Annotated in this window: 46 protein-coding genes and 4 pseudogenes; 31 read left to right on the top strand and 19 right to left on the bottom strand. The window is 39.2% G+C overall.

What is annotated here, in order from left to right; all coding sequences use genetic code 11:
* A partial coding sequence (locus tag ACFE93_RS07155; RefSeq protein WP_375472658.1) for a tetratricopeptide repeat protein occupies nucleotides 1-546 on the top strand: 546 nt, incomplete at its 5' end.
* 170 nt (nucleotides 547-716) lie between these two features.
* The gene (locus tag ACFE93_RS07150) at nucleotides 717-899 is read left to right on the top strand and encodes a barstar family protein (RefSeq protein ID WP_375472657.1); all 183 of its coding nucleotides are present in this window, start codon (nucleotides 717-719) and stop codon (nucleotides 897-899) included.
* A gap of 67 nt (nucleotides 900-966) precedes the next feature.
* Here ACFE93_RS07150 and ACFE93_RS07145 read toward each other — a convergent pair whose 3' ends face one another.
* Both ACFE93_RS07145 and ACFE93_RS07140 read right to left on the bottom strand, forming a co-directional pair.
* Entirely contained in the window at nucleotides 967-1,212 is a 246-nt protein-coding gene (locus ACFE93_RS07145) for a type II toxin-antitoxin system VapC family toxin (protein ID WP_375472656.1), read from the bottom strand.
* A gap of 173 nt (nucleotides 1,213-1,385) precedes the next feature.
* Nucleotides 1,386-1,766, bottom strand: a complete 381-nt coding sequence (locus ACFE93_RS07140; RefSeq protein WP_375472655.1) for a type II toxin-antitoxin system HicB family antitoxin — start codon at nucleotides 1,764-1,766, stop codon at nucleotides 1,386-1,388.
* A gap of 138 nt (nucleotides 1,767-1,904) precedes the next feature.
* Here ACFE93_RS07140 and ACFE93_RS07135 point away from each other — a divergent pair, with 138 nt between their 5' ends.
* Nucleotides 1,905-2,639 (top strand): 2-phosphosulfolactate phosphatase, encoded by a 735-nt coding sequence (locus tag ACFE93_RS07135; RefSeq protein ID WP_375472654.1) that lies wholly within the window; start codon nucleotides 1,905-1,907, stop codon nucleotides 2,637-2,639.
* A gap of 143 nt (nucleotides 2,640-2,782) precedes the next feature.
* Here ACFE93_RS07135 and ACFE93_RS07130 read toward each other — a convergent pair whose 3' ends face one another.
* A complete protein-coding gene (locus ACFE93_RS07130) occupies nucleotides 2,783-3,313 on the bottom strand; it encodes a hypothetical protein (protein WP_375472653.1) in 531 nt (176 codons plus the stop codon).
* A gap of 644 nt (nucleotides 3,314-3,957) precedes the next feature.
* On the opposite strand from ACFE93_RS07130, the pseudogene ACFE93_RS07125 reads away from it, so the two are divergent.
* The 4 genes and pseudogenes from ACFE93_RS07125 to ACFE93_RS07110 all read left to right on the top strand — a co-directional run.
* A pseudogene (locus ACFE93_RS07125) lies at nucleotides 3,958-7,251 on the top strand (phycobilisome rod-core linker polypeptide); the annotation flags it as partial.
* Between the two features lie 398 nt (nucleotides 7,252-7,649).
* A complete protein-coding gene (apcA, locus tag ACFE93_RS07120; protein ID WP_104908011.1) occupies nucleotides 7,650-8,138 on the top strand; it encodes an allophycocyanin subunit alpha in 489 nt (162 codons plus the stop codon).
* Nucleotides 8,139-8,203: 65 nt separating this feature from the next.
* The gene (gene apcB, locus ACFE93_RS07115; RefSeq protein WP_104908010.1) at nucleotides 8,204-8,692 is read left to right on the top strand and encodes an allophycocyanin subunit beta; all 489 of its coding nucleotides are present in this window, start codon (nucleotides 8,204-8,206) and stop codon (nucleotides 8,690-8,692) included.
* Nucleotides 8,693-8,914: 222 nt separating this feature from the next.
* Nucleotides 8,915-9,121: a phycobilisome linker polypeptide gene (locus ACFE93_RS07110; protein WP_094349821.1), complete on the top strand. Its 207-nt coding sequence runs from the start codon at nucleotides 8,915-8,917 to the stop codon at nucleotides 9,119-9,121.
* Between the two features lie 190 nt (nucleotides 9,122-9,311).
* Here ACFE93_RS07110 and ACFE93_RS07105 read toward each other — a convergent pair whose 3' ends face one another.
* Nucleotides 9,312-10,067: a hypothetical protein gene (locus tag ACFE93_RS07105; RefSeq protein ID WP_375472652.1), complete on the bottom strand. Its 756-nt coding sequence runs from the start codon at nucleotides 10,065-10,067 to the stop codon at nucleotides 9,312-9,314.
* Nucleotides 10,068-10,386: 319 nt separating this feature from the next.
* Here ACFE93_RS07105 and ACFE93_RS07100 point away from each other — a divergent pair, with 319 nt between their 5' ends.
* Nucleotides 10,387-11,589, top strand: a complete 1,203-nt coding sequence (locus ACFE93_RS07100; RefSeq protein ID WP_375472651.1) for an FtsW/RodA/SpoVE family cell cycle protein — start codon at nucleotides 10,387-10,389, stop codon at nucleotides 11,587-11,589.
* 114 nt (nucleotides 11,590-11,703) lie between these two features.
* On the top strand, nucleotides 11,704-12,384 hold the full coding sequence (locus ACFE93_RS07095) for a class I SAM-dependent methyltransferase (RefSeq protein ID WP_375472650.1): 681 nt from the start codon (nucleotides 11,704-11,706) through the stop codon (nucleotides 12,382-12,384).
* 322 nt (nucleotides 12,385-12,706) lie between these two features.
* Here ACFE93_RS07095 and ACFE93_RS07090 read toward each other — a convergent pair.
* The 5 genes and pseudogenes from ACFE93_RS07090 to ACFE93_RS07070 form a co-directional block, all read right to left on the bottom strand.
* A protein-coding gene (locus ACFE93_RS07090) for an ISKra4 family transposase (RefSeq protein WP_375472649.1) occupies nucleotides 12,707-13,791 on the bottom strand; the annotation gives its coding sequence in 2 pieces (ribosomal slippage) (nucleotides 12,707-13,617 and nucleotides 13,617-13,791; 1,086 coding nt in all).
* A gap of 96 nt (nucleotides 13,792-13,887) precedes the next feature.
* A complete protein-coding gene (locus ACFE93_RS07085) occupies nucleotides 13,888-16,182 on the bottom strand; it encodes a hypothetical protein (RefSeq protein WP_375472648.1) in 2,295 nt (764 codons plus the stop codon).
* A gap of 13 nt (nucleotides 16,183-16,195) precedes the next feature.
* Complete coding sequence (locus tag ACFE93_RS07080; protein WP_375472647.1) at nucleotides 16,196-18,430, bottom strand: hypothetical protein; 2,235 nt, start codon at nucleotides 18,428-18,430, stop codon at nucleotides 16,196-16,198.
* A gap of 461 nt (nucleotides 18,431-18,891) precedes the next feature.
* A pseudogene (locus ACFE93_RS07075) lies at nucleotides 18,892-19,134 on the bottom strand (BamA/TamA family outer membrane protein); the annotation flags it as partial.
* Nucleotides 19,124-19,339 carry a hypothetical protein gene (locus ACFE93_RS07070; protein ID WP_375472646.1) on the bottom strand — a complete coding sequence of 72 codons (216 nt, stop codon included), beginning with the start codon at nucleotides 19,337-19,339 and terminating at the stop codon, nucleotides 19,124-19,126. The gene ACFE93_RS07070 and the pseudogene ACFE93_RS07075, both read right to left, overlap by 11 nt.
* Nucleotides 19,340-19,478: 139 nt before the next feature.
* On the opposite strand from ACFE93_RS07070, the gene ACFE93_RS07065 reads away from it, so the two are divergent.
* Complete coding sequence (locus tag ACFE93_RS07065) at nucleotides 19,479-20,843, top strand: lipid-A-disaccharide synthase-related protein (RefSeq protein ID WP_375472645.1); 1,365 nt, start codon at nucleotides 19,479-19,481, stop codon at nucleotides 20,841-20,843.
* A gap of 143 nt (nucleotides 20,844-20,986) precedes the next feature.
* Here ACFE93_RS07065 and ACFE93_RS07060 read toward each other — a convergent pair whose 3' ends face one another.
* Nucleotides 20,987-21,709 carry a response regulator gene (locus ACFE93_RS07060; protein WP_375472644.1) on the bottom strand — a complete coding sequence of 241 codons (723 nt, stop codon included), beginning with the start codon at nucleotides 21,707-21,709 and terminating at the stop codon, nucleotides 20,987-20,989.
* 1,259 nt (nucleotides 21,710-22,968) lie between these two features.
* Between ACFE93_RS07060 and ACFE93_RS07055 the strand changes: the two genes are divergently transcribed.
* Both ACFE93_RS07055 and ACFE93_RS07050 read left to right on the top strand, forming a co-directional pair.
* Complete coding sequence (locus ACFE93_RS07055) at nucleotides 22,969-24,318, top strand: ATP-binding protein (protein ID WP_375472643.1); 1,350 nt, start codon at nucleotides 22,969-22,971, stop codon at nucleotides 24,316-24,318.
* Nucleotides 24,319-24,334: 16 nt separating this feature from the next.
* A complete protein-coding gene (locus ACFE93_RS07050; protein WP_375472642.1) occupies nucleotides 24,335-25,459 on the top strand; it encodes a response regulator in 1,125 nt (374 codons plus the stop codon).
* Nucleotides 25,460-26,010: 551 nt separating this feature from the next.
* Here ACFE93_RS07050 and ACFE93_RS07045 read toward each other — a convergent pair.
* Nucleotides 26,011-27,783 carry a ShlB/FhaC/HecB family hemolysin secretion/activation protein gene (locus tag ACFE93_RS07045; protein WP_375472641.1) on the bottom strand — a complete coding sequence of 591 codons (1,773 nt, stop codon included), beginning with the start codon at nucleotides 27,781-27,783 and terminating at the stop codon, nucleotides 26,011-26,013.
* A 470-nt stretch (nucleotides 27,784-28,253) separates the two neighbouring features.
* Nucleotides 28,254-30,029, bottom strand: coding sequence for an SWIM zinc finger domain-containing protein (locus tag ACFE93_RS07040; protein ID WP_375472671.1), 1,776 nt, complete (start codon nucleotides 30,027-30,029; stop codon nucleotides 28,254-28,256).
* A 448-nt stretch (nucleotides 30,030-30,477) separates the two neighbouring features.
* On the opposite strand from ACFE93_RS07040, the gene lpdA reads away from it, so the two are divergent.
* The 4 genes from lpdA (at nucleotide 30,478) to ACFE93_RS07020 (ending at nucleotide 34,177) form a co-directional block, all read left to right on the top strand.
* Nucleotides 30,478-31,908, top strand: coding sequence for a dihydrolipoyl dehydrogenase (lpdA, locus tag ACFE93_RS07035; RefSeq protein WP_375472640.1), 1,431 nt, complete (start codon nucleotides 30,478-30,480; stop codon nucleotides 31,906-31,908).
* Nucleotides 31,909-32,011: 103 nt separating this feature from the next.
* Complete coding sequence (gene trpC / locus ACFE93_RS07030) at nucleotides 32,012-32,902, top strand: indole-3-glycerol phosphate synthase TrpC (protein WP_375472639.1); 891 nt, start codon at nucleotides 32,012-32,014, stop codon at nucleotides 32,900-32,902.
* Between the two features lie 243 nt (nucleotides 32,903-33,145).
* Nucleotides 33,146-33,397, top strand: a complete 252-nt coding sequence (locus tag ACFE93_RS07025; protein ID WP_104907996.1) for a DUF5340 domain-containing protein — start codon at nucleotides 33,146-33,148, stop codon at nucleotides 33,395-33,397.
* A gap of 117 nt (nucleotides 33,398-33,514) precedes the next feature.
* On the top strand, nucleotides 33,515-34,177 hold the full coding sequence (locus ACFE93_RS07020; protein WP_375472638.1) for a carbonic anhydrase: 663 nt from the start codon (nucleotides 33,515-33,517) through the stop codon (nucleotides 34,175-34,177).
* Nucleotides 34,178-34,449: 272 nt separating this feature from the next.
* Here the strand turns inward: ACFE93_RS07020 and ACFE93_RS07015 are convergent, their stop codons facing one another.
* The 6 genes from ACFE93_RS07015 to ACFE93_RS06990 form a co-directional block, all read right to left on the bottom strand.
* The gene (locus ACFE93_RS07015; protein WP_334863801.1) at nucleotides 34,450-34,608 is read right to left on the bottom strand and encodes a YqaE/Pmp3 family membrane protein; all 159 of its coding nucleotides are present in this window, start codon (nucleotides 34,606-34,608) and stop codon (nucleotides 34,450-34,452) included.
* 141 nt (nucleotides 34,609-34,749) lie between these two features.
* Complete coding sequence (locus ACFE93_RS07010) at nucleotides 34,750-35,097, bottom strand: translation initiation factor (RefSeq protein WP_375472637.1); 348 nt, start codon at nucleotides 35,095-35,097, stop codon at nucleotides 34,750-34,752.
* A 218-nt stretch (nucleotides 35,098-35,315) separates the two neighbouring features.
* Nucleotides 35,316-35,810 carry an ureidoglycolate lyase gene (locus ACFE93_RS07005; protein WP_375472636.1) on the bottom strand — a complete coding sequence of 165 codons (495 nt, stop codon included), beginning with the start codon at nucleotides 35,808-35,810 and terminating at the stop codon, nucleotides 35,316-35,318.
* A 115-nt stretch (nucleotides 35,811-35,925) separates the two neighbouring features.
* Complete coding sequence (locus tag ACFE93_RS07000) at nucleotides 35,926-36,945, bottom strand: RpoD/SigA family RNA polymerase sigma factor (protein WP_375472635.1); 1,020 nt, start codon at nucleotides 36,943-36,945, stop codon at nucleotides 35,926-35,928.
* A gap of 977 nt (nucleotides 36,946-37,922) precedes the next feature.
* On the bottom strand, nucleotides 37,923-38,165 hold the full coding sequence (locus tag ACFE93_RS06995) for a hypothetical protein (protein WP_375472634.1): 243 nt from the start codon (nucleotides 38,163-38,165) through the stop codon (nucleotides 37,923-37,925).
* A gap of 167 nt (nucleotides 38,166-38,332) precedes the next feature.
* Nucleotides 38,333-38,716, bottom strand: a complete 384-nt coding sequence (locus tag ACFE93_RS06990) for a hypothetical protein (protein WP_375472633.1) — start codon at nucleotides 38,714-38,716, stop codon at nucleotides 38,333-38,335.
* 281 nt (nucleotides 38,717-38,997) lie between these two features.
* Here ACFE93_RS06990 and ACFE93_RS06985 point away from each other — a divergent pair, with 281 nt between their 5' ends.
* From ACFE93_RS06985 to ACFE93_RS06925, 13 genes and pseudogenes are all read left to right on the top strand, one after another.
* Nucleotides 38,998-39,258: a transposase gene (locus ACFE93_RS06985; RefSeq protein WP_375472632.1), complete on the top strand. Its 261-nt coding sequence runs from the start codon at nucleotides 38,998-39,000 to the stop codon at nucleotides 39,256-39,258.
* Between the two features lie 64 nt (nucleotides 39,259-39,322).
* Nucleotides 39,323-39,448, top strand: coding sequence for a hypothetical protein (locus ACFE93_RS06980; RefSeq protein WP_375472631.1), 126 nt, complete (start codon nucleotides 39,323-39,325; stop codon nucleotides 39,446-39,448).
* A 24-nt stretch (nucleotides 39,449-39,472) separates the two neighbouring features.
* Nucleotides 39,473-39,751, top strand: a pseudogene (locus ACFE93_RS06975) (transposase); the annotation flags it as partial.
* 833 nt (nucleotides 39,752-40,584) lie between these two features.
* Complete coding sequence (locus tag ACFE93_RS06970; protein WP_375472630.1) at nucleotides 40,585-42,789, top strand: GumC family protein; 2,205 nt, start codon at nucleotides 40,585-40,587, stop codon at nucleotides 42,787-42,789.
* Nucleotides 42,790-42,859: 70 nt separating this feature from the next.
* Nucleotides 42,860-43,813, top strand: coding sequence for a glycosyltransferase family 2 protein (locus ACFE93_RS06965; protein WP_375472629.1), 954 nt, complete (start codon nucleotides 42,860-42,862; stop codon nucleotides 43,811-43,813).
* A gap of 120 nt (nucleotides 43,814-43,933) precedes the next feature.
* Entirely contained in the window at nucleotides 43,934-45,256 is a 1,323-nt protein-coding gene (locus ACFE93_RS06960; protein ID WP_375472628.1) for a flippase, read from the top strand.
* Between the two features lie 28 nt (nucleotides 45,257-45,284).
* Nucleotides 45,285-46,211, top strand: a complete 927-nt coding sequence (locus ACFE93_RS06955; RefSeq protein ID WP_375472627.1) for a glycosyltransferase family 2 protein — start codon at nucleotides 45,285-45,287, stop codon at nucleotides 46,209-46,211.
* A gap of 18 nt (nucleotides 46,212-46,229) precedes the next feature.
* Nucleotides 46,230-47,459, top strand: coding sequence for an O-antigen ligase family protein (locus ACFE93_RS06950; RefSeq protein WP_375472626.1), 1,230 nt, complete (start codon nucleotides 46,230-46,232; stop codon nucleotides 47,457-47,459).
* Between the two features lie 48 nt (nucleotides 47,460-47,507).
* Entirely contained in the window at nucleotides 47,508-48,779 is a 1,272-nt protein-coding gene (locus ACFE93_RS06945; RefSeq protein ID WP_375472625.1) for a glycosyltransferase family 4 protein, read from the top strand.
* Nucleotides 48,780-48,803: 24 nt separating this feature from the next.
* Complete coding sequence (locus tag ACFE93_RS06940; protein WP_375472624.1) at nucleotides 48,804-49,820, top strand: hypothetical protein; 1,017 nt, start codon at nucleotides 48,804-48,806, stop codon at nucleotides 49,818-49,820.
* A gap of 126 nt (nucleotides 49,821-49,946) precedes the next feature.
* A complete protein-coding gene (locus tag ACFE93_RS06935) occupies nucleotides 49,947-50,828 on the top strand; it encodes a glycosyltransferase family 2 protein (protein WP_375472623.1) in 882 nt (293 codons plus the stop codon).
* A 122-nt stretch (nucleotides 50,829-50,950) separates the two neighbouring features.
* A complete protein-coding gene (locus ACFE93_RS06930) occupies nucleotides 50,951-52,102 on the top strand; it encodes a glycosyltransferase family 4 protein (RefSeq protein ID WP_375472622.1) in 1,152 nt (383 codons plus the stop codon).
* Between the two features lie 145 nt (nucleotides 52,103-52,247).
* On the top strand, nucleotides 52,248-53,042 hold the full coding sequence (locus ACFE93_RS06925) for a WecB/TagA/CpsF family glycosyltransferase (protein WP_375472621.1): 795 nt from the start codon (nucleotides 52,248-52,250) through the stop codon (nucleotides 53,040-53,042).
* A 312-nt stretch (nucleotides 53,043-53,354) separates the two neighbouring features.
* Here ACFE93_RS06925 and ACFE93_RS06920 read toward each other — a convergent pair whose 3' ends face one another.
* Nucleotides 53,355-54,449 carry an endo-1,4-beta-xylanase gene (locus tag ACFE93_RS06920; protein WP_375472620.1) on the bottom strand — a complete coding sequence of 365 codons (1,095 nt, stop codon included), beginning with the start codon at nucleotides 54,447-54,449 and terminating at the stop codon, nucleotides 53,355-53,357.
* Nucleotides 54,450-54,917: 468 nt separating this feature from the next.
* On the opposite strand from ACFE93_RS06920, the gene ACFE93_RS06915 reads away from it, so the two are divergent.
* Nucleotides 54,918-55,505 carry a TetR/AcrR family transcriptional regulator gene (locus tag ACFE93_RS06915; protein ID WP_375472619.1) on the top strand — a complete coding sequence of 196 codons (588 nt, stop codon included), beginning with the start codon at nucleotides 54,918-54,920 and terminating at the stop codon, nucleotides 55,503-55,505.
* A 134-nt stretch (nucleotides 55,506-55,639) separates the two neighbouring features.
* Nucleotides 55,640-56,567: pseudogene (locus tag ACFE93_RS06910) on the top strand (biotin/lipoyl-binding protein); the annotation flags it as partial.
* Between the last annotated feature and the right edge of the window lie 43 nt (nucleotides 56,568-56,610).

Here is a 56,610-nt window from a genome sequence, read left to right as displayed (position 1 = left end):
CGTTATAACTTGGGAGACAATCAAGGGGCGATAGATGATTACAACCAAGCTCTCAAGATTAATCCTAGCCATGCCTATGCCGCCTATAGCACGGGGCTTGCACGTTCTGCATTGGACAAACAGGGAGCAATAGACGATTACAACCAAGCTTTGCGTATTGATCCCAACTCTATGCAAGCCTACAAAAACCGACCAACTATCCCTTATAAAAAGATTGCTCTTACTTTAATAGAAGCAGTTTTTCTGGGTATTTTAGCAGCTTCAGTGATTATTTTTGCTAACAATTTTAATTCTAGAAAAAATTCCAACCTTGAAAAAGACTACGTAAAACGTTGTTCACTCTATTTTTCATTGAAAGATTATAGTGAGGCAGTAGATGACTGTAACGAAGCAATTAAGATAAATCCCGATAATGACGAAGCCTACTTTTTACGGGGTGCTAGTCATATTATGAATGGAAATAAGTCTCAAGGAATGGAAGATTTACGGAAAGCTATAAGCTTAGGAAACGAAAAAGCTAGGGAAATCCTCAAAGATGTTAAATAATATAAGGAGTAATATCTGAGTGAATTTCTAAATATTTCGTCAATAGATGTAAAATAAGGGATACGTGAAGCAGTGGAACAAATAGCCGCAGAAGCAGGAACTAAAGTTTTTTATCTTGATGGAAAAAAATTAATAGTAAAGAAACATTTTTAAGTAAAGCTGCTGAAGCAATGCAATTTCCTACATACTTTGGTACTAACTGGGATGCTTTTGATGAATGTATCACCGATTTAACATGGTGTCCGGCTGAGAGATACGTAATATTGTATGACTATGCTGATATATTTGCTCAAGCTGAACCGACACAGTATCAAATAGCATTGGATATTTTAAATTCAGCCAAAGAATACTGAGAAGCTAATAATATTAGTCTGAAGTTTTTAACTACAAATAAATAGATCAATTTAGCCTTGAGACAAATTAAGATATAGTCCAATCTTCTAAACGCAAATTAGGAACCTTCTCAAAATCCTTGCAGTTGCGGGTTACTAAAATCCCATTCACCGACAACGTAATTGCTGCAATGCGTAAATCTTGTGTACCAATGCGGATTCTTTGACGAATCAAGTCTTCATAACAATTGATAGCATACTGGTTAAATCCTAGCGATCGCACATTTTTGAAAAACTCTAAGGTAGCCTCTAGCTTTGCATAAGCTAATACCAATGCATCAGATGAGGAAGCCCTTCTGATAATATTAAACCTCCCACGCAGTTGTTCTTCAACTGTAATTATCGTTATAGCAATGTCTTCAGGATTAACTGCATTGATATGCTGTGTGAGAATTGGATGCCGCTGTCGAAAAAGTGATACACAATCGGTATCAAATATCTACAAACTCACTTAGTTTCATTCTCTGCATCAAGTTGCTGATAATATTTTTCCATTTGTGCGTCAACTTCGCGGCGATCTTCTTCTATATATTCCAGCATCTCGTCAAATTGCGGATCGTCCTTGAACATACCCGCAAATTTCATCCAAGGGTTTTTTACTTTGGGTGCTTCAATTTCTAAAGTCACAATCTTGGCTGTTTCTAACCGAGTTTGCAAACTTTGAGTAAGTTTTTCTATCGCTTCCGTTTGTGTATTTCCTAAACCTTGACAGTCTGGTAAATCTAGCAACGTTGCTTTAACTGTACCATCTGGTTGATTTTCAATCAGCACATCATAAGTTGAATTAGGTGCAGTTGTTAAATGGGTAGTTTTTCCAGTTAAATTCATAATATTTTTAACCTGGAAGTTTTATATCGATTATAACTGGTGATGCAATTGCTGCTTGCTGCTAACCTTTAATTGTTTATACTGCCTTACTTAATATATGGTTTGATTTTTATCATATTGTCTTTTGCGATCGCTCCAATGATTTACAATCAATCAGAATTTAATTTACGCTGTGAATGGGGGCTACAAGGAGTTGCTCAACTCGCTCCTATCAGTAATGCAATTGTAATAGTTGACGTTCTCTCTTTTTCTACCTGCGTGGAAATTGCCACCAACAACGGCGCGATAATTTTTCCCTACGCATATAGAGATGAATCAGCCATAGATTATGCCAAGTCAGTACAAGCAGAGTTAGCAAGTCATAGACAACGTTGGACTACAACTGGATATTCTCTTTCACCAAAATCGGTGGCTCAAATTCCTGCTGGAACTAGATTAGTTTTACCTTCACCTAATGGTTCTTTTTTAACTTTACATACAGGGAATACACCAACTTTGGCTGGTTGCTTGCAAAATTGCCAAGCTGTAGCGCAGTTTGCTCAAAAGTATGGTGACAAAATCGCTGTGATTCCTGCCGGTGAGAGGTGGAAAGAAGATGCTAGCTTACGTCCTGCATTTGAAGATTTGATTGGTGCTGGGGCAATTCTCAGTTATTTAGATGGCAATTTATCACCAGAAGCTGAAGTTGCTGTGACAACATTTCAGGCTTTCCAGCAGGATTTACTGGGGTACTTGAAAAAATGTAGTTCGGGTAAAGAGTTGATTGAAAAAGGCTTTGAGCCAGATGTTGGAATGTCCGCAGCCTACAACGTTAGTAATTGCGTGCCTTTGTTTACTGATAATGCTTATATAAATTACAGGTTACAAAGTTAATTAAAATAATTAGTAATTCGTAATAAAAGACTGTTAAATAAGTGGATTGAGAGCCTGACTGAAAAAAAGCACCACGTATAAGCTTTGTGTAGCGTCTCGTAGAGCAGAAGAATTAAACTCAAAAATTACGAATTACGAATTAATTAAATATCGCACTGATTAGTTTGACAATATTTTGCATTATCTATAAATTCTTGCAACTTATTTAAAGCAATCATCTGCAATGATGACCCACCTTGCACCTCAGCAGTGATGTAAGCAAACCTTTGTCCACGATAAAATTGGTCACGCCCAACTTTGCTGACATAGCGAGACTTCTGAAAGTCATTGGCAATATTAGAATTATAAATATTTTGTAACAGTTTCACTGCATTGGCATTTTTTATGGTGAATTTGAGGTGTTTATCACCACTAACAGTTATTCCTTCTTTAGTCACTGTCCCATTTTGAAAAGTGACATCAGCATAAAAGTATAAATTTCCCTTTGTACCCTCATAGCCGTGGGCTTCGCTGTTGTATCTTAGAGTTGGTAGTTGAGGTCTAGTCCTTGCCCACTTCACAACGGTGTTGATGTTTTCCTCTGGAAGGGCATTTGCAGGAGTAACAGCTAAAATAACTGCGAGCGCAGATAGGGTAGCATTGAATAAGTAGTTAAATTTACAACTTTTGTGCATAGTATTTTCCCTGTATGTAAATACTGACTATTTGCAGATTAAACTACCACCACTTAAGAATTACTTCCCGTGCGGTGTCAATTGCAAATATGAGTTATTTAGTCGCAAAAACAACTTAACATCGACTAATAACCACTGCCCAGTGACTAAGTACAACATTTATTAATTCGTAGTAAATTCTCTGCGTATCTCTGCGCCCCTACCCTGCAAGAAGGCGAAGCGCCCATGCGTTTAAATAAATAAAATAAATCACTAGACAGTTACCGACCTACTACTTAGTTACAAAACTTAGACTTAATCTCAGACCAATTGGAGTATGGGCTTTTAAGACTGGAGACATTTAAGATACAGGTAGACAGTTACCGACCTACTACTTAGTTACAAAACTTAGACTTAATCTCAGACCAATTGGAGTATGGGCTTTTAAGACTGGAGACATTTAAGATACAGATTGTACATACTTCTTAATAAATCCGCCTTGAGAACGCAAAACGTTCTAATCTAAAAGCTAACTGGATTAATTTACTGGCAGTTTTGCAGGCAATACTCTCAAGCTCATATAGCATAAACACAGCGATGTGTCAAGCCTCAAAACAATCCAGACTTAACATATAAACGCTTATGATGGGAGTTTTACAAATCCGATGAGTGTTAAGGCGAGTGGTGGAACCTCGGTTGCGCGTCCGCAACTATATCAAACCCTACCTGTATCCACAATTACCCAAGCGGAGCAGCAAGACCGCTTCTTGGGAAATGGTGAACTAGATGAACTGGCAAGCTATTTTGCATCTGGTGCAAAGCGTCTAGAAATTTCTCAGACGTTGACGGACAATGCCGAGATTATTGTGTCTCGGGCTGCCAACCGGATTTTTGTCGGTGGTTCGCCAATGGCTTTTTTAGAAAAGCCCAGAGCGATAGAAATAGTACCTGTTAGTGCTGGTGCTAACGTTCAACAAGGGATGCAACTAGGAACCGTAACCTATGTTGAAAGTCGTGGTGGGTTCCTAGAAAATTTACGCTCAATATTTAACTCATCCCCCAGCGGTCCGACACCTCCAGGTTTCAGACCAATTAACATTGCTCGATATGGGCCAAGCAACATGGCCAAGAGCTTGCGGGATTTATCCTGGTTCTTGCGCTACGCTAGTTATGCGATCGTTGCTGGCGACCCCAACATCATAGCGGTGAATACAAGGGGTTTGCGGGAAATCATTGAAAATGCCTGCTCTGGTGAAGCAACGCTAGTAGCTTTGCAGGAAATCAAAGCCGGGTCACTTTCATTTTTCCGCAACGATGCTGAGGCTACAGAAATTGTGTCTCAGTACATGGATGTTTTGTTAACAGAATTTAAAGCAGCCACACCTTCAAATAAACTGCGCCAACGTCCCTCTAGCGACCAGCAAGGGTTAGAATTGCCGCAAATCTACTTTAATGCGGCAGAACGGCGTCCCAAGTTTGTGATGAAGACTGGGTTATCAAGTAGCGAAAAAAATGAGGTAATCAAGGCCGCATATCGGCAAATCTTTGAGCGCGATATTACCCGTGCTTATAGCTTGTCCGTATCTGACCTAGAATCCAAGGTAAAAAATGGCGACATCTCCATGAAGGGGTTTGTCCGTCGTCTAGCTAAATCTCCCCTTTACCAAAAACAGTTTTACCAGCCTTTTATTAACAGCCGAGTCATTGAACTAGCTTTCCGTCACATTCTAGGACGGGGGCCAAGTAGCCGCGAAGAAGTACAAAAATACTTCTCGATTATTTCTAATGGTGGTCTGCCAGCTTTAGTAGATGCCTTAGTAGATTCTGCTGAATACAGCGACTATTTTGGTGAAGAAACAGTACCCTACCTGCGGGGTCTGGGTCAAGAAGCACAAGAATGTCGCAACTGGGGGCCGCAGCAAGACCTGTTTAACTACAGTGCGCCTTTCCGCAAGATACCTCAGTTCATCACCACATTTGCAGCTTACGAGCAACCGCTACCAGATCAACATCCCTACGGTTCTGGTAACGACCCCTTGGAAATTCAGTTTGGGGCGATTTTCCCGAAAGAAACTCGTAACCCCAGTACCAGTCCGGCTCCTTTTAGTAAGGATACCAAACGCATCCTGATTCACCAAGGAGCAGGGATTAATAACCAAAATAGTAATCCCAGAGCGCGGGGTGAAGCTCCTGGTACCCTTGGTCCCAAGGTGTTCAAATTAGACCAACTGCCTGGTACTAGAGGTAAAAAAGCTCCCAAAAGTTCTAGCGTCAGATTCTCCGAAAGCTCCACACAAGCTCTGATTAAAGCTGCTTACCTGCAAGTTTTCGGTCGCGATCTCTACGAGGGTCAGCGCCCGAAGGTATTAGAAATCAAGCTAGAAAACGGCGACATCTCGGTACGGGAATTTATCCGTGCTTTGGCTAAGTCGGATGTATTCCGCAACCTGTACTGGTCATCGCTGTATGTTTGTAAAGCGATCGAGTATATTCACCGCCGCTTGTTGGGTCGTCCAACTTATGGTCGTCAAGAAATCAACAAGTACTTTGATATCGCTGCAAAACAAGGCTTTTACGCAGTAGTTGATGCCATTATTAACAGCGTAGAATATAGCGAAGCCTTTGGTGAAGATACAATTCCTTACGAACGGTATCTGACTCCTGGTGGTGTATCAGGGCGACAATTACGCGTTGGTAGCATTCGTGACGATATTGCGGCAAAAATCCAGAAGGAAGTAACACCAAGCTTTGTAACACTGGGTACAGTGACAGAAAAGCGGTCAGAACCAGATATTCAGTTCCGCATTAACCAAGGTGTCAGCAAGCAACGGGAACAGACCAAAATCTTCAAATTGGTGGCGAATACTACTGACAAAGTTGCAGTAAAAACTTTGATCAGCGCTGCGTATCGTCAGATATTTGAGCGGGATATTGCACCCTACATCGCCAAAAACGAATTTACCAAATGGGAAAGCAAGCTAGGGAATGGCGAAATTAGTGTGAAGGAATTTATTGAAGGTTTGGGTTACTCTAACCTCTACCTGAAAGAGTTCTACACACCCTACCCCAACACCAAAGTGATTGAGTTGGGAACCAAACACTTCTTGGGACGTGCGCCACTAGACCAAGCAGAAATCCGCAAGTATAACCAGATTTTGGCTACTCAAGGTATTCGTGCCTTTATTGGTGCTTTGGTCGATAGTGTGGAATATAACCAGGTATTTGGTGAAGATACGGTGCCTTACCGTCGCTTCCCAACTTTACCTGCGGCAAACTTCCCGAATACAGAGAAGCTTTATAACCAGCTGACCAAGCAAAACGATGATGTGGTTGTACCGAGCTTTAAGCCAGTACAAGCCCGCGTCGGAGTTACTAACGATACACCGCTTTCAATACAGGCGATCGCAGATATAGCATCGCAAACAAATGGTCAGCCATCTTTTGCTGAACTGGGTCGTTCCTACAACGATGCTAGCGGACAATCCGTGGAACAGGGTGTGCGTAAACATGCACGCATTTACCGTCTAACAGAAAACACCAACCAAAGCGAAAAACAACAGGCAATCAATGCCATTTATCGTCAAGTATTGGATGTATTTAGCGGTGAAGTGCCTGATAATTTTCGTCGCACTGACTTAGATAGTAAACTCCAAAATGGTGAAATTTCCGTACGGGAGTTTGTGCGTGAACTAGCTAGTTCTCAAATCTATCGCCAGCGCTTCTTATCACCTTATCCTCATACCAAGGTCATTGAGTTCCTCTTCCGTCACCTGTTGGGGCGTACACCCGCAACTCAGGAAGAAATTGGCCAATACAATAACTTGCTAACCAATAGTGGTTTGTCAGCCGTTGTAGAAGCAATAGTCGAAAGTCCAGAATATAACCGCTACTTCGGTGAAGATGTTGTGCCTTACAACCGCTTCCCATCTCTGCCAGCAGGTAACTACCTCGGCAGTGTCGCGGTTGATTAAGGAGTAGGGAGTAGGGAATAGGGAATAAAGTAGAGATTATTTACTGTTCCCTATCCCCTGTAACCTGTCCCCTGTCACCATCGTAACCTTTCGTAATACCGCTCTCAGATTGCAGTTAAAACAGTAAATTCTGAAAAGCAATGTTACAAAGTATTAAGAGCAGTCATAAATGCTCAACAGAATGCCGGAAAATGTTTTGCGGAAGGTAACTGAGTTTGAAAGCTATGTGTACTTATGTTGACTCAAGCAAACTCGTAATTTATTAGCCGTAGCAGTTGTAAAACTGTTGTGTCAAAAAGGACGAGAAAACAAACTCAGTAAACCAAACTCAAAGTCGCACCAGTTTAATCAAATCCTGGTTTCATTAGTATTGGAGGAATCCATTAATGAGTATCGTCACGAAAGCTATCGTGAATGCTGATGCAGAAGCCCGCTACCTCAGCCCTGGTGAGTTAGATCGGATCAAGTCCTTTGTTACAAGTGGTGAGCGCCGGGTACGGATTGCTCAAGTTTTATCAGAAAATCGCGAACGGCTCGTTAAGCAAGCTGGCGATCAACTGTTCCAAAAGCGTCCTGATGTTGTGTCTCCTGGTGGTAACGCTTACGGTCAAGAATTGACTGCTACTTGCCTGCGTGACCTAGATTATTACCTGCGCCTCGTTACCTACGGTATCGTTGCTGGTGATGTCACCCCCATCGAAGAAATTGGTGTTATTGGTGCCCGTGAACTGTACAAGTCCTTGGGAACTCCTATCGATGGTGTTGCTGAAGGTATCCGCGGGCTGAAGAATAGCTCTGCCTCACTGCTCTCTGGTGATGACGCTAGTGAAGCTGCTGGCTACTTCGACTACCTAGTTGGTGCCCTTCTAGGATAAGGTAAAGCTGTTTACCTACTTAAACAGAAGTATTGCAATACGGTTGGAAATAAGGAATTAACAACATGGCTCAAGACGCAATTACCGCTGTCATTAACTCCGCAGACGTTCAAGGTAAATATCTAGACTCTTCTGCTTTAGAGAAGCTAAAAGGCTACTTCTCCACTGGCGAACTGCGGGTACGTGCTGCTAGCACCATCAGCGCTAACGCTGCTGCGATCGTCAAAGAAGCTGTAGCAAAATCTTTGCTGTACTCTGACATCACCCGTCCCGGCGGCAACATGTACACCACCCGGCGTTACGCTGCTTGCATTCGTGATTTGGACTATTACCTCCGCTATGCCACCTACGCTATGTTGGCTGGCGATCCTTCCATCCTAGATGAGCGTGTGCTCAATGGCTTGAAAGAAACCTATAACTCTTTAGGTGTTCCCGTTGGTGCTACTGTACAAGCTATCCAAGCAATCAAGGAAGTAACTGCCAGTTTGGTAGGTTCTGATGCTGGTAAGGAAATGGGCGTTTACTTAGACTATATCTCCTCTGGCTTAAGCTAAGAACTAGTTTGCGCTTAAGAATTTAGGTGCGGCTTTATTAAGGTCTGGAAATCAACCGTGAGTGCTAGAACGTTATATTGCTTATCTTGGTAAATTATCAGTGATGAGTGTTGGTGGTCTAGTATTGATGTTTGATTTCCAGCCTTTGAATGATTAAAAGATTTGCACTCAAGATTTTGAGATAAAAAAGTTTTCACAAGGTATACAGGAGATTTTCAAAATATGTCCCGTTTGTTTAAAATTACTGCTCTAGTTCCCAGCCAAACCCGAATTCGTACCCAACGCGAACTGCAAAATACTTACTTCACTAAGCTAGTTCCTTATGAAAACTGGTTCCGCGAACAGCAACGCATTCAAAAAGCAGGTGGCACAATTATCAAGGTGGAACTGGCAACTGGTAAGCAAGGCGCTAATACTGGCTTGTCGTAATTTTGTAAATAGAATATTATTTTAGGGAATTGGATAAGAGGTCGAGAAAGACCTCTTTTTTATGACTTAGATTTTTGTAAATCAAAAAGGTTAAACATATTTAAAAGGCGATAACCTCTAGTATAAAGTGGAACTGGAGCGTCAGCGTTCTGTCTATTCTTAGTCTGTTCAACCGTTTCATCAAACACAATTAACGTTTCTTTCCCAACTTCAGCCAGTCTTGATATGGCACGCTCATATCTTCCTCAATACCACCAATATTAGGTGCGATTATTGCCCGGTAAGCTTCATTAAATTTTCTGCGGAACCGGAAATCTACTGAAATTCTTAGACCTTCTGATTTCCTTCTTACTGTTTGATGCAATCCACGGGCATCATTAAAGTACATTGTGCCGTGTTGTAATTGTGCTTCTGTGTAGGAGACAACCATCGGAATATCTCGACCTTCATCGAAGTCTGACATTTCTTGCATAGAGTGTAATTCCATTTCGCGGGGCATTTCACCTGCTTCAATGGTGATATTATTGATGTCGCCAAATAATGGCAAAACCACTACAGTTGCATCAGCAGCAACACCTGCCCAGACATCGCTATGGCACTTTGAGCTAGCGAAGGGCAAACCTAACTTCTTGGCGTCAGTCTTGCCGTAAACCATATGGAGATTTACTGGTAAATCCACTGCATCAATCAGGTCATTTGCTCCTAATTGGTAGAAAGCCTCTGTGACACTCTTTTGAAAGAGGTTAAATGCCAGAGTATGTTCTCGCTTGGGCATCAAAAGACCAGTGCCGGTGTAGTTCGGTAAAATACTTCTTGCTTCCAGGAGTCGTTCAAGCATTTCAGCTTCCGAAAGAATGATGGGACTATTCAGACACGCTAAAATATAACCCGCAGCAGCAATTCTGATTTGTTGGAATAACTCAGGCTTTAATGTATGTTCAAACAATAGTCGGTACTGTCGCCTTGTAGCAATTTTATTGGCAAGCTCATTAAAGAGGCGATCGCCAAGCTGAGAAAATGCGATCGCACGTTCATATTGTAAGCGATCGCTCTTAACTATAGCATTTCTAAATTTTAAGTATAAAATACTACTTTTCAGTGTGTGGTATAAATTGCAATTTGTTAGAAATATTGAACTAGTGGTGTATTGAAGTTAACAACTCTAAGATTTATGGTTGGTTGTAAAGCCTACATATGAGTTATAAGTTATGATTTATGAGTTTTATTTCTAACTCCTAATTTCTAACTTTTTACCTGTACCGATCGTGAATCTACGCCGCCTGATTCCAATTTTTGATAGTTCAGTCTCCAACTGGGCATTAGAAGCGCGGTTGTTGCGCTGGTTAACGTTGATTTGGCTGTTCGTCGGCTTGATCATGCTATTTTCAGCATCATATCCTGTCGCTGATGCCCGTCAGAATGATGGATTGTACTACTTTAAACGTCAACTGCTTTGGGTCTTAGTTTCCTTAATTGGATTCAATATTATTGTTAATTCGCCGTTGCAGAAAATATTGGGATTATCCCATTGGTTTTTGTTGCTGTTTTTGGGGTTAATTTTTGTCACACTGATCCCAGGATTAGGAAAAAAGGCTTTTGATGCAGCGCGTTGGATTGCGATCGGACCAATTCCGATTCAACCTTCAGAATTAATTAAACCCTTTTTGGTATTGCAAAGTGCGCGGCTTTTTGGTCAGTGGAAACGAATTAGTTGGCGGATTCGCTTGGCTTGGTTGGGTGTTTTTGGTCTGGTACTTTTAGGAATTCTTGCCCAGCCTAACTTAAGTACAACGGCACTTTGCGGCATGACTATCTGGCTAATTGCTTTAGCAGCTGGCTTACCTTACAAGTACCTGGGAGGGACAGCAATTGGTGGAGTGATGTTGGCAATACTTAGTATTAGCATCAAAGAGTATCAGCGTAAACGGGTGATGTCATTCCTCAATCCTTGGGCCGATGCTACAGGAGATGGCTACCAGTTGGTGCAAAGTTTACTCGCTGTGGGTTCTGGTAAAACTTGGGGAGCTGGATATGGGCTTTCTCAACAAAAGCTGTTTTATTTACCAATTCAAGATACCGATTTTATTTTTGCGGTGTTCGCCGAAGAGTTTGGCTTTGTTGGCAGTATGGTGTTATTGCTACTTTTGGCTACATTTGCCACTCTCGGATTAATTGTGGCGCTGAAGGCTAAAAATATAGTACATAGATTAGTAGCGATCGGTGTGACGATTTTGATGGTAGGACAATCATTGCTTCACATCGGTGTTGCAACAGGTTCTCTACCAACTACTGGCTTACCTTTGCCCATGTTTAGTTACGGTGGTAATTCCATGATTGCCAGCTTAATAGCTGCTGGCTTGCTGATTCGGGTAGCACGCGAGAGTAGTGAAGCTGAGGTAGTACCGTTGCGAAAACCCCTGTTTGAAAATGGGCACAGACGCCGAACTTTTCAAAAAAATAGGAATTGAGCGAGCAGGAAGCAGGACGGCAATCTTGATGCTTAACTGTGGTAAGATGACAACTGCCAGTTACTTAAGTCAAAGAATCAACTGTGAGTAAAATCATTTGTGTGTGAATAAAAAATGACTAAATTAATGCGTAATGTATATGACACTAATCTTCCTGACTCCTGGGCAAGTAGACTTAGAAAGAAGCGTTTCTCTTTGTTCACATCTATATTAGACTCACTGCCCTCTGATATAAAAATACTCGATGTTGGAGGAACAGTAAGCTTTTGGGAGAATTTAGGTTTTTTGAATGAAGAAAATAAAGACGTAGAAATTACTCTACTAAATATAAAATTTACCGAAACAAGCTCAACACATCCACAGATCAACCAAGTTGTTGGAGATGCTACAAACATGGTAAATTTTCAATCTGATGAGTTTGATATAGTCTTTTCAAATTCAGTAATTGAACATGTAGGAGATTATGATGAACAGTACCAAATGGCCACTGAAGTAATGCGAGTGGGAAAAAAATATTTTGTTCAAACACCTAATCTTTTTTTTCCGATTGAACCCCACTTTGTTTTTCCTTTATTTCAGTTTCTTCCTATAAATCTTCAGGTATGGCTATTAACCAATTTTGCTCTTGGATGGTATGACAAGGTATCTGATAAACAGCTGGCTAAAAGCATAGCTAATTCAATTAAGCTGCTGAGTAAGAGAAGATTCCTGAATCTGTTCCCCGAAGGGCAACTTTATGAAGAAAAGGTTTTCGGTTTAACTAAGTCTTTTATAGTCTATGGAGAATCTCCCTAAGAGGATGTTTGAAAAGTATTTTTGGTAACATCAAAACCCTCGTAACCTAACCCCCCAGATCCCCTTCCCTACAAGGGAATGGGGGTTTAAAAGCCTCTCGACCTTTCGGGGAAAGGAATGGAAGTGGCGCTTTAAGTATACTTTACAACTTTTCAAACAACCTTTAAAAGCCTACTAAAAAATCTGGGATGAAGGGAAAGTGATATAGTGATTCTCGATCAGATGGGTGACAAGGTGCAAAATATAAGCTTTCCCTACTTCCTATTTTCAAGACAGCCTTCGATAAACCTTACGTCGGGAGCATCCCATTTTTGCAAAAACATTAGACAGCAAGTTGACCATTGAGATAGGCACAGGGAAGTTGTAGTATCGACTGTACATTGGCAAGATTCCACTGGGCGCCAGAAAGTTTCAACCTTAAACCGATTTGCTTAATAGCAGATTCGACAGAACCAGAACCAATAGAGCAAATCTGCTCCGCCTGGTAGTAAGCGTAATTGATAATCCGGCTTCGATGCTTGCTCAAATATGCACAAAAATTCTTAGATTGTTTTTTTGCTAAATCAACAAACAAAGCGATCGCTGCGCCAACTTCACCAGTCCATAGTAAGTTTTCTGCAAGCTTTTGTCGCTTAACAGAGCCACCAACTTTGTAAAGATTTTCTCGCAAATGATACCAATCAAGGATCTCCAGGCGAGTTGATGAACTGCCAATTTCACTAAATAATTTCCACACACCATTATGTCCATCCCCCAAGCAGACTAATGGGGTGACTAGTCTTTGTGAGTTAACCCAATCCAAGAGCGATTGATGATCTCCAAAAAAAGCGCCATAATAAATTCCACCTAAGCGTACTGCTTTATAATCGCGCCACTGGCATTCTTTGCCTTTTGGTGTTCGCAATCGTACCTTACCTCCATCCAAACTCACTTCTGAAACTGCTTGCCAAGCCGATGGTTGTGGTAAGTTTTGTCTATTTACCAGTCTGTGTAGTGTGCTATGTCCCATTTTCATCCCCGTTAATGCTTCTAGTTCTAAGGAAGCATTTTGGTACGATTCATTGGCACAAAGCCGTAAGCTACATTTCTCTAACACTGGACTCAAGTGGCTTCTTGGCTCCAACCCCAATTTTTGCGCTTGTTTTTCAGTGATTGGCAATTCCCCTATACAACTTTTGATTTGTCTTGGTCGTCCTTTATTTGTGCCTGTTGTTTCTTCGATAAAAAAAAGGCAATTTTGGGACTGACGTATTCCAGCATTTGCGTAGGCGTAGCCCGCCTTCGGCATCGCACTGTTGTTTTGATTCCTTCCAAGGTTTGTAACTCAGATGGTGATGTATTTTTATACATAATCGCCGCGATTTCTTTGACTGCTGCTTGTAATCGTTCTTGTTCTTCCGGGGTCATGGCTATGCTTCCAGTCAGTATTGTCTTATCCCCATACTACACTCCTTAATCAGTATTTCTGCAAAAATGGGATGCTCCCGGTAAGGTAACCTTACCTTACCTCAGAGGTAAGGGAGTCTTAAATGGGTTATTATTAGGTGGAATTGGGTTAATTCCAGGTATAGGAGTAGGCTCTACTTTTTTGAGCACTGTGATTGCAAATCCTCTTTGCTGGGATTGTTGCTTACCAGATATATCATTGACTAGCAGTCCAATTTGAGGGGGGAAGGCTTGATTGACTAGAAACTTCATTGAACCAACTGCTGGAACGTCATTGCCGTATGGTAGAAGTTTAACCTGAATATTTTCTCCCTCTACTCTCCAACTCAGAATAGCAGATGTCCCTTCATTGAGAACCAAATTTGGTTGCTCGCTACTGTTGATTTTGAAATAGATAATCTTAAATGGTTTGGGTAATATTGGAATTTTTGATTCAGCTTTTTTAGAACTAAGTTTGTCGCTTCCATTGTTAGAAACAGCTTTGATTTCAAATGCAAAATTTCCCACTTTATTTGCTACTAAAGGAATATTTTTACATTGTAGTTGTTGATTTTGTTGTGTACATAGTTTTTTAAATTTAGGGTCTGTAATATTGCCTTGATTAAATTTGTAGGTAACTGGTTCGCTATAAGATGTACCATCATCTGCACTGCCAGAAATTTGTACTTGTGCCAGCAGTAATGGACGTGCAATTGACCAACTTAAAAGAATATTTTGGCCTTTTGTATACTGTGGTTTATCTGCTTGAAAATTAATAATTTCGGCAATTTGTTTCTCAACTATTTCTAGTTGAATGGACTGGGGTGGTGTTTGATTTGTTCGAGAAAATAACTTTATTCCATTTTTATAAAAGGCTTGTAACTCAAAAGTATAATTCCCTTTTGTTTTCACTCCAGTTTTAACATTGCTACAAATTAGCTCTTGTTTTTCTTGCACCTGACAAGGAGGTATTTGATTAGCGTTTCCTTTGCCCAACGTGTCAGGAATGCCATTGCTAAAGTCATAAGTAATAGGCTGAATTGGTTGTGAACCTTTTGCAGTTAATACCAACTTTTGTAACTGTTTATAGTGGTGAATATCCCAGTTCAAAGCTACCTCATCACCTTCAGTTATTTGAGAGTCATTTGCATGAAAATTTTCTAATCTCAAAGGATCGGGATTTAAAATTCGCCAAATGATAAATCCTATCCCTCCCAATAACCCTAAAACTGCCAAAATTAACAGAAGAAATTGCCACCAAGGACGGGGTTTCCATACCAAAGTTCCTTGAGGCAGTGTGTTCGGTAGAGGTAAATTTTGTTGGTCTTTGATGTTGAGTTGAAAGTTGACCGCTAGCCCTGCACCAAACCACGGTCGTCGCCACCAAGGTTTGGGTTTGACCGTCAAATTGGCGACAGCACTTCTATTAGGTAATAATCTTACTTCAGTGGGATCAAATTTGTAAGTATATAGCTCTTCTTCGTCTCGACTTTTTAAGTTTAATATCAGTTCGCGGACAATATTGCCCCGATTAGCTAGTGATAACTCGTACTTGCCAAGACTACGGCTAATTTGTCCCAAGATGGTATTAAGTTCTATATCTAAGTGATAATTTGTCGGAATTTGGATATATACCAAATCCAGCAGTACTAAGTCTGGAGAGTTTTCTGAATATAAGCGGATTGTCGGAGAATAGTTTCCCGCAAGGGTATCCCCAGGTGGGTGAAATTTCAAGAATATTTGACTTTGAGTACCAGGATTGAGTTCTAGTGCAGTCACGTCAGACACTAATCCTGGCCCCTCAAATCCAGTTGCAGGATAATTAATTGTGAACCAGTCATCGTCTAAATCTGGACAACTTAAGCGGAATCTGTCTACGAGATAAGAGCGATTGTCAACTATTACCTCCACTTGCAGAGGCTCACTAGGATTGAAAATTAACGGTTTGTTGGGGTTGGTGTTAGGTCTAATGGAAAATGTCGGGTCGTTCACCCGAATTGCGGTCTGTTCTTTTAGCAGAACCTTAATTTGGTTTGCCAAAGTTATGGGAGTATCTTGTGGATAATGTAGAGGAGAATCTACGACTAGTGTATAGTCATAGGTTCCTGGGAAAGCATTTGCGGCGATTTGAAACTCAAATCTTACTTCGTCGCTATTTTGCCCTGGAGCTAATGCTAAACTTTCTCTAGGAGAACTAGACCAGTCGGTTAAATTTTGAAATACTTCGTCAAAAACAAAATATAAGTCAATAACCGCACTTTGATTTCCCTGATTGATTACAACAATATAGAGTTCAATGGTATCTCCTGGCATCCCAAATTGAATTCCAGGTGGGTTGATAATAACTTGCAGTGGATTGAATTTAGCTTGCATATCATCGACTTCCTTATTTGATGCGGTGTAGTTTGACCTGAAAATCTTCACCACCACTCACAATCATGGTTCCTTGATTGGTTTTCAAGTCGATACTATTGATTTTTTTAGAGCTTTGGTAAATTGTTTTACCTTCTGCTGCTCTTGTTTTGTCAAGCTTATGTTCGGGAGTTAAGTACCAAACTACGACTCGTCCATCATCGCCACCACTTACTAAGAGACTACCATCGTCACTAAATGCTAGAGTCCGCACAGATATTTTTGATGCTGGCCAACGGTCTAGTTGTAAACAATTAAGTTCATTTACTTTTTCTAGCGGATTCGGATTTTTGATAGTTTGACACTGATTTAAATCCCAAATCGTAATAAATCCCCCAGAATCAGAAGTTGCGAGGATTTTTCCTGTTGAGTCAGGAACAAAAGCTAATCCCCAAATAAAGTCTTCAGGCCCAACTAATGGGTCTAGTTTTTCTAGATTTTGCACTGATAAACTTGGCGATTGTTTATCAGATTGAGTTTGATTCCATTGCCACAATATAAAACGCTTAAAGTTTCCAGCAATTACTAAAGTTTTTGCATCTGGACTGAGATTTAATGCCCGGACTTGGAAACCTGAGAGTTTCAATCTACTTTGTACGTCAATAACTTGCGGTTCTGGCATAAAATCGCTGTTAGGCGCTGGTCTTGACCATAGTCTCACTTTACCACTGCCATATCCACTGAATAAGTTAAGTGAGTTTGAGGTGAAAGCTAGGTCAAAAACGCGATCGCCTTTTGCTTTCGGATCTTTAAAGTCTTGAAGTTGGCTAATCTTGGCACCTGATGGGACATCTCTAAGTTCAATTACACCATTATCTAAACCAACAGCAACACGATTATTTTGTAATGGCATGAAGCGCAAGACTTCTACAGCGTCATCGGTAATGGCCATCAAGCCTTTGGGCTGTTGTGCTTGGTCGCAAGCAAGGGGCTGCCCAGAATATTTTACTGTATCATCAGGGTCTAGGCTATCAGCACCAATTCTCCAAAGTCTTAAGGTGCAATCATCTGAACCACTGACCACAGATAAACCAATGCCACTAAAACGCACTGAGTTGACAGAAAGGGTATGCATTATACCTCTGGGTTGCAGGATTAATGCTAGGAGTGCGGCTAATAGTGCGATCGCAGCCAATTGTAGCCATAAAGGTATAATTGGCAAAGTCTCCACTTCTAATGTCTGCGTGGCTGGGTCTGTACTCCCTAAACGTTGGTCGGATAATTCCGATTTAGCCTCCAGCAACAAAGTTTTACCGATTCCCACCCAAGGGCGTTTTGTTTTAACTTCAAGGATAACTTTACTTGTCTCTCCTAGATGGAGATTGGCGGTTTCAGGAAGCTTTTTAAAACTACATTTTCGCCAGTCTCTACCCTGTACCTGCACATTAATTTGCTGATTGAGATTGCTAGCATTTTTAAATAGTAATTCAAAGGAAGCTGTATCAGATTTCCAGTCAGGCAACCATGCAAATTTGCTGGGAATTTTTAGGTGTTTTTCTGTGGTGGTAAAGTCTATAAAACCTACAGGTAAAACTTCAACGTTGCCTTCAGCATTAGTTGGATAACCATTATTGCTAACAGCTTCAATAGTAAAAGGGTAATTTTGACTGGGCGCTTGCACAACAGAAGGAGGTTGACATTGGAATGTGGCTTCTGCTAAACCACCTGGGTCTAAGGGTAATCGCCGTTCTGCACTGCCAGCCAGCCAAGACGGATCGACGCCTGTAAAACGTAGCATTACTTCATTTGGTTGTTGCCCCAAGTTTCGTACCCGTACTGGTATATCGACAGAATTACGAGGATAAACTTGGAACTCTCGTACAGGCAATTCTACACTTAAATGTGTTGGTCTGTTGTCTCGCTCGATTTTCAGGCGTAGCACAAGTCTGGACTGTTGTGCTAATTGCGGTGAAAAAATATTTACCATCAGGTTGACAGTACCAACAAATCCCGGAATGGGTGTATTGAATAGGAAGACTTGGAAGATGGTACTACTGCCTGGTGGCTTGGCTGCTGCTACCTCTGGTTCGAGTCTATACCAGCGATATCCTGTGTTGCGGATTTCTCCGGCTGCGGTGATTTCTATCTGAAAATTGACAAAGCGATCGCTGTCATTATTGACAGTTACCTCAAATGATACAGGGGTATCACCTGGACGAAAGGTTAGGTTCTGGGTAGAAAGGCTGGCATTTATAACACTTTTTTCCATACCATTACTTATAATATTTTTTGATATTCTGGATGATTAGCACGATTAAAAAATTAATGTCTCGCGAAAAGGTGACAGTAATTCTTTTCCTTTGATGATTGAAATGTATATATAGGACTCTTATTTGATTTTTGAACAAGACTGCGAAATAATACGGTAATAATAAAAGTATAATTAATAGCATTATTAGCACGCATTTATCAGCTGGGATACTGCCACCAGGAGTATTCCGGCAACAGTTAGCCGAGAATATAGCACTTCATGCGATACCTTCTCGTTGTTTTAGCACTGAAATGAATTGGGAAATCCACACTATGGGTTAATAGTTGCTGCATACGAATATTGAGCTAATATTTCTCTATGTTGAAGAATTAAGAGGAAATTATCTCATGTAGGCAAATAATATGAACGAACTCTTATGGAACTTTGACTACGGAAAATCTTAGATTTTGAACAGAATGGCGATCGCGAATACTAGTTCGGGTATAGTTTAATCCTAATGAGGTATTCCAGTCATCGATTGGTCGCTGCAAGCTAACACCACCGCCAATTTGACCTTCTCGCACTTTGTCGCCGTTAGCTAACGTAATCTTGTCATCAAAGGTTTCCGAAAGTTCCTGACTACGAAAACCATTTACAGTGTAACCCAAGCGATCGGGTTTAGTTGTCCGATAAGGACTGGTAAATTTGGTATTAAACGGGATTTTGGGAAAATTGTTGTGCAACTATAGTTTCTGGGGAAGCAATTGTCTCTACTCGTGCGGGAGTGTCTTCAATTATCGGCACCACTAAGTTACCAGCTTTTGCAGTTGGAGTAATGGTTTTAGCAGGTGCAGCCGTTGCTTGCTGACTGATATTGCCAGCAGCTAAAGTAGCTAAAGTAAAAATTGCAGTAGCAGAAACTCGCATAATATTTAACCTAATTAACTGGGAGTTAGTTGTAGAGACGCTAGCGAATAGGGATAATACTAACTTCCAGCTGCTTCGTCGATTTCCCTATTTATACCTCTTACCCAAACAGACAGTTAATTTTGATATTTTGTTTCTTATGAGTAATGTATCTCGGTCATCTCTAGCTTCTAACTCCCAATCTGCAACTTCTCCTTTGCGGTTACTTGTATTAAGTAATGGTCATGGGGAAGATATGATTGCAGTTCGGATTTTGCAAGAACTCCAACGACAAGCAAACCCACCAGAGATATTTGCTTTACCTCTGGTGGGTGAGGGACGTGCTTATGAACAGTTGGATATCCCCTTTATCGGTTCAGTCCTGAATATGCCTTCTGGCGGCTTTATTTATATGGATGGCCGCCAATTAGCGCGGGATGTAGGCGGTGGTTTATTGCAACTTACCCTCAGCCAAATTAAAGCTATCCGCCGTTGGGTGAGTTCTCAAAAAAAATTAGGTAATAAAAGAGCGATTTTAGCAGTGGGAGATATTGTGCCGCTGTTGTTTGCAACATTCAGTGGCGCTAATTATGCTTTTGTCGGTACGGCAAAATCTGAATATTATGTGCGAGATGAAGCTGGATTATTACCACGGAAATCTAAAGACGCAGGTTGGGAAAACTTTTCTGGTTCAGTTTACCATCCTTGGGAACGTTGGTTAATGAGTCGTCGCCGTTGTCAGGCAGTGTTCCCTAGAGATGGGCTGACGGCGGAAATATTAAAACAATGGCCAATTCCAGCTTTTTCTTTCGGTAATCCCATGATGGATGGTCTAGAACCGACGTTTTCACGCCAACAATTTTATAGTCAGAATATCCAACAGCAAGAGACAGTTCGACCTTTTGTAGTAACTCTTCTTCCTGGTTCTCGTCCGCCAGAAGCTTACACCAACTGGGAAACAATTATGATTGCCGTATCTGCATTGATGGCAAGTTTTCAACAGCGAGATTCAATCTTCTATACTTCTAACAGAGTAGTGTTTTTAGGTGCGATCGCTCCTGGTTTAGACTTTAATATTTTATCCCAAAGCGTGCAATCCCAAGGCTGGCGCGCTGAATCAGTATCTCCTATCAAACTTCGCGACCTAAATTTGTTGACATTTAAACAGAGAAATGCTTATCTGCTATTGACACAAAAAGCCTATAATGATTGCTTGCATTTAGGAGATTTAGCGATCGCAATGGCAGGTACAGCCACAGAACAGTTTATCGGTTTAGGCAAACCTGCGATCGCGATTCCCGGTAATGGGCCACAATATAATCCTGGCTTTGCTCAATCTCAAAGTCGTCTACTGGGATCGTCTTTGATTTTAATCAATCAACCGGCAGAAGTAGCGAAGGTTGTACAATCTCTATTTAAAAATCCTGATAATCTGCAAATTATTGCTGAAAATGGTGAACGACGCATGGGCAAAGCGGGAGCAGCACTACGTATTGCTAATTGCTTGCGGGAAAAATTAGGATAATAGGGTGTTGGGCAAAACAGTGTTGAGTGCTAAGTGCTGTTAACTTTCTTTGAGGCGTTGAGCCAGTGCTAAGTTAGGATTTAGGAGTTAGAAGTAAGGAGTTATTCTCCTTATCTCCCCATCTCTCCTTTGTCCCTAATCCCTCACGCCACCAATCCCGAACGTAAGGCCCTTACAGCAGCTTGGGTACGGTCATCAGCACATAGTTTATTTAGAATATTACGAACATGAGTTTTTACAGTACCAACTGTAATGTAGAGTTTCTCCGCAATTTGACCATTACTACACCCAGCTACAATCAACTCTAGGATTTCCAGTTCCCGTTGAGTCAGAGGGTATGTTTCCAAAACTTGCTCGTATTCTGTCGCCAGCGCCTCAATTTTTACAGTCTTCGGCTTGTCAGAACCTTGGGTTTCTCCAGGAATACCTTGACGCATCTTCCGCAATACGACGTTGGCAATTGCCGGATCAATCCAAGAGTTACCGCCATGAGTTGCTTGAATTGCTTCAGTTAATTTACTAATGCTGGTTTCTTTCATATAATAAGAATCAGCGCCAGCTGCGAAGGCTGCAAGTACAGCATCCTCTGTATGATCCATTGTCAAGATAAGAATCTTCGTAGTAGATTGCCCACTTTCAGCCTGGGAGCGTTTGAATTTACGAGTGAGTTCGATACCATCCATGTCAGGCAAGCCGATATCTACTACCGCTACATCTGGCTTTGCCGTTTCTAAAAGTTTTAATCCTTGGGTAGCATTTGCCGCTTCGCCAATTACTTTCAATGCACTATGAGACTGTAATGCTGCTCGTAGCCCCATTCGCGTTAAGTCATGATCTTCAATTAAAATAATACTAATTTCATTCATCGTTACACTCACTCTTGCGCTGTTTGGCATCTTTACAAAGTATTAGCTTTTGTAACTATTATCTCTTCTTTTCCCAAACTAAAGATAGATGATATTTTAACCTGTCTGCATCCACCGATAGAAATAATAAGTACCCAAAATTTTTATATTTAAATAGAGGACAAATCTAGCTGGAGATATATAGATACTTACACAAAAAGTATGAAATATTAAAACAAATGCCAAATTGCTTCTCCTTGCTGACAATTCAGCTTTGAGTTGCCATGTTCCATTTATTAATTAGTATTATTTTGGATCGAACTTTAAAAAAACTTACGAAAATGAAAAAATTATACCGAGTAAAAGTTGCTTTCCGAGAAAGTAAACGATGATTTCGAGCGATTTTTAACCAAACCTTTGGATTCATCCGATTGATAGAGCCAATAGAAATCTTCATCGAAAAGAATCAGGCAGCGTTAAAATTTGCTGAAATCACCAACAGCAAAGTAATTTGTAGTTATTGGTGACGAACTTGTTCGCCTGACTTTCTACTAGATAGAATATCAACTTTCTGTGCGAATCTCTCCCCTTTAAGTTTTAAATTTTTGCCTAACTTTTGTCAGGGCCTTTCTTCGACATTAAAAATTGGTAATTTTGCGAACATGTATAAGTCCGATATACCTGTGGAAATACTAATATTGGTCTGGCGATCGCTAAGAAAATTGTCGAAATTTCAGGAGATAGGATTACTTCAGATTCACAAATAGGTATAGATAGTACTTTTTATTTATCTAGTCTAACTAACCTGATAAATAAAACTATTCAAGCTTATGGTACACGATAATGGTATGCAACTCTCACCAATGACTGACGACGGTGGCTTGCTCACTCATTTACAATTGTTTTTAAGCTTAGTAAAGTATTTTATTTTACTTTATATCAACTGTGTCTGCTTGTTAATTAGTAATTTTTTGAGGAATATTGGTCATTTGCTTGGAGTTTAGTTCGCAGAGTCTGGGAAGTTAACCAGATTGAAGATACAACAGAATGAATTAAACCAAAAAAAACGCCCGCCAGAGTAATTAACATACTACTAATGGAGGATGACGAAATTGATGTAATAAATGCCAATTATGTCTGAAAGTAGATATTATGCAAAATGTCTTAGTCAATCAAATTACAGATTTTAGATGTCCGAAAACCTTATATTCTTTAATTGGATAATCTGAAAAGTGCAATGTTATAGATCAACCTATGTTTGGCGGCGAAAATAAAAACCGATGGAAGAGACGCTGAAAATTTTGGTTGTAGACGATGACGAATTAGACCGAATAGCAATCCGTTCTGCCCTGACTACAGCAGGTGTTCAGATGGTACTGTCTGAAGTAGGTGATGGCAATGATGCATTCTCTGTCTTAAGGAGTACTGCCTACGATTGTGTTTTCCTCGACTATCGTTTACCAGACCAAGATGGACTAACCTTAATTCAACAGCTGCGTTCTTTGGAAATCAAAATTCCTTTAATAGTCCTAACTGGTGAAGGAGATGAAAAAATTACTCTCCAATTATTGAAAGCTGGTGCTACAGACTATCTCTCTAAGTCTAGGATATCTCCAGAAACTCTGTCGCAAGTTTTGCGGAGTGCGATTCGGGTTTATCGGGCAGAAATGCAGGTAGATTTGGTAAACCAGCAGCTCAGAGAAAGTCACGAACAACTCATTTGTAAGAACCAAGAATTGGAAAGACAACAGCAACAGATTCAAATGCAAAACTTCAAGCTATTGGAGGCATCACGTCTAAAATCACTTTTTTTGGCAACCATTTCCCATGAACTTAGAACGCCGATGAATGCGATTATTGGTTTTTCGCAAATACTGCTGCGTCCTAAGTTCGGTCAATTAACACACCAGCAAGCAGATATGGTTGAGCGCATTTTGAATAATGGCAAGCATTTACTAATGCTACTCAATGAAGTTCTCGACTTTTCCAAGCTGGAGGGAGGAAGATTAGATTTAAAGGCGGAAAATTTTGATGTATCAAAGGTAATCAATTTAGTTGTAGGTGAAATGCGTTCCTTAGCTGAGGCTAAAAACCTTTCATTGTTAGTACAAACCGATTTGCAAAATCCTTTGTTAGTTAACGATCCGGTTCGTGTCAAACAGATTTTAATTAACCTCCTCTCCAACGCCATTAAATTCACAGAGTCTGGTGAAATTTGGGTTGAAGTTAAGGAACTACCTGCAAATCGAGTAGTAATTATCGTTCAAGATACAGGTATTGGCATAGCCCCCAAAGATTTTAAACATATTTTTGAAGCATTTCGGCAAGTAGATCAAACTATCACTCGCAAATATCCAGGTACAGGTCTGGGTTTGGCAATTATAGATTCGCTAGTGCGAATGATGGGCGGTAAAATCTTTCTTGAGAGCAAATTGGGGGTGGGTTCAATGTTTAAAATTGAATTACCACGTCAAATTACATTACCAACTGTAACACCCAATGCACCAGCTTCACGGTTAGATAACGACGATTTTTTTTGTCCTCCACAAAATCCTCATCAGTCATCTTCTCAAGCCAGAAAAGCACCAATAGAATATCCTAAATTTAAAAATTACTTCCAAAAAAACTGATAAAAATTTATAAATCATGTCTGTAGTTGAAAATAATAAAATTTATCGTATCTTAGCAGTTGACGATACTCAAGATAATCTCATTTTAGTTCAAGCAATTTTAGAAAGTGAGGGGTATGAAATTGATTTGGCTTCAGATGGAATAAAGGCTTTACGGCAAATTGAGCAATCTCCACCCGATCTGATTCTGTTAGATGTAATGATGCCGGGTATAGATGGCTATGAAGTCACACGTCGGATTCGGAAGAACCCTGCAATCTCTTATATTCCAATTCTGTTGATTACTGCCTTTCACCAATCCAGCGTTGTCGAAGGTTTGGATGCTGGTGCTGACGATTTTATTCGTAAACCATTTGATACTGATGAACTACTGGCAAGAGTGCGATCGCTATTGCGTCTCAAGCATAGTTTGGACGAACAACAAAAAATGGCCCGCCAACGGGAAGACTTTGTTTCCCGTCTGACTCATGATTTGCGAACTCCCCTAGTAGCCGCCGATCGCATGTTGAATTTGTTTGAAATGGAAACATTCTGCAAAATTTCACCAGAAATGAAACAGGCGATCGCAGTGATGATTCGCAGTAACCAAAATTTGATGGAAATGGTCAACACTTTATTAGAAGTGTATCGCTTCGAGGCAGGTAAAAAAACGTTGAATTGGGAGGAATGTGATTTATGTGAGATATCTCAAGAAGTAGTGAGCGAACTAAGTCCTTTAACTAATGAAAAAGGCTTGACTTTGGAAATTGATACCCGTGAATTAGATCCACTGAGTCAAAAACCTGCTATTATCATGGGCGATCGTTTAGAATTACGGCGAGTGTTAAACAACCTGATTGCAAATGCCATCAAATTTACAGATACAGGAGGTATAACAATCCGCATTTATGAAACATCATCTAACCCAGGAGATCCAGATTCGGTAATAATTGAGGTAAAAGATACAGGATATGGGATTGCGCCAGAAGATCGGGCAACAATTTTCGAGCGATTCCGCCAAGGCAGAAATAAACGCTCAGGTAGTGGCTTAGGACTACATCTATCCCATCGCATTATAGAAGGGCACGGAGGAACTATCAAAGTCGCTTCTGAAGTAGGTAAAGGTAGTTTATTTACTATGCAACTACCTAAAAATACTTAAGTTATTCTCCTTCACTACAGATTATTTTGAGCATATCTCCCAAGAAATTACATTTAATTTTTAATGTGTGTTTTATGCCCACAACAAAAATTAAATTAGCTTAAATTCTATAGATTAATTACAATCAACATTTAAAGGTTAATCCAATCAAAATATTGTCGGATAATATCGTGTCCGACTAAAAACTTATCATTTAGCTTGTAGAGGACAGGGGGAAACAGGCTTTTAGGATTTTTGTACAAATGCGGTAATCATAAGTAGTTAACCAGACTTGAGATAATTTGCCTCTGACAATATTTGTATACTCCTAACGGTAGATGTATCGCTCAACTAGAATAACTAAAATCTATTTTTGTATCATTCTATAGATAGTAGAAATAACTATTTTACAAAGTTATTATTCAACCTATTAATGCCTGAAAAACGTGTATGCACCCTGGAATCATAACCCAGGGTCTTTTTTATAAAAATTTAGATACTCATAGTTTTTTGATCGTTGACTACTGTCCATGTCCACCCTCAACTCTTAATAGGGTGGACATGGACAGCTGTTAAAAAGGATTATAAAGTAAACTAAAATACAGACCGTTTTCTTGTAATGTTCTCTCATTTGAGTCAACAGATATTAAAGGAATGCCCCAGTCAAGACGAACGGTTAAGCGATCGCCCTGTGCCCAACGCAACCCCAGACCAACAGCAGCTAAAGTATTAGGATCGGGATTATTTTTACCAGAACTGTTCCAGCCAACACCAAAATCCACAAACGGCACAACCTGTAAGATGCTATTTATCTGGGGTAAGCGCAGAATTGGGACTTGAACTTCCGCAGAAACAAAAGCGCCGTTATCCGTCAGCAGATAATCTTGACGGTAGCCGCGAATGCTATCTTGGCCACCTAAGCCAAATTGCTCTATAGGCAAAAGTGTTCTAGATGCAAGTTGCGTATTTAAACGAAGTAACAACAAGGTTTCAGGAGCTAAAAGGCGTGCCCACTGCCCTTGCCCTTGCCAAGCAAAAAAACGGCTATCAGGAGCATCTTGATTAACCGTGGCATTCAACACATCTATCCCCAAACTGAATTGAGAGCGTAGGGCGATGACTTCCCGACTGTTACGATTCGTCCATTCTTGAAAAAATCGCAACGCAGATACTCTAGTGCGTCCCTGTTCATCAGCGCCAGGCGAAAGTTGCGGAGCGGGAACCCTATCTCTCCTATCTCTGTCTAGTATCCATGAGACATCACTTTCGCGTCGGGAAGCTGTTAACCCCAGAGCCAATTCTTGTGTAGGAGTTTGGATTATTGGTTGGCGAAATGTCAGTTCGTAGTAGCGAGAAGCCGAGTCGATATCTAAAAAGTCGAAAGGAGGCTCAATCACATGACTCGACGTCGTGCCATAATTAAAGGTCAGAGTTCCATTGCGGGGATTGAGAGGCAATGTGTAACTAGCGTCAAAGGAGTTGCTACCATCAGTATTGGTATAGCCTAAACTCAGATCGTCTCCCAATCCGAGTAAGTTGGCTTCATTCAATCGTAATCCACGTCGAAAACTGCCAACACTAGGCGAACGCCCATTATCAAGAATTATTTGCCCACTAAAGGTTTTTGCCTCACTGATTTTAACTTCTAAAAGACTCGTACCCGGTTGCGATCCTGTTGAGAGTTCAGCAGTCACGTTTTTAATCAAAGGATTGAGTTGCAAAAGTTGCAGGGCTTCTAATAGACGCTGGCGATTCAGAGGTGGTGATGTGGCGATTGCTAGTCGGCTGCGGACATAATTTGGATTCAACCGCCGAGTCCCAGTTACCTGGATATCTTCTAATTTACCTTCGATTACCTGAATTTTCACAACACCAGATTGGATTTTTTGGGGTGGAATCAAAGCACCAGAAGTAATGTAACCATTTTTGACGTATAGCTCAGTGATTTTAGAACGTGCTTGAAACAATTCAGTCTGTGAGATTGGTCGTTTGGTAAATTCAGCAGTGGCTTGGGCTAACTCTTCGGCACTGAAGACTGTGCTACCAATAACTTCAAACCGATCAACAACAATAGTTTGAGGAAAGTTGCCAGAGGGTGGTTCCTCAAGTGTGGGAGTTGGGATAGAGGGTGGAAATAGTTCTGCTGGTGGGGGGAGTGGCTGTGGTACTTCTTCAGGTGAGGGAAGTGGTGAAGGTGTGGGTGGTTGGATATCCTGTGGTGGTGGGACATTCTGTGGTAGTGGAATTTGTTGCGATAGGATGAAATTACTAGTTGGTAATTTGGTAGTATCAACAGCCTGAGCTTTCAGTGGACTTAAAGATGTACTGCTGAGTAATAGAAGCATACTCAGCGGTAAGCAAGACAATATAAGATTCTGAGGGTATTTATCAATCATCGCACTGGACTATTTTTTGTCAGTAACTATGGGATTATACGGGGACTGCTTCAGATGTGAATCTTACTTCATCTTTTGTCGCTAAAGTTGATATTTTGAGCAAATCTCAATTTAAAAGCTAAATCATCTGGTTATTGCAGACTTAACAGTATCAATGGGATACAGCAGTTTTCTTTTGCATGAAATACAAAGCTACGGATTTTGAGGCAGGAGGTAGGAACTCTTTATATCTGATGCGTGAGTCCTGCATTTTATACCTCAGTTACTTGCTAACTCCTGTATCTAGTGAAATCAATTATGCGTTGCCCAAAATCCTTGGTAGGTAAAATTCATGTAGTTGAAGGTTTGCCGTTAGCGTAGCGTCTTTGTTAAGAGAAAGGTATTGTGCCTACGTCATTTTCAGTCCTATATCTCATTCTTCACTCCATACCGCTTTCTTTAAACATTCCCATCAATTTACGTTTACGAGCGTGGGTTTGCATCAAGTTTTCCCGATAGCTTAACCACTCAGCTTTCTTCCCAGATTCCAGATAGGCATTACGCGCCTTTTTCAACCATTCAACCGCGTAATAGTAGTATTCGGCTTTACCTGCATCCATAATCTTTTCGGCACGGCGACGAGCATTGGCAATCACCCAACCAGGATTATGAGGGATAGCAGCATCCATAACTCGGTGAATTAATTCTGAACGATCGGAACTTAGTTCACTAGCGATCGCAATTGCATCATCAATTAGCCCCTCATGCAAGAATATATCCACCTTGGCTGATTCTGTTCCCCAACCATTATAAGTACGGACAATTCTCAGCAGGTCTGTTTTGACACTTTCCCAGTTTTTCCCAGCCAATTCCGCCATCCTTTGGTAGTCCACAAAAGAGGGCTTTACTTGAAAAGCCGCCTTGATTGCTAATAAAGCAGCTTCACTATTACCCAACTCAATAGCTAAATCACTTGTCCAAATTCCCAATTCGTACTGACAATTACCTGGTAAATTTAATCCACTCTCGGCTATATCTAGTGCTTGCTGTAATGCCCCCTGAACACTGAGTGTTTTCGCTAGGGCAAAGGCTTCTTCCATTGAGTTCATCTGGGTTTGAGCAGCATCAATTGCTTCTTCTACCCTACCTAAACGCCCCAACATTGTCAGATATTGCTGAGTTTGCCCTTCCGCTTCTGCTAAATATAGGTATTCTTGATAACGTTCTTGACGTTCGAGAATTTTCAGGCGAATCAATGCCAAATCATCAGCATAATCTGGTACGTCTTCTTCCCAAGCTCCCCTTTCAGTAATGTTACCTTGGAGAACTTGTACCAGCGGCGGATAATCCCAACCTTGGCGTAAAGCTTCCATAACTAAACCAAAATCAGCATTCCACTCATCTTGCCAAGCTTCTAAATTTATTTGAATATCAACTTTTTCTTCTGGAGTAAGTTCGGCAATTAGAATTGCCTCACACCAAGCATTATTTAATTCGCAGACAATTTCATCGTTTTCAGCGCCGTATTCGGCAACATCATCCCAATTTTCGACACAGGTAGAAGTAATCGCTTCCAAAATAGCGATCGCATTTTCACCTTCTCCCCGTTCGCTAAAATCTACCGCAGTTTGCACCACATTCAGCAAATCTTCGCCAATCGGGTCTTCTTCGTACCCCTCCTCAAAGTAGCGCACAGTGTCTTTGAGAATCTGCCGTACTTGCCGCCGAAACGGAGCGGGATCGAGAGTATTGCGGCGCACTAATTTTATGGTTGTTTGGTTGTCAGCAGGATTCGTCATCCAACTTACATGACGATCAATCGCCTCAATTAGGGGGGGGTATTCTGCTACTAACTCTTGCAGCAGCCTTTGAGTTTCGATATGATCCAGGCGATTTAGTAGTTCTTCAAGGGTGGGGCGCTGCTCAATTTTTTCTGAGTTACGCGCACAAACGAGCATCGTCGCTACAATGTGTTTGCACCACCCTTCATAGTCGTAGGCACAGGTGCATTTTACTGAGGTTAACCCACTGCTATCGAAATTCAGGTTGACATGATAAGGTCTAGCTTCAGTGCCTACAACATCTGCCTGAAGCAGATGACCACGTTGGATAACGGCATTAACAGCACCAGCGTTATAATATGCCTCGCCCCGCTGGAAAGATTTGGCGTTGGCATGACGGCGGATAGTAAATTCACTAATTTGGGGAATAGACATCGAGCGATCGCCTGCGTAAATCTTTTGGATCAATCCTAAATCCAGCTTAGTGTTACGCTAACGCGCTGTAAAGAAAAAGGTGTGGAGAGTTGGGAAGATGGGCCTTTTCTGGGGATAAGACTGCAATTTATATTTATTAACTAGCTCAAAACTGAAATCAGCTTCATTACCCTGCAAATACTCACTTAATTTCTTGTCGCCTTTCTGGGAAAACCAACCCATATAATGAAAATATCCATATTTTCGCCAGAAGTGAGTGAATCATAATTTGAGTTAGCAATACCCGAACCTGAAATCAGTGAACAGTCAACAGTAAACAGTCAGGGTAATGTAAGGTGAGGGATTTAGAGTTCAGCGATAAAACTGATAACTGATAACTGTTAAAAGGGTTGCGCTGATTGTCGAGTCAAGTTGAGAATAAATAGGCGAAGCACACGGGGAAACTAACGTGAGTCAAGGATATGATTACGATTTAGTAATTATCGGCGCTGGTGTAGGCGGACATGGCGCAGCCTTACACGCCGTAAGTTGTGGTTTGAAAACAGCAATTATTGAAGCTGCTGATATGGGAGGAACCTGTGTTAATCGGGGCTGTATTCCTTCTAAAGCGCTACTGGCAGCATCTGGACGTGTGCGGGAGTTACGCAATGCCCACCACCTCAAGTCACTGGGAATTCAAATTGGTAGTGTGGAATTCGATCGCCAAGCGATCGCCAATCATGCTAATAATCTCGTCTCAAAAATTCAAGGTGACTTAACCAACAGCCTCAAACGTCTAGGAGTCGATATCATCAGGGGTTGGGGAAAAATCGCTGGGGCGCAAAAAGTATCTATTACTGGAGACGGCGGTGAAAAAACCATTACAGCCAAAGACATTATCCTTTCGCCAGGTTCAATTCCTTTTGTGCCTCCAGGAATTGAAATAGACGGCAAAACTGTCTTTACCAGCGACCAAGGTGTGAAGTTGGAATCACTACCAGAGTGGGTAGCAATTATTGGCAGTGGTTACATTGGCTTGGAATTTTCTGATATTTACTCAGCTTTGGGTTGTGAAATCACCTTAATTGAAGCCCTCGATCAGTTAATGCCAGGATTTGACCGCGATATTGCCAAACTTGCCGAACGGGTGCTAATTACTCCCCGCGATATTGAAACAAAAGTGGGAATATACGCCAAAAAAGTCATTCCCGGTTCACCTGTGGTAATTGAGTTAGCAGATTTCAAAACCAAGGAAGATGTAGATGTCATCGAAGTAGATGCTTGCTTGGTGGCTACGGGACGCATCCCAGCGACTAAAAATCTTGGTTTAGAGTCAGTGGGTGTAGAACTCGATCGGCGCAATTTTATCCCAGTAGACGATCGCATGGCAGTGCGATCGGCAGGTGAAGTCGTGCCGCATTTGTGGGCAATTGGCGACGCTAATGGGAAGATAATGTTGGCACATGCGGCTTCTGCTCAAGGCATCATCGCGGTAGAAAATATAGTTGGGAGGGAAAGAATAGCAGACTATCGCAGCATCCCCGCAGCGGCATTTACCCACCCAGAAGTCAGTTATGTAGGCTTAACAGAAACAGCAGCTAAGGAGTTAGGACAAGCCGAAGGGTTTGAAATCGCCACCAGTAGGAGTTACTTCAAAGGAAATTCCAAGGCGTTGGCAGAAAATGAAGCTGACGGTATTGCCAAGGTGATATATCGCAAAGACACCGGAGAAGTCTTGGGTGTTCACATTTTCGGACTGCACGCCTCAGACTTGATTCATGAAGCGTCAGCTGCGATCGCAAACCGTCAATCTGTCCAAAGTCTCGCACATCTAGTTCACGCCCACCCGACACTCTCAGAAGTTTTGGACGAAGCTTATAAACGAGCGATCGCAATTTAGTCATTTGTTCTTTGTCATTTGTCCTTTGCTAAAAACAAGGACAAATGACCACCGATCAATGACTAATAACCAATGACCAATGACTAATGACTAATGACTAATTATGCAAATCCGTCGCCGTTCACCTAACCCAGTTATTTCCGTGTCTATATTACGTTATCAGGCTGTCGTGCCTGATGCAGCGCCAAACAATATCTTGGAGGAAATTGTCTGGCAGAAAGAAGTAGAATATGACCAAATGCGGGAAAAGGTTCCTTTGCAGCAATTGCTTAAGCAGGTACTCACTGCATCGCCAACCCGTGATTTTGTTGCCGCCTTGCGCCAAGGTAAGACAAAGCCAGCATTAATTGCCGAAGTCAAAAAAGCTTCTCCCAGTAAAGGCATTTTACGAGAAGATTTTGACCCAGTAGCGATCGCCCTTTCTTATCAGCAAGGTGGTGCTAGTTGTCTTTCTGTACTCACAGATACCAAGTTCTTTCAAGGCAGCTTTGATAACTTAGCTAAGATTCGCGCTGCCGTAGATTTGCCCCTACTATGTAAAGAGTTTGTGATTTATGCTTACCAGATATACTTGGCGCGAGTTCAGGGTGCAGACGCTATTTTATTGATTGCAGCTATCCTGAGCGATCAAGATTTGAAATATTTCCTCAAAATTGCTAACAACCTGAAAATGGCAGCCTTGATTGAAGTCCATAGCTTGGCAGAACTTGACCGCGTGTTAGCCTTAGATGGAGTCTCCTTGGTAGGAATCAATAATCGCAATTTGGAAGATTTCTCTGTCGATCTGCAAACTACTTGCCAACTTTTGGCTGCAAGGGGTAGCCAATTGCAAGAGAAAAACATCCTAGTTGTCAGCGAATCAGGACTACACAACCCAGAGGATTTGAGTTTGGTGCTGACAGCAGGTGCATCTGCTGTACTCATTGGAGAATCTTTGGTAAAACAACCAGATCCCGGCGCTGCGATCGCCCATATATTACCGAGGAATTTTTGAAAGAAACACCCCACCTGCCCTATAAAGGTGCAGGGCAACTGCACAAAAGAGTTGAACAATTGGGCACACTATGCGTACACACGCAGCACTTTGCCATCAAATATCATCAATATTTTGCCAAATCTTCATTGCTAATTAAATCAAAGCCATAAGTAACTAGTTATTTAGTATGTAACAATTTATTCACCAGAAACAAACTGTGACTAATACAAAATCCCAAATATGAAATCAAAATTGAACTTCATGGAGCAAATTCCTCTACCTTCGCCTATTCACTACGAACTTATACTTCAACTCTTAGAAAGACAAACTATGTTAGCAGTAAATGATAACCCAGATTTACGGCATCAGGTGAATCAGCTAATTATTACTCTCCGTAAAGCTGCTGTACAGCAAAAGCGACTAGAAGAAATCTGCGAGTTTTCCTCTGTAACTATCGATCACCGTTGGTCAATCAACCATCATAACGGTAGCAAAGTTGTTGCTCCTGATTGAAAAAAATTGTCATATTTATAAGATTTTAGTTCTGAAAAAGTTCATATTGATTTAAACAAAACTGTAGATCGGTTAAAATAAAATATTAATCAGATTCTATCTCGAATTTGACGAAAGATGAAATACAACAGCATTGATGAACTACTCAGAAATAATCAGGCTTGGGTTGCCGAAAAGCTAGCTCTAGATCCAACTTACTTTCAAGAATTATCTAGTGGACAAACACCACCTTTTCTATACATTGGGTGTTCTGATAGTCGTCTAGCATTAACAAAGTTTACCCGTACAGAACCAGGAGAGTTATTTGTACATCGTAATATTGCCAATCAAGTCTCTCTAACGGATATAAACTTTTTAGCCATTTTAGAATACGCAATTTTACACCTGAAAGTGGAACACATTATCGTTTGTGGTCACTACGATTGCGGAGGAATTAAGACAGCTTTAGAAGGGAGAACTATCGGAATTCTTGATAACTGGGTAAATCCGATTCGGGAACTGTATTTAGAGAAACAAGAAGAAATTGATGCCTTGCCAACAAGAGAAGAACGTCTAAATCGCTTGGCAGAAATCAATGTTGTGGCGCAAGTGAAAAATATTTACCAAACTTCCATTATGCGTCAGGTACTTTATAAGCGAAAAGCGCCTATGGTTCATGGCTGGGTACTAGATATACGTACTGGCTTAATCAAAGATTTAAACGTTCCAACTGTGCAATGGCAATTGCACATCTGCCCCTTGCTTCTAGAGTTTAGACTCTATGCCCTGTTAAAAACTTAGAGTTAATTCGGTATTTTCCGCCACACAAAAGCTTATATTAGAGACTTGATAAATATTGTTTTTACAACTTTTATTTAGATATCAGGTTTGATTGGGTAGTCTCTATGTATATTTCAAAAATAAAGTAGTATTCTTAGAGATTTTTGTTTAACTAAAGTTACGAATACAAAATAGTTAATTTTATGAACTTTTTTATAGAGGCAATTCATGAATTGCCTCTATAAGAATCACTAACACAGATATTGGTACGCTTAACCTACTTATACAAAAAATTATTTTTTAGCAATTATCCATATTGCATGAATAATCCCAGGAATGTAACCAAACAGCGTCAAAAGTATATTAATCCAAAAGTCTATACCAAAACCTACTTGTAAAAAAACTCCCAAAGGCGGCAGGAAAATGGCACACAGAATCCGAACTAAATCCATTTAAACCTCCTATTCATCTCAGAAAAGACAGCTTGTTGGCAAACTAATTCACTACTGTTAAAGCATATTTGTACCTTTCAAAGATAACATTCCCTGTCTTAATCTAGATCGCGGTTAAGATACGGTAAACCGCACTCCAGATTAGCCACCGCTAATTTTGGCTTTATAACCTAGCTTGGTCAAAATCTCGACAATTTTCTGTTTGTGTTCGCCCTGAATTTCAATTTCGTTGTCTTTAAGTGTTCCACCTGTCCCACACTGGGTTTTCAACTGCTTCACCAAATCTGCTAAGATTTCGGGTTTCGCTTGAAAACCGCTAACGACTGTGACGGTTTTGCCTTTGCGTCCTTTGCGGGAAGCCTGTACTTTAAGATTTTGTTGTTGTGGGGGCAGTTCTGGAATTGGTCTTTCTGTGGCGGCGGAGTTATCGTTGCCAAATTCGCGGTAGACAAAGCTTTTGTCAGAAGATTGAGAATTGGAAGAAGACATAAAATGAATATTTAAAAAAATTTCAAAGGCAGTGGAAACTTCTACGCAACCATTCTGCTGTGATATCAATTTCTAGGCTAATATTAGACATCTATACATCATAACCAAACTGACATAATACTTGAACTAATCCTTGCTTATGTAAAAATATAGATTCAAATGGTTGAACTGATTTACAAAAGTGGGTTGTCTATATCTATAATTAAACATAATTTTACCTAAACCATCTCAAACTCTAATTGATGACTCTTGAGAAAATCATGGGTGAAATGATCCACCATATTTGTATCAGCTAGTTCCAAATTATAAAAATCCACAGCTTCATGGTCAAAATGGGGCCCAGCGTGCCAAGTACCCTCATGTAGCTTGATAAAACAATTCCCCGGAATGCGGAAAGCAGCAATCTCTTTTAATGCTGGTTCATTCACATCATTATCAGGAGGACAAACTGCAATTAACCAATCCTTCCCTTCCAAAGAACCCAGACATTGAGTGCATTGCACATGGCGAGTAATTTTGTGGAACTTTCGCCCTATCTTTTCCAACCGCATAACATAAAATCGTGGAATCCCGTTTTGCAGGTTTAACTGGGCATCTTCATCATCGTAAGTTTTGCCATCAAGACTTGCAAAAATCACCTGTCCATAACGCCGAAAGTTTTCAGAAGTCACCCATTGTACCTGCAATTGTTGCACTGTCTTTGGTGTACTCATATCAAATCCTTAAGAGAGATTACTTAGGTTTATTTTCCCCATAATAACTAAATTTTATACAGCTATTATGGTGATTTCCTAAGTTTCAATGTCTTAAAATTATGAAAAAATAACCTTAACTAGCTAGATAACTACGTACTTGTTCCTTTTGGCGTCGGAGGAGACTGAGAGCTTTTTGTTCTATCTGACGCACCCGTTCTCGACTAATACCCATGCGATCGCCAATTTGTGCTAAAGAAAGTTCATACCCATCCGTTAAACCAAAGCGCAGGGTTAATATCTCTCGCTGCTGTGGAGACAGCTTTGCCAATAAGTCTTGTAAGTCTTGGTGGAGAGATTCTTCAACGGCATAATCTTCGGGGGAAGGACCATCATCCTCCAATATGTCCTGCAATTCTGTATCTTGTTGTTCACCAACTCGTGCCTCTAGAGAGAAGGGTTGACGAGCTAAGTACAAACACTCTCGAACTTGGTTAGATGTCAAAGATAAGGCAGTGGCAATTTCCGCAGTAGTAGGAACGCGACCCAACTGTTGAGATAATTCTCGTTGCACCCGTTTAATTTTGTTCAGTTTCTCAAAGACATGAATAGGTAAACGAATTGTACGTCCTTGTTGAGCGATCGCCCGTGTAATTCCTTGACGAATCCACCAGTAAGCATAAGTAGAAAACTTGTAACCAAGAGCGGGATCAAATTTATCCACCCCTCGTTCTAAACCTAAAGTACCTTCTTGAATTAAATCCATAAATTCTAGGTTCCGGTGCTGGTATTTCTTGGCCACAGCTACCACTAACCGGAGATTAGCCTGAATCATTTTCTGCTTGGACTGGTGTCCTAAATTTAGCTGTTGCTCTAGCACCTCTAAACTTAACTCCACCCGATCTGCCCATTCTTGCAGCGTGGGTTCGTGGTTTAATTTCACAGCCAATTCTTCCTTAGCAGCTAATAAATTCATCATCTGCTGCACTTGTTGGGCAAAAATAACCTCTTGTTCGCGAGTCAACAAATCTACACGCCCGATCTCTTGCAGATAACTACGCACAATATCATCTGTAGCTCGAGGCTTTTTATCTGCGGCTAAACTTTTTTTCTTCGTTTTTTGAACTTCGGTATGTGGAGATGTTAAGTTGCTCATGGTTATTTGCTCCTCTGTAACCTCATCAATTTATTGGTATCAAGTCTAGATATTCAGACCCACAGCCATTTCACAATAGATATATTGCAAAGGTGCTTAATACCTCATCCCTTAATCTCCTTCCCCCTTGCGAGGAGGGAAGACAAAGCTACGCTTTGGCGGGGTGGGGTTCTTAGATTTGTAATTTATGCAAAAGGTCTAATCAATTTGCAACACTGATGAATTCTAGTCTATGATACATTACAAGTTAATTGTTGGAGATAATAAACCCAAAATCAACCCACCCCTTAATAATAACATCATCAATAGTCACAAATCAATTATCTAAAGTATCATTTGCATATCTTTTGAAGTAATTACAGTAATTACATTTTTTTATCATTGATTTTTGTATATTCTAAAATAGAATTAACAATTAAATTGAGTATAGTTATCCAATGCCGTTACTGTAAAAAGTAAAAAATTCTGAACAACGATTTCATTATCTTAAGAGATAAATTATTAATATCAAATCTTAAAATCTTACAAAAAGTTCATTTATTGAAGTGTTCTTAGTCTGCCGAGCAAGAGATGTAATCTCATTAAATAACAACTTATTAAGTATAAAATATCCATTTTTCACCTCATTTTTTTGTAAGATAATCTAATCATATCAAGCCAGGTGCATAGCAGACGGTCGTTAAATATGAAAGAAAGAACTTCTCCTACTGCCCTTCTTTAATAACAGCTTTATTTAAGAATCTGGTCAAATACTTAGTAATTGGACGTCTAATGAAATTAATTATGCGGTATCCAGAACACTTGCACAGACGTAGCACTACTACATCTCTACATTTTTTTTAACTCATATCTTTTTCCTGAAATTTAGGATGACCAAGAAGACGCAGATATCTGTGACAATTGCCTTTGTGTCATAATTGCAGGCAGACATCTGCACTGGATGCGGTATTATCAACTTGATTACTCCTAAAGACATTTTATGGACTAAAAGTACTAACAGTGGTAACACTAACATCAAGGATAATACTTGGCAAGACAGCAACAGCCGCGATCGCTAAAGCACATGCAAGTGTGCGTCCATGAAAAGAACAAGGTTCAAGAGTTACATACATTTTCAAGAAGTTGAAAGCTTTGCCTTGAATCTGTTTAAGTGCGTCAGCTTCAGCATGATATTTTCCTGGTGTTCGCGTGTATCCTTGAGCTACTATCTTTTTGACCATCTACTGATCGCACAACCTATTGGTGGGTTCGGCAAACATTCCGGCAAAGCTTTTCTGCTTTGAGCAAAAGCAGCCAGCATAAATATTTCATCCATGTTTGAGCGTAAATTATCTAGATAAATCACACTACCAAGAATTAGCTCTTTATTGTTAAAAAAGTTCCTATATCAAAACTTAGTAAGGGTCACACTGATACCAGAATCCAGTTTAGGAACCTTGAGATACTCAATTGGCTCACTACTTTGAGTCTTTGTTGGCTCCTGACATTGCTTAAAAAAAGCGCCTGGGTTATTGATGAACTCAAGTGGGTTAATTTTTTGGCATCCTTGCTCCTGCACTAGCGAAATTGATTCAGCAGTTTGTTTTGAATTATTAGTCTGTCCGATAAAATTACTCCATGTCGTGTTAATCGTGGCTGGTTCTGTCAATAAAACTCTAGCCTGATCGCGATCGCCTATTGTCATGCGAACATTCTCTTGGTTAGCATAGGCACTCTGACTGAGAGTGAGTGCGCTAATCATAATAACTAAGAAAATAGAAGAGGATTTCATAATTCAATCTCTCAACATTTAATGTCAGTTTAATAATTACAATTGCCGAGATACAGAAACCAAGAAATAGCAGCCTAGCTTAAGTACTTTAGATTAACACAGGTGAATCTATCCCACTAATACCAGTAATATGATAATCTGCTGTTGATAACAGAAGGGTGTATCACATTATGGCTGGGCGATTTGAAGGATTAAGCGACCTAGAATGGAGGTTGTTTGAAGATATATTTCCCAAGGAACCAGAAAAGCGCGATACCTTCGGTAAGCTTCGCTAACGCGGAATGCCTCATGCGCCATTTCGTCATGTACTTAACACTTTAGTGTATATATTGATAACAGGATGTCGTTGGTGCGATGTTCCTTCAGGAGAAATCTGGGCATCAAAAAGTGCAGCGCACAGATGGCTACAACGTTGGCAAACAGATGGAATATTAGACAATTTACAAGCGCGTATACTGGGAATTGCAGACGAGAAAGCATTAATTAACTGGAGTTACGGCGCGCTAGACGGGTCTTTTTCCCCCTGGAAAGGGTGGCGGTGAGGGTGTTGCGTATGGTCATAAGGGTAAAAAATTTTTGATACATACCCTCACTGAGGGTAATGGAATGCCCTTAGCTAATTGCACAACGCCTGCCAATGGCAATGAACGGGAGCAGGTTATACCCCTTCTAGATAGCGTCAAAGTCAAAACAAATAGACCCGGTAGACCGGACTACGTCCCGCTTCGCTAACGTAAAGGAGTTAAAGTACTTGCGGCTGACAAAGGTTACGATTCTAAGGATAAGCGTGCAGCCCTGCGTAGGCGAGGGATCAGACCGCAATGGCCCAAGCGAGTTTGGAAAACCAAGAAAAATCGGGGTAGACCAATTAAAATTTCAGTCCCACGTTTTCAACAAGAGCGCTGTTTTGCCTGGTTTCAACGAAAATATCGCAGACTCGTTGTTCGATGGGAACGAATTTCCGCCTGCTTCAATGCTTTTATTTCTCTAGCTACAATTCATATCTGGATCAACAGAATTTTATTAGTGGGATAGATTCAACTAAGGTGATTGAAAATTTATGGGTAAATCTAAAATACTGGCATATAAAAAACCCAAGGACAAGCACGTTGTAATTTTCATACCTCAAGCCACATAAAAAAGTCTTTCATTAGACTAGGCAAATTAAACTGATTGCGAGTTATTACAGACTCAATACTCAAATCATACAATTTTATGATTGCTAGTTCCGTATTATTACTAAAATTGACCATTTTCAGAGTCAGAATTAATTGTTACTAAAAGTTTGTAAGCAGCTTAAGTAAACATCCATTGAGTCTTTATAAATCTCTCTTTTCACTGTACAAAGTCTATCTCTGAAGTGCTTCCATTGCTTATAGCTTATAGGCTGGCACAATTTTTCTATTCCTTACCCTGAAGCAATTAACTCCTTTCATCGTTTTAAAATCATCGAACTGACAGCGAACATATTAGTCTTTTATATAAATTTTTTGTAAAGTTCTCGAATTCAGTGTTCTCACATAATATGATAGTGATTTTTAGTTTACAAATTAATACTTGCATTAGTAGTAACACAAAACTAAGTTAACCAAAATTAAGCCCTAAAAATGGAAAGCCACTCAATCAGGGAGAAAATTGTGAGTTATCTTGTTTTTGCTGTCAGTAAAATATCAATCTAAGTTAAAATTGCGCTCTGCAAAACTATTAGTTAACTTCCGATATTTAACAACTTCAGCAAAAAAGAATTAGCTGACAGTCAACGAAGGAGATTACTATTCCAAAGTAGATTACAGCGCTACTGTGGGCAAAATACTAAGAACAATCTGCTGTAAGTAAATAATCTTTTTTATAAAAGTTTGTATATATCTATGACGATGGAATCTTTACCAAGTTTTGAAGAAGTAAATATTCAGAAATACTTAGAAGTTATTCAACGGCGTTGGCTACCTCTAGTTGGAATTTTTGCTATATCTGTTACCCTTGGATGCTTGTATGCATTTTCACTAAAACCTTCATACAAGGCAGAAGGAAGTTTGATGATAAAAACAAATCGCTCTTCCTCACTCACGGGCTTATCGGATGACATAGGACGCCTAGAAGCTTTGAATGTGAACGACAATCCCCTGGAAACTCAAGTGAGAGTTATTGGATCAAATCCAGTAATTGAGAAAACGATTAATTCCCTCAACCTTAAAGATAGTCAAGGCAAACTGCTCTCGATTCCTGACTTGGCAAAACAACTAAAAATAGAAGGAATTAAAGGCACTGATGTTGTACAACTTTCTTATAAAGGTGGCGATCCGGAACTAGCTGCCAAAATCATCAATGAAGTTATTGACAGTTATATCGATTTAAATATCAAGGCTAATCAGAATGAAGCGCGGACAGCCAAACAGGTTCTCGTAACGGAAGTACCTAAAGCTGAGGAAGTTGTCAGAAGAGCCGAATCAAAACTGCGGCTATTTAAAGAAACGAATAAAGTTGTTGTCCTGGAACAAGAAGCAGCCGCAGCAGTCGATACAATTTCTAAGTTAGGAAACCAAATTTCTCAAGCTTTAGCTCAACTAGATGATGTGAAGGGTCGTCTAGAACAGTTAAGCAGTGAAGCTCAGGTAGATTCACGGCAAGGTGTAATCGAATCTGAATTGAGTCAAGCACCTGGAGTTCAGAAAGTGCTAGCCCAACTTCAAGAAACAGAAAGCCAACTTGCACTAGAGCGTACCCGTTTTTCACCTGAACACCCTACAATTACTAGCTTAGAAGAAAAAGTTGCAGCTCTTAACAACTTGCTAAAAGAGCGGACAGGACAAGTAGCAGGTAAAGCGCAGATAACACAGGGAAGTTTACAGGTTGGACAACTGCGACAAAGCCTAATTGCAGATATTACTCGTGCTCAGGCAGAACGCGTTGGTTTGGAGAGACAAATTGCCACACTCAAACAACAGCAAAATGCCTACATCAAACGAGCAAATAATTTGCCAAGGTTAGAACAGAGTCAACGAGAGCTAGAACGGAAACTGCAAGCAGCTCAAACGACTTACGAAACACTATTAAAGAAACGCCAAGAGATTGATATTGCACAGAACCAAAAGATTCCTAATGCTCGTGTCATTTCCTATGCTTTAATCCCTGATAAAGCAGAAGGGCCTCGGAAAATGCTGTTTATTGTTGGTGGAGCAGGAGTTGGTTTCTTCTTAGGTATCATTGTTGCCTTTACTTTAGACTTGATAGACCGCTCGGTGAAGACCGTCAAAGAAGCCAAAGATGTCTTGAGATACAGTGTTTTAGGAGTGATTCCTACACAAGCTAGAAATGGTAAAGATCATTCTTCTATAGCAGGACTCGATAGACCTATTCCCAAAATTATTGGTAGAGATATTCCTTACTTCCCTGTTGGTAATGCATATCAAATACTACAAGTGAACTTAAAGTTCCTCTGTTCTGATAAACCGCTCAAAAGCATTGTAATTACAAGTTCCGTTGCCAAAGAAGGAAAGTCTGACGTATCTGCAAATTTAGCTGTGACTATGGCTCAGGCGGGGCGTAAAGTGTTGTTGGTGGATGCAGATATGCGTCATCCCATACAGCATCATATCTGGGGGCTAACAAATACAATTGGACTAAGTAATGTCATAATTAACCAAGCTTCTTTAGATACAGTTGTTCAGGAAGTAATGCCTAATCTGGAAGTTCTTACTTCTGGAGTTTTGCCTCCCAATCCAGTGGCAATGCTAGATTCTCAACGCATGGCAACATTAATTAGTAACTTTGGGAGAGAGTACGATCTTGTAATTTTTGACACTCCTCCCTTGTCAGGAATAGCAGATGCTGCTGTTTTAAGCACCTTGACTGACGGTATCTTATTAGTCGTTCGTCCTGGAGTGGTTGACTTGAACAGTGCAAATGCAGCTAAAGAGTTTTTAACTCAGTCAGGTCAGAAGGTATTAGGGATAGTCATCAATGGAGTGAATGCTAAAAATGAACCTAATAATTATTTTTATGATACTAAAAAACGACAAATTGAACAAGATTTAGTATCTAGCAGCTTAACTAAATTTCGCAAAGAGCGTTAAGTTCTCTTAGAAATTGTGAAAGTTACCATCACTACAACCATCTAAACCAAATTTTTTAACTGTAGGAATAATGGATAAAACTAAAATTAAAACTTCTTGTTTAATTAATAATTACAATTATGCTGAATTTCTCTCTGAGGCAATTAATAGCGCTTTAAATCAGACAGTTAAATTTGATGAAATTATCATTGTTGATGACGCATCCACAGATAATTCTGCGGAAGTTATCAATAAATTTACTCAAGTAACTAATGTTAAATCTATCTTTAAAGAAAAAAATCAAGGACAATTATCATCTTTTAATGAAGGTTTTTTAGCTGCTAATGGTGACATTATATTTTTTTTAGATGCCGATGATATTTATGAACCTCAGTATTTAGAAAATGCCCTAAATTTTTATAATAGACGCAGTGAATGTGATTTTATATTTTGTGCGTATAAAAAATTTGGAGCAGTACAAGGGACATTTCAAGACGATACAGTTGATTTAGATTTGGGTTATTCAGTAATTAGAACTTTATATAATGGAGAATGGATTGGTTCCATAACTTCAACATTATCAATACGTAGAGAGATAGTCAGAAAATTTTTACCTATTCCAAATATAGAAGATTGGCGTGTAAGGGCTGATGACTGTTTGGTATGGGGAGCTTCTTTGGTGGGGGCTAAAAAGTTTTATATGTCTAAACCTTTAGTGATGTATAGAATACATGAGAATAATCAATATCATAATAATAACTTTTTAGATGTAAACAAAAACTATGAATATAAAAGATTTTGGAAACGCAATTCTCTCTTTAATTACATTCTGGAAAAAAATAATTTTAGCTCCCCATTATTCTTAGCTTTCACATCTATCAATGAGCTACAAACAATAGCATGCCCAAAATATCAAGATTTTGTTACTTACTTGAAAATAATATTTTTATTTGAGCAGAGTTTTTATTGGAAACTCAAGGGTATTACTTTATTGTTTAGCTATTTTTTGAAAATCTTGATTAGTGGTAAATTAAAACCCTTATAGATGATAAATAAGGTGAGTTACTGAATAAATAAACTTTGTTTTGTCTTTGATAAATTTAAAAACTTGCATGAGCGAAATTGATAGGTATAAAGAATGTCAGATGATTAATTAATAAAAATAATGTTAAGTAAATTAAAAATTATAAACTTCTCGAAATTTAAATCTCGTTCTGGGCTGCGTGCAATTATTGCTAATACAGGTTGGTTGTTTGCTGACCGCATTCTACGCATGGGTGCAAGCTTAGTTGTAGGAGTATGGGTAGCACGTTATTTAGGAGTACAACAGTATGGTCTATTTAACTATGCTTTAGCTTTTGTTGCCTTATTTAGCCCAATTTTTACTCTCGGATTAGACGACGTAGTAGTTCGCCATCTTGTTCGCCAATCATCAAACAAAGAGGAAATTTTAGGAACTACTTTTTGGCTAAAATTTTTGGGTGGAATTGCTTCTGTTTTATTGGCAGTTAGCACGATGTTTTTCTTAGGTGAGCATGAAACACTAAAGATATGGCTAGTTGCAATTTTAGGAATAGCAGGAATTTTTAGGGCATCTGATACTATTGAACTGTGGTTTCAATCACAGGTGCAGTCAAAATATACTGTAATCGCTAAAAACACGGCATTTCTGCTAAATACTGTCATTAAAATCGCACTAATTTTAACAAAAGCACCATTGTTAGCTTTTGCTTTGGTAACATTAGCAGAATTTGCAATGAGTGCAATTGGCTTACTAATTGTTTACCAAGTCAAAGGGTCTTCATTGTGGTTATGGCGTTGGAGTTTCGCTTCTGCCAAAACTCTTATGAAAGAGAGTTTACCTCTAATTTTTTCGGGGTTTGCCATCATGATTTTTATGAGAATAGATCAGGTGATGTTAGGTCAAATGATCGGAGATAGTGAGGTTGGAGTTTATTCTGCTGCTGTGCGTATTTCTGAAATTTGGTATTTTATTCCAGGGGCTATTGTTTCCTCTGTTGCTCCGGCAATTTATGCAGCAAAAGAAAAATCAGAAAGTCTTTACTATCAGCGAATAGGACAATTACTCAGTCTAATGACATGTATATCTTTAGGAATTGCTCTTCCAATGTCCTTTTTATCTGACAAGATAATTATAGTGATGTTTGGAAGTGGATATGCAGAGGCAGGAGCAATATTAGCAGTTCATATTTGGACTTCTTTATTTGTATTTATGGGTCTTGCAACATCACCTTGGTTTATTGCTGAAGGTTTAAACCACGTTTCTTTAGGTAAGACTTTATTTGGGGCAATACTAAATATTATTCTCAACTTAATACTTATTCCTAAATATGCAGGACTTGGAGCGGCGATCGCAACAATAATATCTCAAGCTGCTGCTGCTTTTATATGCAATGCATTTGATTCAAGAACACAAAAACTCTTTAAAATTCAAGTGCGATCGCTTATTCATTTTTACAAATACTGATCGTTATTATTTAACTTTTATTATTCTTATGCAAACACCCGTAACTTTTATTATTTTTAAACGTCCACAAACAACAGAGAAAGTTTTTGAAGTTATTCGCCAAGCCAAGCCAACAAAACTTTTTGTAATTGCAGATGGACCCCGCATTGACCGCGAAGATGAGGCAGAAAAATGTGAAGCGACTAAGGCAATTATTGAGAGAGTTGATTGGGATTGTGAAGTAATAAAGAATTATTCTGATATCAACTTGGGTTGTGCAAAACGGGTATCAAGTGGTTTAGATTGGGTCTTTAATAATGTCGAGGAGACAATTATTTTGGAAGATGATTGTATCCCTCACCCAAGTTTTTTCAGATTTAGTCAAGAATTGCTGGAAAAATATAGAGATGATACCAGAATCGCCACAATCTCTGCTCAAAATCTTCAACTTGGACAAAAACGTACAAATTACAGTTACTATTTTTCTCGCTACAACCACTGCTGGGGTTGGGCAAGTTGGAGACGTGCTTGGCAACATTATGATTTGACTATCAAACTCTGGAAAGAGGTGCAAGCAGAAAACCTTTTACATGACATTCTTATAGACCAAAAAGCAGTAAATTCTTGGCAACGAATATTTCAGTCTGTTTATGACAATCCTACAGGTATAACCTGGGATTACCAATGGACATTTGCTTGTTGGATGCAGGGAAGCTTAAGTATTATTCCCAATGTCAATTTAATCTCTAATATTGGTGTTGGTGCAGACGCAACTCATTTCACTTCAAATCAAGGATTTTCGTTCATCAATATGTCCATGCAGGCAATGGAATTTCCCTTAAAGCATCCACCATTTATTGTCAGGAATGTAGAGGCAGATAATTTTACACAGAAAACAGTCTATAAAGCAACTGCATTGGATATTTTTAAAGAGGAAGTGAAGAAAAGATTGAATTACTCAACAATAAAAAAATAGATCAATCAAATCTCAAAAATGAAAGTAAAATTAACAGAGAAAATATTAACTATCTTGCTATTACTGATTGCTGTAGGTGCATTAACAATACATCCTGCACAAGAAGTTTCCATGTCTACACTTGGAGGCGATAAGCTAGATACTTTGTTCAATATAGTTTCATATTTAATCCTATTTTATTTCCTAATTTTATACTGGAAAGGTTTTATTTTTGTAATTACTAGAAGTCCATTACAGTTTTTTTTACTAGCAATAGTTATATTTTCTCTTTTATGGTCAGAAGACCTAAGTTCTAGTCTTACTTATCTAAGAGGTCTAATCCGAATATATTTTCTTGCCATCTATTTAGCAATGCGTTATCCGCTTAAAGAACAAATTAAGCTGATAGCTTGGGCACTTGGCGTAGCTGCATCATTATCTATGCTATTTTCTGCATTCGTACCAGGTTATATTCACGAATCACCTGAATTACTAGGTATGTGGAGTGGAATTTATGGTCATAAAAATGAATTAGGTTACATGATGGCTTGGAGTGCAGGAGTTTTTTTGCACCTTGCTCTTAGTGGCCATCGATATCGCTGGTTGATGTGGGCACTATGTGGGATCTCTATATGTCTAATTATTTTCTCACGTTCAACAACATCTTTAACGATTTTGTTGACAATGATATTACTTTTACCTTTCTACAAATCCCTAAAAAAAACTAATTATAAATTGCAATTTATTATGATTACTTCAACTTTGATGTTCCTAATGATTTCTTCAATATTACTTCTCAATAATGCCGAAACTGTAGTTGGTACTTCTGGTAAAGACCTTACCTTCAATGGACGCTCTGACCTCTGGGAGCTAGTGATTTCCAAGATTTTGGAAAGACCTTGGTTAGGTTATGGATTTTCGGGATTTTGGACTAGTAATGCTGCATCTAAATTAAGAGCTACTTATGATTGGGCAAGTAATGCCCATAATGGTTTTTTAGAATTATTGTTAGAATTGGGATTCTTAGGTTTTTTGACTTTTGCAGCAGGGTTTGTCCGGTTTTTTGTAATGGCATTGACTCGAATTATTTCTATCGCGAAAAAACCGGAAGATTATTGGCCAATGCAGATGCTACTTATCATAGTCATAGTTAATTTTTCAGAAGCCAGATTATTAACTCCTAGCTGGAATTGGTTAATGTATGTCACCACGTCATTATCTTTGACTGTTGAATATCAACAAAATCGTAAAAATATTTTAGTCCATTAGTTTTTATGACAGTCAGAAATAGTTTTAGTGATTATTAAGTGAATAAAAATGAAAATTTTACATATTAGTACCCATGATATTAGTGGCGGTGCTGCGAGGGCTGCATATCGTTTACACACAGGTTTACAGGATATAGGACTACAGTCACAAATGTTAGTTCAGGAAAAATATAGTAATGATAAAATGGTAATTGCACCTAAAATTAGACTGTTTCAAGGCATTGCTAAAGCAAAGTTGACAGTTGAAAGTTTGCCATTAAAGCTTTATCGCCAAAAGAAAAATACTCCATTTTTTACTCAATGGTTGCCAGATAGAGTTATTCCTAAAGTTGCTCAGATTAATCCAGATATAATCAATCTGCATTGGATTAGCGGAGGTTTTATGCAAATAGAAACCTTTGCTAAACTGAAGCGTCCTCTAGTTTGGACTCTCCATGATATGTGGGGGTTTACTGGAGGGTGTCACGTTACTGGAGAATGCGATCGCTACAAAGTATTCTGCGGGGCTTGTCCTCAACTCAACAGTGGTAATGAATGGGATTTATCCCGTTGGGTATGGCAGCGCAAAGTAAAAGCTTGGAAAAATTTAAATTTAACTCTGGTTTCACCAAGTTCTTGGTTAGCAGAGTGCGCTCATTCCAGTTCTTTATTCCAGAATTTGCGAATTGAGGTAATTCCCCACGGACTAGATACTCAAAAATATCGACCGATTAATCAACATTTTGCACGAGAAGCACTTAACCTACCTCAAGATAAAAAGCTGATACTCTTTGGAGCGATAGAAGCAACAAGCGATAGAAATAAAGGATTTCATTTGTTGCAACCAGCTTTACAAGAATTAAGTAAATCTGGCTGGAAGGATGACTTGGAAGTTGTGATTTTTGGAGCATCTCAACCCGAAAATCCACCTGATTTAGGCTTCAAAAGCCACTATTTGGGACATTTACATGATGCTATATCTTTAACAACTGTTTACTCAGCCGCTGACGTAATGCTTGTACCATCTCTTCAAGAATCTTTTGGACAGACAGCTTCGGAATCATTCGCTTGTGGTACTCCAGTTGTGGCGTTTAATTCTACTGGCTTAAAAGATATTGTTGATCATCAGCAGAACGGCTATTTGGCTAAACCTTATGAAATTGAAGATTTTGGCAAAGGAATTACCTGGGTTCTTGAAAATGAACAGAGGTTGCAAAAACTATCATTTTATGCTCGCGATAAAGCCGAGCAAGAATTCACTCTGGAACTTCAAGCGCGTCGTTATTCAGCCTTGTTTCAGGAAATATTGATGAGAGCAAAGAAATCTTCATTGAGTAATTAACTTAGTAAATCAATACTTCATAATATGTCAATACCTATAGCTTTTATAATTTGTACAGAACCTGGTCGTTTAGAAGGTCAATCTTTGATGCTTGCAGAAAGTATTCGTAAGTTCTGCGGCGAATTGAAAAATACACCTATATATAGTTTTCATCCTAGAGTAGGCGAACCGATATTAAAGCAAACCCAACAAGCGTTTGAAGCATTGCAGGTGATTCATCAACAAATTCCAATAAATCGAGAATTTCATGAATATTATTTAGCCAATAAACCCTTAGTTTGTGCCTATGCAGAACAAAATGTTGATGCAGAAATATTGGTTTTTTTAGACAGTGACAAATGCTTTTTTTCTGAACCAAAAGAATTTTTATTGCCAGTAGATTGTAATGTACGGATGCGTCCTGAGTATGGTCAAGGAATTGGTTCTACAGGTCTGCAAGATCCTCAAGAATGGTATTGGCAAAAACTATATGAAGTACTGGGAGTAAAGCGTGAGGTATTTATTGACACACCAATTGGTAATAAAAGAATCAGAGCCTACTGGAATTCTGGTTTGGTTGCTGTAAGAAGGAGTGCGGGTATATTTACAACTTGGAAAGAAAACTTTGAAAAAGTAATGCGCTTGGATATTACTCCTCCCCAAGGTATTTATTTTGTTGAGCAGTCTGTTTTGTCTGTAACTTTATGTGCCTTGGAAGAAAACGTTGAACATCTTCCTCCTAAGTATAGTTATCCATTACCTTTACATAACCGTTTATCAAAAGAAATACAAATTAAACATTGGGATGATATTATATCCATTCATTATTTCAACTTATTTTTTTATAACGATTGGAATGGACAAATAAAAAGATTGAAAAAATTTAATAGTAATTCAGATAAATATCAATGGTTATGTGAAGAGGTTGTCAGACTTAATATGCCTCGTGTATCAGTTTTGCATCGATATCTGTTGAAAGTCAGAAGAATGGAACAAAAATTAAAAAGCTTTAATTTAGATATTAATTTCAGTGGCTGGATAGAAAAGAAAGTTAAGTTTTAAAATGATATAACAAAATATTAAAAGTAGAATTTGATGATTGAAGTTATGAATATAATCTGTCATGGTTGCGTATAAGTTTATTACTTGAATTAATCATTTTTGTACATATTATATGAGGTAAAGGAAATGAAAAAAGCTAATTTAGCTGTAATTATGACATGTTATAACAGACGGAATACAACTCTTGCCTGTTTAAATGCTTTATATCAGCAAAAAAATCATGGTGATATTTATTTAACTGATGATGGGAGTTCTGATGGTACTACAGAAGCTGTTAAAGCAGAATATCCAGAAGTACAAATTCTTCAAGGTAATGGCAATTTATTTTGGGTGGGAGGAATGCATCTCGCTTTTGGTGAGGCGATAAAATATCAATATGATTATTATCTGTGGTTGAATGATGACACATTTATGGAAGCCAATGCTGTGAGTAAACTATTGCAGGTTCATCAAAATTTGACGGAACTTGGTTATCCAGACTCAATTGTAGTTGGTTCAACTAAAGACTCCATTACAGGAAAAGCAACCTATGGAGGAGCAGTAAAATCTAAAAAGTGGTATTCTAATAAGTTTGAATTTTTAGAACCAAGTTCCATTATCCAAAAATGCGATGCTATGTATGGTAACTGCGTGCTAATTCCTAAAAGTGTTGCCGCCAAAGTTGGCAATATTGATACAGCTTTTGTTCACAGTTTAGGAGATTTAGATTATGCCCTGAGAGCGCATAAATTGGGTTGTAAAATATGGGTAGCTCCTGGATATATTGGTACTTGTACTAAAAATTCTATCCGTAATAGTTGGGCAGATACTAATTTAAATATATTAGAACGCTTGAAAAAGGTACTACAAATTAAAGCATTTCCATTGAAATCCTGGACTATATTTTGTAGCAGACACTCTGGGCCATTCTGGATATTTTACTGGTTCTTACCCTATATAAGAGCAATTCTTGGTTACAAAGATTTGGCAACTTCTCCCACCTTTTCTGAGGATATTAACCAAACCTAACTCAGAAGTTTAATACTTGCACAAGAGTCATTAGTCAATGATATTTGGATAACTTATAACTATCTTAATAATTTGGCAAATGGAGTTTTCAATTATTAAATAAAAAAATCAACAATCATTTTATGGGTAAACGCTTACTAATTGTCTCAACTCTCGATTCCAGTCAACCATTTGGTGCATTTACTAGACCTTTTTATTTAGGACAATATCTTACTAAATATTTTGATGTTTTTCAGCTAGGTTTAGATTGTTCCTCTGTTAATTATGCACCTTCTGTTTCGATTGGAACAAGAAGCTTGAAGTCATATATTCAAGCTATAGAAAAGTGCATCGACGAGTTCTGTCCAGATATTGTGTATGCTCAAGAAACATTACCTGGTTTGGCTGCTCTAGTTTCACTAAAGCTTAGAAAACACAGTAGTTCCTCTCTTGTCTTAGATTTTCATACATTTTCGCCTTATGAATACTGGATGCGCTTGTTTTCAGTTGCCAATCCTTTCAAAGAGTTTACACAATGTATTAAGACATATATTGCTCAGGGAATTTTAATATTCTCTGGTAGTCCAATTATTGCAGCAGGTGAATCAATTCCTAAACTAATTTCCCAATGGTATGGAAAAACTCCACAGCAAATTTATTCTATCGGGAATGGAGTGACTGAAGACTTACTCAATACTGAAGTTTTTCTAGATAAAGACCCCTATCAAGCATTCAGACCAGCTAAAATAGTGGTTATTATTGCTCCCAAAACATTTCAATTTCCAACTAATGATCTGTCTGTATCAATGGCTATTGAGGTTGCTAAATCCCTTGAAAGTCATCAAGAAAAAGTACATTTTGTTGTTATTGGTAGGGATAGTAGTGATATTTCAGAACCAATACCCTCTAACATTTCTTTTCTAGGCTTTTTACCTAAAAGAGAAGATTTTGTCGCACATTTGAAATATGCAGATATTGCTTTATTGCCATTTTCAAAACAAGCAGTAGCAGGTGGCGCTCGTAATAAAGCATTAGATTATTTCGCTAGCAGAAAATTAGTTGTATCAACACTAGAAGGCTTGCGAGGTTTAGAAGAATTTCGCCACTTAGAACATCTGTTAGTAACAGGATACTCTTGCGAAGAAGTCGCTAACACAATACTTGATGCTGCTTCAAATCTTGATAAATATCAATCACTTGTAGATACAGCACATACTTTAATTATAGAAAAGTATTCCTGGAATGCAAGAGCACAGAATATCGCGGAAATCCTCATGCAAACAAGTGCTTTTTAGTTATATTTAGATAATAATTTTTAACTAAAAAACTTAGCTATTTCAATATTTCAGTACTTCAGTATTAAAATATTGCTAATTAATTTTACAATACTCACCTTTACATTGAGATAAAATCTCATATTTATCAAAAGAAAAACAAAATATGAAAAAGCGATTTTCCTATAAAATTATTGGCGCTCAAGTGGATGCACTCTCTATCCCTGACTTAAATTTATTGATTGAAGAATCTATTGACCGGGATAAAAAATGGATTATTGCTAATCACAACTTACATAGTCTTTATCTCTTCCATAACGATCTAAAAATGCAAGCTTTTTATTCCAAGGCGGAATATACCCATATTGATAGTATGCCTTTAGTGTTTATTGGAAAGCTGTTGGGTTTTCCGATTAAACGGGAACAAAGAGTAACCTATGCTGACTGGGTATGGCCTTTGATGGCAGAAGCTGCTACCAAAGGTTGGCGTGTATTCTATTTAGGTTCAAAGCCAGGAGTTGCTGAAAAAGCAGCAAATATTTTATGCCAGAAATTTCCTGGTTTACAAATCGCTTGCGCTCATGGCTATATTGATATACATAAAGATAGTCAAGAAAATCTTGCCACTGTAGCTGCAATTAATGCTTACAAACCCCATATATTAATGGTGGGGATGGGTATGCCACGCCAAGAGTATTGGGTTTACGAAAATCTTGAACATCTTCATACCAATACTATTTTGACTAGTGGAGCCTGTATGGACTATATAGCAGGAGCAATACCTACTCCTCCTCGCTGGATGGGAAAGGTGGGGTTAGAATGGTTGTATCGCTTGTTATCTGAACCGAAAAGGCTTTGGAGACGTTACTTACTTGAGCCTTGGTTTGTTGGCACATTATTTTTACGAGAAATTTGGAGTGTCTCAAGTCAACAAAAAAAAATAACCCGCTGGTATTTCTAAGTACGAAATTTCACAAGTTCGTAGCGTTATCGAGCTTCTCAAAGCCTTACCAGTAGGTTGCTCAATTCGTCACGAATTTATGAAATGTTGTACTAAGGTTTAATGATTAATTAGTCAGTAAGTCTTATTCAACTTTCATAATCGTGAATAACGAAAAATATTTCCATCTATTTTGCTTAGAATAATACTTAAAAGTACTATAGCAGTTCCCAGCATAATGAGGTACATTTTCAAAACTACTAAACTTGGTAAACAAGATTTGGGTGTACCTCAATTGTTGAGGAAATGCTATATTTACGCCTGGGTGGAGTATTAAGTTGATTCCTGAAAAGCCTGGGCTATAGCATTGCGGGCTGGTTTAGATTGCAGGTTCTCATCGAAGGGAAGCGGACGCAGAAATTTCCAGAGACTTGGATTGTTTCTAAAGGTTTTTCTTGGCATCCACTCAGGATGACGTATCCAGGTATGACGGTCGGTAAGTCCCCATGTAATCACAGTATCGACATTGGATGCAAAGCACAGGTCAAGATATCGCTTGTAACTGTCGGCTACCATTTGGTCTAGGCTTTTGATACTATTGGGTAGTGGGGTATCAATGATAATATCTAATTCCGTGATTATTGGTTTAACTTCAAGATCGTTAAGCCGTTTTAAAACGGAATTAAATCCTTTCTCGTCAAAAGAATATGCAGTAGAAAACCATAGATGTGACTGGATACCTGCCCCGTCAATTTTAACGCCACTATTCTTCAGATATTCGACCATTCTTAAGAAACGTTCTGATTTCCATGTGGTGCCTTCGATGCCAAAATCGTTTAGGTAAAATTTCTTGCTGCTATCAACTGAAGCGGCAATTAAAAACAAGTCTCGAATCAATTCTGGTTTTACCCCTTTACGCAAACCGATTGTTGGGTTATCAGTTTCATTTTCACTATCAGCGATAATTTCATTGGCAATATCCCAAGACTTTAAAACGGGACTATTGCGATAATGCCCCATGACTCCTTTAACATGGCGTTCGATCATCTTAGGTGTAGGGGGATAAGGAACCCAGTCTGGTTTTCCCATGTGCCAGAAAAGGGTATGCCCGTGCATTTCTATCTTATGTTTTTGGCAGAAATCAGCGATCGCATCTGCTGACTCAAAGGTAAATTTCCCTGGCTGTGGTTCAGTAGCGTCCCATTTTAATTCACCATTCGGTGTCACAATCGAACATTCACGAGCCATTAGGTTAGCGTAATCTTTCTCTGTTTGCAAAAATTCACTAGAAATTGCTGCGCCATAACGCTTTCCTTTGGCGGCAGCTAATTGTCGAAGGGGAGAATTTAAATTTTTACTTGTATAATTTGCTGCAATTGCATTCGTGCCTTGGTCTTCTTTTTGGTTATCCTTTTGTAAAAACCCCATAGTTAATAAGGCAGAAAGGGTTGTGTATCCTGCTCTCCTTAAAAAATTTCTCCGATAAGGCATAAATTGTATTTAATACAAAACATATAAGATTATTATATTACATAATAAGTTTTGATACTTTTGGAGGTGTAGTAATGATTACCACGGTCATTGCACACAAAAAGACAAAATTACCGTTTGTCTCACCCTTGCATAATTTTTTGTATGAAATGCTACGCATTTGTTAATACATAATTGCAAGTATTTATCAATCTTCACCCAGATATACAGGGTTTTTTCCAAAATCAAGTCATAGTCTCATACTTAAGTGGCAAAGATGAAAATTGATAAGTATTACATCTAGGGCAAAACTAAATTAAACTATAACGCATGTTCGATTTACATCAATTAACAGTGCTTTTACATACCAGCAGTAAACATGCTAAAGTAAAATATAACGATTGTTCGATATAAATATTCTCAGTTATGCCTAAGATTGTTGACCATGAGCAATACCGTAAAGAACTGCTTAACAAGTGTTTTGATTTATTTGCTCAAAAAGGCTATGGTTCCATCACTATGCGCCAGATTGCTGAAGGATTAGGGGTTTCTACTGGTACGTTGTACCACTATTTTTTTAGCAAACAAGCTCTATTTGAGCAATTGGCCCAAGAAATATGTGAGCAAGATTTAAGTGCAGCATTGGCTGAATTGGAAGGAGCACAAACAATAGAAGAGGGAATGGAAGCACTAGGAAGATATCTAGTGAAAAATGAGGATTACTTCATTAAATGGACTTATATTTGGATTGATTTTTGTCAACATCAAGACTCTAAGGAAATATTAAGTAATAGTGTTTTTAAGCGGACTAATCAGCGTTATCAGCAAGCTGCCTGCGATTTTGTGGGTATTCAAGATCCGATATTGGCTTCCTTTGTCTTGAGCTTTGTCAATGGGTTAATTCTGGAAAAGTTATGGGGTGATGAAACAATTGATTTTATGGAACAATGTGCGTTATTAGGCAAAATGCTCACGGCATATTTGCCGCAACATAGGGCAATAGTTAAGGGTTAGATTTGATACCTAAATAAGTTGCAAAATCTTCATATCTAACAATTATCAATTATCTGATATTTATTGATGGCTAAAAATTATTTGCTACCACCATTAACTCAGTAGACAAAATAGTTTTTGAGGAGAGTAAAAAGATGGTTCAAAAGCTGTTAAAAAAAGCTTCCAATAAAGGGTTAGTTGCATTAGTAATTGCAGCTACTAGCTATTACGGGTGGAATTGTTGTTTATGGGATTTCTCAGTTTGGGTTAGTTGGTCAAGCTGAGAAATCTCAGCCAGTAGAAACCACGCCCAAAAGTCAAAAAGTGGCTGCGTTAGGAGGACTAGAACCGGAAGCAGAGGTAATTAGCTTGTTTGCGCCCTTGGCATTGGATGGCGATCGCATTGCGAAAATTCTAGTCCAAGAGGGCGATCGCGTTAAAGCCGGACAGATGGTAGCAATATTAGATGCGCGCGATCGCTTACAAACTGCTGTAATACAAGCTCAACAACAAGTCAGAGTTGCTCAAGCTAAACTCGCTCAAGTTGAAGCAGGAGCAAAAGCAGGAGAAATTCAGGTCCAGCAAGCCAGTGTAGAACGCTTTGAAGCCCAGTCCCAAGGAGACAAAACAGCACAACAGGAAGCGATATTCCGTATAGAAGCACAGTGGGAAGCAGACAAAATAGCGCAAGAAGCAACCATCAAGAAGCTAGAGGCAGAACTCAAAAATGCCTCAGCCGAATATCAACGTTATCAGCAGCTATATTCCCAAGGAGCAGTTTCTAATTCTTTGTATGACAGCAAAGGCTTAACTGTAGAAACTACCAAACAGCAAGTAGACGAAGCCAAAGCAGTTCTCAATCGCATTAACACCACTGCTAGCAAAGAACTCGCCGAAGCCAAAGCAGCACTCGCCTGCACTAACGCCACTGGTAGCAAACAAGTTAGTGAAGCTAAAGCCACACTGACCAGCATTGCAGAAGTTCGACCTGTAGATGTAGCCGCAGCCAAGACAGAAGTTGAAAATGCGATCGCTACACTCAAACATGCCCAAACCGAGTTGGCGGGTGCTTACATTACAGCAATTTTCAGGTAAATAGACCACAGTGGTTGAACCAACCGAAGGC

The sequence above is a fragment of the uncultured Nostoc sp. genome (genome assembly GCF_964247315.1).
In the GTDB taxonomy this organism is placed as follows: Bacteria; Cyanobacteriota; Cyanobacteriia; order Cyanobacteriales; family Nostocaceae; genus Nostoc.
This window is presented reverse-complemented; position numbering and strand designations above follow the sequence as displayed.

Coding starts and splice junctions, on each gene's coding strand:
- ACFE93_RS07025 (WP_104907996.1), top strand. CDS start 33,146: ATGGAGCAAATTCCTCTACCTTCGCCTATTCACTACGAACTTATACTT.
- ACFE93_RS07010 (WP_375472637.1), bottom strand. CDS start 35,097: ATGTCTTCTTCCAATTCTCAATCTTCTGACAAAAGCTTTGTCTACCGC.
- trpC (WP_375472639.1), top strand. CDS start 32,012: ATGCAAATCCGTCGCCGTTCACCTAACCCAGTTATTTCCGTGTCTATA.
- ACFE93_RS06915 (WP_375472619.1), top strand. CDS start 54,918: ATGCCTAAGATTGTTGACCATGAGCAATACCGTAAAGAACTGCTTAAC.
- ACFE93_RS06925 (WP_375472621.1), top strand. CDS start 52,248: ATGAAAAAGCGATTTTCCTATAAAATTATTGGCGCTCAAGTGGATGCA.
- ACFE93_RS07150 (WP_375472657.1), top strand. CDS start 717: ATGCAATTTCCTACATACTTTGGTACTAACTGGGATGCTTTTGATGAA.
- ACFE93_RS06980 (WP_375472631.1), top strand. CDS start 39,323: ATGCCCTTAGCTAATTGCACAACGCCTGCCAATGGCAATGAACGGGAG.
- ACFE93_RS06990 (WP_375472633.1), bottom strand. CDS start 38,716: ATGAAATCCTCTTCTATTTTCTTAGTTATTATGATTAGCGCACTCACT.
- ACFE93_RS07135 (WP_375472654.1), top strand. CDS start 1,905: ATGATTTACAATCAATCAGAATTTAATTTACGCTGTGAATGGGGGCTA.
- apcA (WP_104908011.1), top strand. CDS start 7,650: ATGAGTATCGTCACGAAAGCTATCGTGAATGCTGATGCAGAAGCCCGC.
- ACFE93_RS07110 (WP_094349821.1), top strand. CDS start 8,915: ATGTCCCGTTTGTTTAAAATTACTGCTCTAGTTCCCAGCCAAACCCGA.
- ACFE93_RS06960 (WP_375472628.1), top strand. CDS start 43,934: ATGTTAAGTAAATTAAAAATTATAAACTTCTCGAAATTTAAATCTCGT.
- ACFE93_RS07070 (WP_375472646.1), bottom strand. CDS start 19,339: ATGCGAGTTTCTGCTACTGCAATTTTTACTTTAGCTACTTTAGCTGCT.
- ACFE93_RS07060 (WP_375472644.1), bottom strand. CDS start 21,709: ATGAATGAAATTAGTATTATTTTAATTGAAGATCATGACTTAACGCGA.
- ACFE93_RS07085 (WP_375472648.1), bottom strand. CDS start 16,182: ATGCAAGCTAAATTCAATCCACTGCAAGTTATTATCAACCCACCTGGA.
- ACFE93_RS07050 (WP_375472642.1), top strand. CDS start 24,335: ATGTCTGTAGTTGAAAATAATAAAATTTATCGTATCTTAGCAGTTGAC.
- ACFE93_RS06955 (WP_375472627.1), top strand. CDS start 45,285: ATGCAAACACCCGTAACTTTTATTATTTTTAAACGTCCACAAACAACA.
- ACFE93_RS06950 (WP_375472626.1), top strand. CDS start 46,230: ATGAAAGTAAAATTAACAGAGAAAATATTAACTATCTTGCTATTACTG.
- ACFE93_RS06985 (WP_375472632.1), top strand. CDS start 38,998: ATGCCTCATGCGCCATTTCGTCATGTACTTAACACTTTAGTGTATATA.
- ACFE93_RS06920 (WP_375472620.1), bottom strand. CDS start 54,449: ATGGGGTTTTTACAAAAGGATAACCAAAAAGAAGACCAAGGCACGAAT.
- ACFE93_RS06965 (WP_375472629.1), top strand. CDS start 42,860: ATGGATAAAACTAAAATTAAAACTTCTTGTTTAATTAATAATTACAAT.
- ACFE93_RS06935 (WP_375472623.1), top strand. CDS start 49,947: ATGAAAAAAGCTAATTTAGCTGTAATTATGACATGTTATAACAGACGG.
- ACFE93_RS06940 (WP_375472624.1), top strand. CDS start 48,804: ATGTCAATACCTATAGCTTTTATAATTTGTACAGAACCTGGTCGTTTA.
- ACFE93_RS07045 (WP_375472641.1), bottom strand. CDS start 27,783: ATGCTTCTATTACTCAGCAGTACATCTTTAAGTCCACTGAAAGCTCAG.
- ACFE93_RS07080 (WP_375472647.1), bottom strand. CDS start 18,430: ATGGAAAAAAGTGTTATAAATGCCAGCCTTTCTACCCAGAACCTAACC.
- ACFE93_RS06970 (WP_375472630.1), top strand. CDS start 40,585: ATGACGATGGAATCTTTACCAAGTTTTGAAGAAGTAAATATTCAGAAA.
- ACFE93_RS07000 (WP_375472635.1), bottom strand. CDS start 36,945: ATGAGCAACTTAACATCTCCACATACCGAAGTTCAAAAAACGAAGAAA.
- ACFE93_RS07130 (WP_375472653.1), bottom strand. CDS start 3,313: ATGCACAAAAGTTGTAAATTTAACTACTTATTCAATGCTACCCTATCT.
- apcB (WP_104908010.1), top strand. CDS start 8,204: ATGGCTCAAGACGCAATTACCGCTGTCATTAACTCCGCAGACGTTCAA.
- ACFE93_RS07005 (WP_375472636.1), bottom strand. CDS start 35,810: ATGAGTACACCAAAGACAGTGCAACAATTGCAGGTACAATGGGTGACT.
- ACFE93_RS06995 (WP_375472634.1), bottom strand. CDS start 38,165: ATGGTCAAAAAGATAGTAGCTCAAGGATACACGCGAACACCAGGAAAA.
- ACFE93_RS07020 (WP_375472638.1), top strand. CDS start 33,515: ATGAAATACAACAGCATTGATGAACTACTCAGAAATAATCAGGCTTGG.
- ACFE93_RS07055 (WP_375472643.1), top strand. CDS start 22,969: ATGGAAGAGACGCTGAAAATTTTGGTTGTAGACGATGACGAATTAGAC.
- ACFE93_RS06930 (WP_375472622.1), top strand. CDS start 50,951: ATGGGTAAACGCTTACTAATTGTCTCAACTCTCGATTCCAGTCAACCA.
- ACFE93_RS07065 (WP_375472645.1), top strand. CDS start 19,479: ATGAGTAATGTATCTCGGTCATCTCTAGCTTCTAACTCCCAATCTGCA.
- ACFE93_RS07040 (WP_375472671.1), bottom strand. CDS start 30,029: ATGTCTATTCCCCAAATTAGTGAATTTACTATCCGCCGTCATGCCAAC.
- ACFE93_RS07095 (WP_375472650.1), top strand. CDS start 11,704: ATGACTAAATTAATGCGTAATGTATATGACACTAATCTTCCTGACTCC.
- ACFE93_RS06945 (WP_375472625.1), top strand. CDS start 47,508: ATGAAAATTTTACATATTAGTACCCATGATATTAGTGGCGGTGCTGCG.
- ACFE93_RS07140 (WP_375472655.1), bottom strand. CDS start 1,766: ATGAATTTAACTGGAAAAACTACCCATTTAACAACTGCACCTAATTCA.
- ACFE93_RS07015 (WP_334863801.1), bottom strand. CDS start 34,608: ATGGATTTAGTTCGGATTCTGTGTGCCATTTTCCTGCCGCCTTTGGGA.